This is a genomic window from Paraburkholderia dilworthii (assembly GCF_000472525.1).
In the GTDB taxonomy this organism is placed as follows: Bacteria; Pseudomonadota; Gammaproteobacteria; order Burkholderiales; family Burkholderiaceae; genus Paraburkholderia; species Paraburkholderia dilworthii.
The window spans coordinates 1-57,671 of the sequence record NZ_AWZT01000036.1 but is presented as its reverse complement, the minus strand read 5'-3'; the positions used below and the strand labels follow the sequence as shown (position 1 = coordinate 57,671).

The 57,671-nt window shown below is 61.1% G+C and carries 42 protein-coding genes and 8 pseudogenes (1 of these 50 running past the window's edge); 21 read left to right on the top strand and 29 right to left on the bottom strand.

Annotated elements, in window-relative coordinates:
• The 3 genes in view from F759_RS0125605 to F759_RS38540 are tightly spaced (at most 51 nt apart) and all read left to right on the top strand, a layout consistent with a single transcriptional unit that may run on beyond the window.
• Positions 1–602 carry the 3' portion of a fumarylacetoacetate hydrolase family protein gene (locus tag F759_RS0125605; protein WP_027802376.1) on the top strand. It extends 394 nt beyond the left edge of the window, so 602 of the gene's 996 nt are visible here — the last part of the coding sequence; its start codon lies beyond the left edge, outside the window; its stop codon occupies positions 600–602.
• Between the two features lie 3 nt (positions 603–605).
• Positions 606–1,082, top strand: a complete 477-nt coding sequence (locus F759_RS0125600; protein WP_027802375.1) for a PaaI family thioesterase — start codon at positions 606–608, stop codon at positions 1,080–1,082.
• A gap of 51 nt (positions 1,083–1,133) precedes the next feature.
• Positions 1,134–2,381 carry an MFS transporter gene (locus F759_RS38540; RefSeq protein WP_063829666.1) on the top strand — a complete coding sequence of 416 codons (1,248 nt, stop codon included), beginning with the start codon at positions 1,134–1,136 and terminating at the stop codon, positions 2,379–2,381.
• Here F759_RS38540 and F759_RS40185 read toward each other — a convergent pair.
• The 3 genes from F759_RS40185 to F759_RS0125580 all read right to left on the bottom strand — a co-directional run bounded on the left by F759_RS40185 (position 2,378) and on the right by F759_RS0125580 (position 4,734).
• Positions 2,378–3,277, bottom strand: coding sequence for a SphA family protein (locus tag F759_RS40185; RefSeq protein WP_051377447.1), 900 nt, complete (start codon positions 3,275–3,277; stop codon positions 2,378–2,380). The genes F759_RS38540 and F759_RS40185 overlap by 4 nt on opposite strands.
• Before the next feature lie 128 nt (positions 3,278–3,405).
• Positions 3,406–3,783, bottom strand: a complete 378-nt coding sequence (locus tag F759_RS38530; RefSeq protein WP_051377446.1) for a Rieske (2Fe-2S) protein — start codon at positions 3,781–3,783, stop codon at positions 3,406–3,408.
• Between the two features lie 12 nt (positions 3,784–3,795).
• On the bottom strand, positions 3,796–4,734 hold the full coding sequence (locus tag F759_RS0125580; protein ID WP_027802374.1) for a VOC family protein: 939 nt from the start codon (positions 4,732–4,734) through the stop codon (positions 3,796–3,798).
• Between the two features lie 249 nt (positions 4,735–4,983).
• Here F759_RS0125580 and F759_RS0125575 point away from each other — a divergent pair, with 249 nt between their 5' ends.
• The 7 genes from F759_RS0125575 to F759_RS0125545 all read left to right on the top strand — a co-directional run bounded on the left by F759_RS0125575 (position 4,984) and on the right by F759_RS0125545 (position 12,410).
• Entirely contained in the window at positions 4,984–5,982 is a 999-nt protein-coding gene (locus tag F759_RS0125575; protein WP_027802373.1) for a fumarylacetoacetate hydrolase family protein, read from the top strand.
• 37 nt (positions 5,983–6,019) lie between these two features.
• On the top strand, positions 6,020–7,153 hold the full coding sequence (locus F759_RS0125570) for an FAD-dependent monooxygenase (protein WP_027802372.1): 1,134 nt from the start codon (positions 6,020–6,022) through the stop codon (positions 7,151–7,153).
• Between the two features lie 43 nt (positions 7,154–7,196).
• The gene (locus F759_RS0125565) at positions 7,197–8,201 is read left to right on the top strand and encodes an ornithine cyclodeaminase family protein (protein WP_027802371.1); all 1,005 of its coding nucleotides are present in this window, start codon (positions 7,197–7,199) and stop codon (positions 8,199–8,201) included.
• Between the two features lie 54 nt (positions 8,202–8,255).
• The gene (locus tag F759_RS0125560) at positions 8,256–9,266 is read left to right on the top strand and encodes a dihydrodipicolinate synthase family protein (RefSeq protein WP_027802370.1); all 1,011 of its coding nucleotides are present in this window, start codon (positions 8,256–8,258) and stop codon (positions 9,264–9,266) included.
• A 10-nt stretch (positions 9,267–9,276) separates the two neighbouring features.
• Positions 9,277–10,746, top strand: a complete 1,470-nt coding sequence (locus F759_RS0125555) for an NAD-dependent succinate-semialdehyde dehydrogenase (protein ID WP_027802369.1) — start codon at positions 9,277–9,279, stop codon at positions 10,744–10,746.
• 142 nt (positions 10,747–10,888) lie between these two features.
• Positions 10,889–11,581, top strand: a complete 693-nt coding sequence (locus F759_RS0125550; protein WP_027802368.1) for a TetR/AcrR family transcriptional regulator — start codon at positions 10,889–10,891, stop codon at positions 11,579–11,581.
• Positions 11,582–11,684: 103 nt separating this feature from the next.
• Positions 11,685–12,410, top strand: coding sequence for an IS6 family transposase (locus tag F759_RS0125545; RefSeq protein ID WP_027802367.1), 726 nt, complete (start codon positions 11,685–11,687; stop codon positions 12,408–12,410).
• Positions 12,411–12,575: 165 nt separating this feature from the next.
• Here the strand turns inward: F759_RS0125545 and F759_RS0125540 are convergent, their stop codons facing one another.
• The 4 genes and pseudogenes from F759_RS0125540 to F759_RS44335 form a co-directional block, all read right to left on the bottom strand.
• Positions 12,576–13,952, bottom strand: a complete 1,377-nt coding sequence (locus tag F759_RS0125540) for a sensor histidine kinase (RefSeq protein ID WP_027802366.1) — start codon at positions 13,950–13,952, stop codon at positions 12,576–12,578.
• A pseudogene (locus tag F759_RS41265) lies at positions 13,943–14,053 on the bottom strand (helix-turn-helix domain-containing protein); the annotation flags it as partial. The pseudogene F759_RS41265 and the gene F759_RS0125540, both read right to left, overlap by 10 nt.
• A 48-nt stretch (positions 14,054–14,101) precedes the next feature.
• Positions 14,102–14,581: pseudogene (locus F759_RS45435) on the bottom strand (IS6 family transposase); the annotation flags it as partial.
• Positions 14,582–14,683: 102 nt separating this feature from the next.
• A pseudogene (locus F759_RS44335) lies at positions 14,684–14,931 on the bottom strand (hypothetical protein).
• A 306-nt stretch (positions 14,932–15,237) separates the two neighbouring features.
• On the opposite strand from F759_RS44335, the gene F759_RS0125525 reads away from it, so the two are divergent.
• Positions 15,238–15,558: a hypothetical protein gene (locus F759_RS0125525; protein WP_027802365.1), complete on the top strand. Its 321-nt coding sequence runs from the start codon at positions 15,238–15,240 to the stop codon at positions 15,556–15,558.
• A gap of 186 nt (positions 15,559–15,744) precedes the next feature.
• Here F759_RS0125525 and F759_RS38520 read toward each other — a convergent pair.
• Positions 15,745–16,352, bottom strand: a pseudogene (locus F759_RS38520) (IS6 family transposase); the annotation flags it as partial.
• A gap of 193 nt (positions 16,353–16,545) precedes the next feature.
• Positions 16,546–16,800, bottom strand: a complete 255-nt coding sequence (locus tag F759_RS0125515) for a hypothetical protein (RefSeq protein ID WP_027802364.1) — start codon at positions 16,798–16,800, stop codon at positions 16,546–16,548.
• 1,510 nt (positions 16,801–18,310) lie between these two features.
• Between F759_RS0125515 and F759_RS42345 the strand changes: the two are divergent.
• A pseudogene (locus F759_RS42345) lies at positions 18,311–18,586 on the top strand (electron transfer flavoprotein subunit alpha/FixB family protein); the annotation flags it as partial.
• A gap of 66 nt (positions 18,587–18,652) precedes the next feature.
• Here F759_RS42345 and F759_RS41250 read toward each other — a convergent pair.
• The 6 genes and pseudogenes from F759_RS41250 to F759_RS0125480 all read right to left on the bottom strand — a co-directional run.
• A pseudogene (locus F759_RS41250) lies at positions 18,653–19,375 on the bottom strand (IS6 family transposase); the annotation flags it as partial.
• Positions 19,376–19,789: 414 nt separating this feature from the next.
• A complete protein-coding gene (locus F759_RS0125500) occupies positions 19,790–23,167 on the bottom strand; it encodes a molybdopterin-dependent oxidoreductase (protein ID WP_027802361.1) in 3,378 nt (1,125 codons plus the stop codon).
• Between the two features lie 21 nt (positions 23,168–23,188).
• Positions 23,189–24,265, bottom strand: coding sequence for an ABC transporter ATP-binding protein (locus tag F759_RS38515; RefSeq protein WP_051377444.1), 1,077 nt, complete (start codon positions 24,263–24,265; stop codon positions 23,189–23,191).
• A 35-nt stretch (positions 24,266–24,300) separates the two neighbouring features.
• Positions 24,301–25,110 carry an ABC transporter permease gene (locus tag F759_RS0125490; protein ID WP_027802360.1) on the bottom strand — a complete coding sequence of 270 codons (810 nt, stop codon included), beginning with the start codon at positions 25,108–25,110 and terminating at the stop codon, positions 24,301–24,303.
• A 2-nt stretch (positions 25,111–25,112) separates the two neighbouring features.
• The gene (locus F759_RS0125485) at positions 25,113–26,048 is read right to left on the bottom strand and encodes an ABC transporter permease (protein ID WP_244438909.1); all 936 of its coding nucleotides are present in this window, start codon (positions 26,046–26,048) and stop codon (positions 25,113–25,115) included.
• Positions 26,045–27,112: an ABC transporter substrate-binding protein gene (locus tag F759_RS0125480; protein WP_036025209.1), complete on the bottom strand. Its 1,068-nt coding sequence runs from the start codon at positions 27,110–27,112 to the stop codon at positions 26,045–26,047. Before F759_RS0125480 ends, F759_RS0125485 begins: the two co-directional genes overlap by 4 nt.
• Before the next feature lie 113 nt (positions 27,113–27,225).
• Here F759_RS0125480 and F759_RS38510 point away from each other — a divergent pair, with 113 nt between their 5' ends.
• Positions 27,226–27,960, top strand: a complete 735-nt coding sequence (locus tag F759_RS38510) for a response regulator transcription factor (RefSeq protein WP_051377443.1) — start codon at positions 27,226–27,228, stop codon at positions 27,958–27,960.
• 9 nt (positions 27,961–27,969) lie between these two features.
• Here the strand turns inward: F759_RS38510 and F759_RS0125470 are convergent, their stop codons facing one another.
• Entirely contained in the window at positions 27,970–30,171 is a 2,202-nt protein-coding gene (locus F759_RS0125470) for an ATP-binding protein (RefSeq protein ID WP_084534343.1), read from the bottom strand.
• 138 nt (positions 30,172–30,309) lie between these two features.
• Between F759_RS0125470 and F759_RS45200 the strand changes: the two are divergent.
• The 5 genes and pseudogenes from F759_RS45200 to F759_RS0125455 form a co-directional block, all read left to right on the top strand.
• Positions 30,310–30,446: pseudogene (locus tag F759_RS45200) on the top strand (IS3 family transposase); the annotation flags it as partial.
• Between the two features lie 405 nt (positions 30,447–30,851).
• Positions 30,852–31,055 carry a cold-shock protein gene (locus tag F759_RS0125465; protein ID WP_025527573.1) on the top strand — a complete coding sequence of 68 codons (204 nt, stop codon included), beginning with the start codon at positions 30,852–30,854 and terminating at the stop codon, positions 31,053–31,055.
• 199 nt (positions 31,056–31,254) lie between these two features.
• Positions 31,255–31,485, top strand: a complete 231-nt coding sequence (locus tag F759_RS44325) for a hypothetical protein (protein ID WP_084534342.1) — start codon at positions 31,255–31,257, stop codon at positions 31,483–31,485.
• A gap of 329 nt (positions 31,486–31,814) precedes the next feature.
• On the top strand, positions 31,815–32,390 hold the full coding sequence (locus tag F759_RS0125460; protein WP_027802356.1) for a hypothetical protein: 576 nt from the start codon (positions 31,815–31,817) through the stop codon (positions 32,388–32,390).
• A gap of 243 nt (positions 32,391–32,633) precedes the next feature.
• Positions 32,634–32,960 (top strand): H-NS histone family protein, encoded by a 327-nt coding sequence (locus tag F759_RS0125455; protein ID WP_027802355.1) that lies wholly within the window; start codon positions 32,634–32,636, stop codon positions 32,958–32,960.
• A 158-nt stretch (positions 32,961–33,118) separates the two neighbouring features.
• Here F759_RS0125455 and F759_RS43425 read toward each other — a convergent pair whose 3' ends face one another.
• The 3 genes from F759_RS43425 to F759_RS0125440 form a co-directional block, all read right to left on the bottom strand.
• Positions 33,119–33,373 carry a hypothetical protein gene (locus F759_RS43425; protein ID WP_051377442.1) on the bottom strand — a complete coding sequence of 85 codons (255 nt, stop codon included), beginning with the start codon at positions 33,371–33,373 and terminating at the stop codon, positions 33,119–33,121.
• Between the two features lie 703 nt (positions 33,374–34,076).
• Complete coding sequence (locus F759_RS44320; protein ID WP_244438908.1) at positions 34,077–34,538, bottom strand: hypothetical protein; 462 nt, start codon at positions 34,536–34,538, stop codon at positions 34,077–34,079.
• 413 nt (positions 34,539–34,951) lie between these two features.
• Complete coding sequence (locus tag F759_RS0125440) at positions 34,952–35,860, bottom strand: LysR family transcriptional regulator (RefSeq protein WP_027802353.1); 909 nt, start codon at positions 35,858–35,860, stop codon at positions 34,952–34,954.
• A 145-nt stretch (positions 35,861–36,005) separates the two neighbouring features.
• On the opposite strand from F759_RS0125440, the gene gltP reads away from it, so the two are divergent.
• Positions 36,006–37,331, top strand: coding sequence for a glutamate/aspartate:proton symporter GltP (gltP, locus tag F759_RS0125435; protein ID WP_027802352.1), 1,326 nt, complete (start codon positions 36,006–36,008; stop codon positions 37,329–37,331).
• A gap of 48 nt (positions 37,332–37,379) precedes the next feature.
• The gene (locus F759_RS0125430; protein WP_027802351.1) at positions 37,380–38,669 is read left to right on the top strand and encodes an aminotransferase class V-fold PLP-dependent enzyme; all 1,290 of its coding nucleotides are present in this window, start codon (positions 37,380–37,382) and stop codon (positions 38,667–38,669) included.
• Positions 38,670–39,532: 863 nt separating this feature from the next.
• Here F759_RS0125430 and F759_RS0125425 read toward each other — a convergent pair.
• The 10 genes and pseudogenes from F759_RS0125425 to F759_RS0125370 all read right to left on the bottom strand — a co-directional run bounded on the left by F759_RS0125425 (position 39,533) and on the right by F759_RS0125370 (position 57,187).
• Positions 39,533–40,555 (bottom strand): NAD(P)H-dependent flavin oxidoreductase, encoded by a 1,023-nt coding sequence (locus F759_RS0125425; RefSeq protein ID WP_027802350.1) that lies wholly within the window; start codon positions 40,553–40,555, stop codon positions 39,533–39,535.
• Positions 40,556–40,731: 176 nt separating this feature from the next.
• Positions 40,732–41,027, bottom strand: a pseudogene (locus F759_RS38500) (isochorismatase family protein); the annotation flags it as partial.
• 768 nt (positions 41,028–41,795) lie between these two features.
• On the bottom strand, positions 41,796–43,238 hold the full coding sequence (locus F759_RS0125410; RefSeq protein WP_027802347.1) for an MFS transporter: 1,443 nt from the start codon (positions 43,236–43,238) through the stop codon (positions 41,796–41,798).
• Positions 43,239–43,293: 55 nt separating this feature from the next.
• On the bottom strand, positions 43,294–45,270 hold the full coding sequence (locus F759_RS0125405) for an aconitase family protein (protein ID WP_027802346.1): 1,977 nt from the start codon (positions 45,268–45,270) through the stop codon (positions 43,294–43,296).
• Between the two features lie 92 nt (positions 45,271–45,362).
• A complete protein-coding gene (locus tag F759_RS0125400; protein WP_027802345.1) occupies positions 45,363–46,268 on the bottom strand; it encodes a LysR family transcriptional regulator in 906 nt (301 codons plus the stop codon).
• 2,025 nt (positions 46,269–48,293) lie between these two features.
• Positions 48,294–48,560: a response regulator gene (locus tag F759_RS44315; RefSeq protein ID WP_244438906.1), complete on the bottom strand. Its 267-nt coding sequence runs from the start codon at positions 48,558–48,560 to the stop codon at positions 48,294–48,296.
• A gap of 161 nt (positions 48,561–48,721) precedes the next feature.
• Positions 48,722–50,617 carry a sensor domain-containing diguanylate cyclase gene (locus F759_RS38495; RefSeq protein WP_051377441.1) on the bottom strand — a complete coding sequence of 632 codons (1,896 nt, stop codon included), beginning with the start codon at positions 50,615–50,617 and terminating at the stop codon, positions 48,722–48,724.
• A gap of 381 nt (positions 50,618–50,998) precedes the next feature.
• Positions 50,999–53,944, bottom strand: a complete 2,946-nt coding sequence (locus tag F759_RS0125390; protein ID WP_027802344.1) for a putative bifunctional diguanylate cyclase/phosphodiesterase — start codon at positions 53,942–53,944, stop codon at positions 50,999–51,001.
• Between the two features lie 138 nt (positions 53,945–54,082).
• Positions 54,083–54,865, bottom strand: coding sequence for an N-acyl amino acid synthase FeeM domain-containing protein (locus F759_RS0125385; protein WP_027802343.1), 783 nt, complete (start codon positions 54,863–54,865; stop codon positions 54,083–54,085).
• Between the two features lie 1,272 nt (positions 54,866–56,137).
• The gene (locus F759_RS0125370; RefSeq protein ID WP_027802341.1) at positions 56,138–57,187 is read right to left on the bottom strand and encodes a PDDEXK nuclease domain-containing protein; all 1,050 of its coding nucleotides are present in this window, start codon (positions 57,185–57,187) and stop codon (positions 56,138–56,140) included.
• Positions 57,188–57,452: 265 nt separating this feature from the next.
• Between F759_RS0125370 and F759_RS0125365 the strand changes: the two genes are divergently transcribed.
• A partial coding sequence (locus F759_RS0125365) for a type II toxin-antitoxin system CcdA family antitoxin (RefSeq protein ID WP_027802340.1) occupies positions 57,453–57,671 on the top strand: 219 nt, incomplete at its 3' end.

The following is a 57,671-nucleotide window of genomic DNA, read 5'->3' as shown; positions in this document are numbered from 1 at the left end:
ACGAGCGGCTTGTGAGCGGCGAGCCCTATGCATTTACCAAACCGGTTTCCGCTGTCTCCGGCGCCTTCGATCCGCTAGTGCTGCCGGGCACCACAAACAAGCCGGATTGGGAACTGGAGCTGGCCGTTGTAATCGGTCGCGGCGGCTACCAGATTCCACGCGAACGGGCGCTCGACCATGTAGCGGGTTATGCGATTGTCAACGACATCTCGGCGCGCGATCTGATTCCTCGCACCGACTACAAGATGCTTGGCACCGACTGGTTGCGCTCAAAGGGGCAGCCTGGTTTTCTGCCGCTTGGGCCATACCTGGTGCCGAAGGCGTTTGTGCCGGATCCCCATCGCCTGAAGATGCGGCTGACGGTCTCCGGGCAGATCATGCAGGACGAAACGACCGCCGACATGCTGTTCGGCATCGAACGGCAAATCGAATACATCTCGCGCTATTCGCGCCTGTTGCCCGGCGACGTGATCTGTACCGGCTCGCCGGCCGGCAACGGCACGCACTACAACCGCTTTCTGTGCGACGGCGACGTAATGGAAGCCGAAATCGAAGGACTGGGCCGTCAGCGGCAAATCTGCATCGCACAACAACGTGGCTGAGCTATGGCTGAAATAAGCGCAACGACGGTAGCTCGCGACAATCCCGACCGTGCGTTGCTGCACGACCTTCTGTCGACGCAAGCGCGCAATGTCGCGCTTCACATGAATCCTGCGTTGATCTCGCTTGGCGCGACCTTATTGATAGGCAACGCGGATTCGCTGTCGATCGGCTTCACCGCGCCCGAGCATTCGGTGCAGGGCAACGGCGTGGTATCGGGCGGCACGCTGGCTTCGATGCTCGACTTCGCGATGGCTCTCGCACTGCTTTCGAAACTCCCGCAGGGGCGCACATGCGCGACCATCAGCCTCAACGTCGACATGATCGAGCCGGGGTATGTCGGCCAGTTTATCGCCGATGCGCGGGTCAAGCGTCTCGGCGGCCGCGTGTCGTTTGTCGAGGCCGATCTTTACGACGCGACCTGCGCCCGGCGTGTTGCCAGCGCCACTGCGCCGTTCGCGGTGTTCGACGTGCGCGGCTGAGTGCGAGCAGCGGCATTTGCCAGGCAGCCACCTTACCGTTCGAGAAGCCGGATGCCGTCGGATACGAATCGGGCAATGATCCGCCGCGCGCAATGGCCGCTCTTTCTGTGCTGCTGTCTGTGCTGCTTCGCGAGCATGGCGTCGATGCGTCTATGCGATTCGATGCTGGCCATTCTCGCGGCGCAGTTCGCGATGCCTATCGAACGCGCGCCGCAAACCATCTCGCTGTTCGCGCTTGCCTATGGTGTATTTCAGCTTTGTTCCGGACCACTCGGCGATTGGCTCGGCAAGACGCGCATGGTCGCGCTCGCGGCTCTTGCTTGCGCGCTCGGCAACGTCGCTGCTGCCTTGGCGAACAACCTCGATCAACTGCTTGCAGCGAGGTTCTTTTCCGGCGCTGCAGCGGCCGGCATCGTGCCGCTCACGATGGCATGGATCGGCGATAACACGGCCAATGAGCAGCGTCAGGAGGCGCTTGCGCGCCTGCTCGGCGCAACCGTGCTCGGCATGATCGCAGGGCAATGGGGTGGCGCGGCGCTCGCCGCGTCCCTGGGATGGCGAGCTCCGTTCCTGTCGATTGCCGCTGCGTTTGCGCTCGGCGCGCTGATGACGGCAAGCGCCTCGCCGTGCACTGCACGAAAGGTGGCGCTGCGGCAACTCACATTCGTCCGTCAAACAAGCGATATTCTGCGCGCAAGGTGGGTTCGGCTCGTGTTGCTTGCGACGTTCGTCGAAGGAAGTTTCGCCTACTGTGCATTGGCGTTCATGCCGACGTATCTGAATTCGGCGTTCGGTTTGCCCTTATCGCGGGCCGGCCTGATTGCGTCCAGCTACGGTGTGGGAGGGCTGCTTTTCAGTTTGAGTGCAAAGCGGGTAACACGGCGTTTCAAGGATGCACACCTAGCGCGCGCGGGCGGGCTGCTGTTCGCCGTATCGCTACTCGCGCTCACGGCCTCGCCGCGCTGGTGGTGCTGCGCGCCGGCCTGTGCGCTCGCCGGCTTCGGCTTTTACGCTCTTCACAACGTCTTGCAGAACCACGCCGCACAGATGGCCCCGCAGGCGAGCGGCACGGCCGTTTCACTGTTTTCGTGCGTGCTGTTTCTGGGGCAATCATTCGGGATTTCGATTGGCGCCTGGAGGGACGGTCACGCTTCAATGCGCTATGTATTCGTCGGCTGTGGGATCGGGGTGCTCGCACTTGCCGTTGCTTTTGCGCGCGTTCTGAAGCGAAGAGCGGCGCCGGGCGATTCAATTGCAACGCCCGACAAGCCAGCCATTTCCCGCCGCCCTCGATGCTAGAACTTGAAGTACGCGTTTAGCCATAGCGCATTGCCGTAAGCCGCATTGCGCGCATAGATATGACGTTGCCAGTGCAGCATCGCCCCCCACTTTTGCGTTCCATAGCCTACCTGCGGCCCGAAGGTCAGTTCGTTGGTGCGATGTCCGTCGCCGAATGCGGATTGCCCGTTGATCTTGTCGTCGTTGAGCTGCGTATTCAGGTATCCGCCGAGGCCGACAAGCCAGGTCTGGTTGATGTGATAGTTGACGCCGTAGTCAGCAGTGAGCTGAACGCCCGATTGATAGTGCGTCGCCGAATTTACGCTGCTGTAGTTCAGGTTGATCTTGGAACTCAGTTCTAGCTGCCGCACCGGCATCCAGGTGAACGCGTATGCAAGATACAGGCTCGTGACGTTGGTGCCGGGATTGAACAGCCGGGTCTTGTCGTAGGAGCCAGTCGGCGCGACCACGTCGACCTCGAACGTCTGGAAATACTGCGGCGACTGCCAGCCAAGTAGTACGCCAAAGAGCGGATCGCCGAAGCCGCGACCGCCGCCGGAAATGCCAAACGACGGGAAATGCAGCGTACCGTCGACGTAGGGAAGGGCAGCCTGCACGGCAATGTTGGCACCGAAAATCGGCGGCGTATCAAATACGTGCACCGCTCGCAGCGCATGGGCCTGTACGCCGCCGTTGGCGCCCGGCGGGCTGGTATTGCCGCCGCCGTCGCGCAGCGACGTGATGTCCTCGAAGCGGTTGTAGCTGTAGAGATAGTTTCCGGGGCCGCCAAGCACGCCGCTCATGACGGTCATGATTCCGGACGGATAGCTGCTGCTACCGTTTTCGAGCGCGAAAGCAGAATTCTGTGCAAGACCCGCCGCGGCGCAGATGGCGCCGTAAATCGTGTATCGTTTCATTGCAATGTCTCCTGTAGTTATACGACTTGTAGTTGGTTGTACGAAGTTTTAAGTCGAAGCCGATCGCTTCCTATTGCGCAATCAGCTATGTTCCGTCAGAAGGCCGCGGCGCATGGCCGCTATTTTCGTCAAAGCGGCATGGGACATAGCGCGCCGAGATGCCTGTCTGCTTCGAGTCTCAAGGGCACCGCTTGCAGGTGTTGACCCGTGCACGGTCCGGCGACGCACAGGCCGTCATCAAGTGTGAATATCGCTCCGTGGCCGTGACAAACAATGTGGTTCGCGCCCTGGTCGAGATAGCCGTGCTTTCGCCACGGCAGCGAAGCGCCGGGCCAATGCGGGCACGAATTCAAATATGCCCGCAGCAGCCCGTCGCGGCGCACGACAAAGAGATCGTCAACGCCGCGTCGGTTTAAATCGAATCCTTGTGCGCCCGTCGAAGGAAGCGCGTCCAGTTCGCACAGGCGCACCCAACGCAGCCGGAACAGCGAACCCAATTCCGACATGGCGGACGGCGCTCAGGATTGCGCCGTGGGAGGACCTCCCGGTGCCCACGTCTCGCGCCACTGGAACAGGAACTCCTGCGAGTTCTCGGGGATGGCCGGCGCGACGCGCGGCACCCACGAATCGTCGAGTTGATCCATGTCCGCGTCGTATTCGATGTGGCAACCCAGGGGACTGTTGAAATACCAGAACCAGTTCGAACCGAACCGGTGACGTCCCGGCCCCCAGAACGATTCGTAACCCTTCGCGGCGAATGCGTAGCCGGCGCGCAGCACTTCTGACGGACCGCCCATGTGGAAGGTGAAGTGATCGCACCCCTGCATCACCGGCGGAGTTCGGATCAGGAACAGTGTGTGGTGATCGAGCGTGCCTTGTGGAGTGAGGAATGGACCCATTCCGTCGAACCGGTCATTGACGCGAAACCCGAGCCGGTTCACATAGAACGCCTCGGCCTTGTCGGTGTCGGGCACGAAATAGACGACGTGCGAAAGCGTCCTGGGAAGCGGCGGCGGTTCGTCGAAGCTGGCCGATGCGCCGAGCACGTTGACGCCGCGCCGCGCGTCGCCGGGCGCATTGATCTGCTCGGCCGGAAGCGCCGGCGCACGACGCACGGATATCTGAAACCCAAGCACGAAGCCGCTATCGTCGGTCGCTTCAATTGAACCGTCCGGCAGGAATTTGACCTCGCGATCCTGGCCCAGCTCGTGCACGATTTCGTCGAGTGCGGCTCGATCTTCCACGCCGTAAATTGTCTTGCGCAGTTGATTGGCCGTCGGTAGCGGCCACTTGGGAAGCGCCGGGTCGTCCCTGTGGCGAATCACGACGCCGGTGCCGTCGAGCGCCTCGAATGCGCCGTCGCCCTTCGGCGCGAGTCCGTAGTCGGTGAGAAAGATTGCGCAGCGCTCGACGTCGTCGACGCCGAAAACCAGTGTGTCAGGTCCAAGGATTCTCACTGTAATCGTCCTGTTGATGAGAGAAGATCGCCATTGATTAATACGATACGGTCCGGATCATAATATTCCCGTTGTTCTCTGTCGCGCAAGACCAGTTGGGGTTTGTCCCGTGCATTTCTGGATGAGGAAAAACCCTCGCTTACGATACGGGGCGTATCGTATATATTGTGGATCGATTGCTAACGCGATGCCGTGGTCGTACCGGTGATGCCGGCGCGACGTGTGCAACTCACAAACTGGAGCCGAAGAATGAAGCTGGGTCGAATCGCTGTGAATGGACCGGACGGAGAGGTTGCGCGTCTCGTACTCGTATTGCCTGAAGAGGGGCGCGTCATCGATCTGAAACGCGCGTCGATCCTCGCATTGGAGAAGCAGGGCGCGACCGCGGAGTCGGCGCGCCGGTTATCGGACGCGCTGTTTCCCGGCAGCATGTCAGCCGCGATAGGCCTCGGCGAACGGTTTCTCGATGCGGCCCGCCGCGCGGACAAGGAGCGTCCCGAAGCAGCGTCGTTGCCGATCGGCGACGTGAAATGGCTGCCGGCGAGCGATCCGTCCGTTGTCCGCGACGGCTTGACGTTCATCGGCCATATCAAGGGTTTCCACGAAAAGATCGGCCATCAGCCGCATGAGAGCCTGTTGAAGGTGCCGGGTTATTTCAAGGGCACGCCGCATACGGTTATCGGCCATGAAGCTGAAGTGCCGTGGCCGGGCTACATCGAGCGTATGGATTACGAGTTGGAACTCGGCTACGTGATCGGCCGGCGTGGCGGCAATCTGAGCCCGGAGCAGGCGCGTCCGTTTCTGTTCGGCATTACGGTGTTCAACGACTTCAGCGCGCGCGATCGCCAGTCGATTGAGATGCCGATCCAGATGGGCCCGACCAAGTGCAAGGATTTCGCTTATGGCGTCGGTCCGTGGATCACGACGATCGACGAATTTGCCGACCTCGACGCCATCGCAATGGAAGTGCGAGTCAACGGCGAGACGTGGGGCAAGGGCACCAGCGCGAACAAGTTGTGGAGCGTCGACGAACTGATCGCGTGGGTCAGCCTCGGCGAAGTGCTGGAACCGGGCGACGTAATCGGCTCGGGGACGATGGGCGGCGGCTCCGCGCTCGAACTGGACCGCAAGCTGCAGCCTGGCGACGTGGTAGAACTCGAAGTGGGCGGCATCGGTATTCTGCGCAACCGCATGGGACAGCCGCAGAAGGGATTGTGGTGGCCGAAGGAGCGCGCGCCCTTCATGTGAGCTCGCCCGACGACAACAATTTCAAGGAGACACAGTCATGGCTTCACAGCATAAGGTGCTTATCGTTGGCGGCGGGATCAGCGGAATGACACTCGCTCACGGACTCGCGCGCGACGGCGCGGACGTGAGGGTGGTCGAATGCAGCCATCGAACGGATCAGCAGGGAACCGGCATTTCGCTGCTCGGTAACGCGCTGCGCGCACTGGATCGCGTCGGCCTCGCCGATAGCTGTATGGCGGCCGGTTCGGGCTGGGACACGGTAAGCGTGCGCAACGGTGCCGGCGAGGTCGTCAACGAGCGGCGTCCGCCGCGCACGTTTCGCGCCGATGCCGCGGGCGCCATCGGCATCATGCGGCCGAAGCTGGCCGAGGTACTCGAAGGGCACGCGCTCGCGAGCGGTGCGCGCATCGACTATGGCACGAGCGTGGACGATCTCGAGCAGGATGGCAATGGCGTTTCATATCGGCTCTCGACGGGAGAAGCGGGGCGCTGCGATCTGCTGGTGATCGCCGACGGCACATACTCGAAAACGCGTTCGAAGGTATTCGGCGCGCACTATCGCCCGGAATATGCGGGACAAGGTGCGTGGCGCTTTACCGTCGAACGTCCGCCGGGTTTCGACGGGCTGGTGCTGTACAAGCATGACGACGGCCGTATGGTCGGCGGGCTGCCGTTGTCGGACAAGCTTTGCTACTACTTCTTCCTCGAGAACGCGAAGCTTCACGCCCACATGCCGCAGGAAAAGCTTGTCGACATGTTCAGGCAACGTCTGGACGGATTCTCGGCTCCCGATCTTTGCGCGGCGCTCGAGAGTTGCGACGGCACACGTTACATCAGCTATCGCCCCTTCGACATTTTGTTGATGCCGCAGCCGTGGCATCGCGGACGGGTCGTCCTGGCCGGCGATGCCGCACATTCGGTCACGCCGCAGTTGACCTCCGGCGGCGGCATGGCGATCGAGGATGCCGTCGTGCTCACGGAAGAGCTGACCCGCTGCGCGAAGATCGACGATGCGCTGCTCGCGTACGGACAGCGGCGCAGCGAGCGGGTGAAGCGCGTTTTCGATATCTCGCTCGCCATCTGCGCGGCCGAGCAGGACCCGCACGGCGACGGAGCGCGTGCCGTCGAATTGCTGTTCGAAGGCTATGGCGTGCTGGCGCAGCCATTCTGAACGTCAGTCCCCGCATCGTTCCAGTCACTCTTTACTTTTGCTCATGACCACTACTTCATTTGCTCCTGTATTCGTTTCCGGCGACGCAGCACGCGCGGTGTTCGCCTGGACCGATGCGATACGCGCATTGCAGTCCGCCTATGCGCGTCCGATTCCGCCGCGCTCGAGCCCGCCACGCACCGTGGCCGTCGCCGGGAAAACGTGGCTGCGCACGCTGCCCGCGGTGCCGGTCGGCGGCCGCTACTACGGTGCGAAGATCATGGGGATGGCGATGGGCGCCGCGACGCCCGGCGTCGAATACGTGATCGTGCTGTTCGATCAGCAAACCAGCCGCATCGCCGGGTTTGTCGACGGCAATCTGCTGACCGGATTTCGCACGGCGGCGACTTCCGCAGCCGCGCTGGACCGGCTCGCGCCTCGCGGCAGCGCGCGCCTTGCTGTGCTGGGCAGCGGTCTCGAAGCGACCATGCATACGCGCGCCATCGCGAGCGTGCGCGATCTGAACGAGGTCGTCGTGTTCAGCCCTACGCCTGAGCGGCGTGCCGCTTTCGCCGCAGCAGTGACGCACGATCTGGGCGTGCCGGCGCGCGGCGCGGCCTCGGCGCAGGAAGCAGTGGAGGGCGCCGATCTGGTGCTCGCCGCGGCCCGCTCGCACGGCGAACAACCGATCCTTTTCGGCGACTGGCTCAAGCCCGGCGCGACCGTCGTATCAATCGGCTCGACGATTCCCGAGCAGCGCGAGATCGACGTCTCGGTGGTCGAGCGCAGCGACATCATCGTGTGCGACACGCTCGACGAAGTGCTCGAAGAAACCGGCGACATGCTCGCGGCCCACGCAGCGGGCATCGCGTTCCGCGACAAATCGTTTGGCCTCGACCAGTTGATGAGCGGAGCCATCGACGAACCGCTGCAGGGTGCGAGAACGCGCATGTACAAATCAGTGGGCAGCGGTCTGCAGGATGTAGTCGTGGCCGAACTGATTCTCGAGAAGGCGATCGAGGCGGGCCTCGCGACCCGCTTGCCGATCGAATTCGAAACCAAGCGCTGATACACGCAGCGTTCTTCGGCACAAGACCGACGAACGAAACAATGGGAGCACAGCATGTCCCGCTATACCAGAAGCGAAGCCCGCGAATGGGCACGTGAGCACCTCGTTGGCGTCGCCAATGTGACCATTCCGACGATGACTCAGGACTTCAGACGCATCAACGAAAAAGCCATTCGCCACGATGTCGAACTGGCGATCGAACACGGCTTCGTCGGCTCGCTTTCCTGCTCGGAAGTCGCCATTACGCAGGCGCAATACGGCGAGTTCTGCGGCATCATGGCCGACCAGGCGGCGGGCCGTCTGATCGTCGTACACCACGCGGTGTTCAACACGCTCGAGGACAACATCGAGGCCGTCAAACTGGCGGAAGCGGCCGGCGCCGATCTCGTGCTGCTCGGCTATCCGCCGTACTTCTATCCAAAGTCCTACGACGAAGTTTTCGAGTACACCAGGGAGATCTGCGCGGCAACGAATCTCGGCGTGATTGTCTTCCCGCTGCCGGCCTGGGGTTTTTCGCGGCTGCACCCCGCCGACATTCCGCTGGCGGTGCTGCGGCGGATGGTCGACGAGATTCCCAACGTCGTCGCGATCAAGGCCGAAGGCGGCATGCCGTACATCATGTCGGCGATCGAAGTTCATCGGGAATTCCACGAGGAAGTCGTGATTTCGTCGCCGTTGGAATACGAATACGTGCCGCTCGCGCAGGTGATGGACATTCCGTTTTGCGGCACCAATTATTCCGCTTACTACGGACCGCTGCTGCCGCGCATCCATAAGCTGATCCGCGCCGGCGAATACGATCAGGCGACCCAGCTCTGGTACGCAATGGACCCGGCGCGCAAGGCCTTTGCGAGCTTGCCGATCGCGGCCAACGGGCTGCTGAACCGAATGCTGTGGAAGTATCAGGCATGGTTGCAGGGCTACAACGGCGGGCCGATGCCGCATCCGACGCAGCGCGTGTTCCAGCGCGACATGAACGTCCTGCGCAAGGGGCTCGAACTAGCCGGCCTCAATCCGACCGCTGACCCAGACGAGGCCTTCTTCGTCGGGCGCAATCCATCGTGAGGACGACGTCATGAATCAGCCTGTCAAGCTTCCGTTGAAGGATTCTGGCCTGTTGCGCGAGGCCATGCTGATCGATGGCGAATGGGTGCGCGCCGACAGCGGCGAAACGATCGAGGTGCGCAATCCGGCCACCGGCGAACTGATCGCGCGCGTGCCGAATGGCGGTGCCGACGAGACGCGCCGCGCGATTGAAGCGGCAGCGCGTGCAACGCGAAGCTGGCGCAAGGCGTTGCCGAAGGAGCGCGCCAAAGTGCTGCGCGCGCTCTACGACCTGATGCTCGCGCATATCGACGACCTTGCGGTCATCATGACCGCGGAGCAGGGTAAGCCGCTGGTCGAATCCAGCGGAGAAATTCTGTACGCGGCGGGCTTTATCGAGTGGTTTTCCGAGGAAGCAAAACGGGTCTATGGCGACATCATTCCGCGCAACGTCGAAGGCCGCCGCATCCTCGTGCAGAAGGAACCAATCGGTGTTTTCGCCGCGATTACGCCGTGGAATTTCCCATCCGCAATGATCACGCGCAAGGCCGGCCCCGGATGGGCCGTGGGTTGCGCCGGCGTCATTAAGCCGGCGAGCCAGACGCCGCTCTCCGCGTTGGCATTGGCGGTGCTTGCCGAGCGAGCCGGCTTGCCGCCGGGCGTGTGCAACGTCGTCACCGGCTCGGCACGCGCGATCGGCGGTGAACTGACATCGAGTGCGCTGGTGCGCAAGCTTTCGTTCACCGGCTCGACCGAGGTTGGCGCGCAGTTACTAGCGCAGTGCGCGCCAACCATCAAGAAGACCAGCATGGAACTGGGTGGCAACGCGCCGCTCATCGTGTTTGACGATGCCGACGTGGACGCCGCCGTCAAGGGCGCGCTTGCGGCCAAGTATCGCAACGCCGGGCAGGCTTGCGTCGCGGCCAATCGCATGCTGGTGCAGTCGGGCATCTACGATGCGTTCGCCAGCAAGCTGGCCCAAGCGACGGCTGCGCTAAAGGTCGGCAATGGCATGCATGAAGGCGTGGCGCAAGGACCGCTGATTAACGGGGACGCCGTTCTGAAGGTCGAAGAACATATTGCCGACGCGCGCTCGAAGGGGGCTCGCGTGTTGACCGGCGGCAAACGTCACACGCTCGGCGGCTTTTTCTTCGAACCAACCGTGCTGGCCGATGTCTCTCGCGACGCGCTGATCTTTAACGACGAAACCTTCGGACCTGTCGCGCCGCTGTTCCGCTTCGACACGGAAGAGGAGGCCATCGCGCTGGCCAACGACACGCCGTTCGGGCTCGCCTCCTATGTATTCGCGCGCGACGTCGGGCGGATTTTCCGGGTCGTCGATGAACTGGAGTTCGGCATGGTTGGCGTGAACGAAGGACTGATCTCGACCGAGGTTGCGCCGTTCGGCGGTGTCAAGGCGTCGGGGCTGGGTCGTGAGGGCTCGAAGTACGGCGTCGACGATTACCTTGAGATCAAATACGTCGCGCTCGGCGGCCTTTGAAGTGTCCGGTCACGGATCAATTAAGATACGATGTGTCTTATAACTCATTGCCGCGAGCTTTGCGCTCGCGGCAGGCCGCTCGTCCGCGTATTGCCGGGCAGGCCACTGAAGCGCAGTTGCGCGCCGACTTCCGGTTACGCCAATGAAAATCAACGCACAGCTTTCCGTTCACGCTCCTTCCGCCGCACGAGGCGTCGGCCGGCCGCGCAGCGAGGAAACGCGCACACAGATTCTGGCGGCGACGGTTCGCCTGCTCGAAAGCCGCACGGTGCAGTCGATCTCAATCGAGGCGATTGCGAAGGAGGCGGGCGTTGGCAAGGCGACGATCTACCGCTGGTGGAATTCGAAGGCGCTGGTCGTGATCGATGCGTTCATCGAACATCATGTCGTGAAGACGCCGATGCCGCACAACCTGCCGCCCGGCGACGCAATTGCCGTACATCTTATTTCGCTGATCCACGAATACGCGGGGTGGTCGGGATCGATCGTGGCGCAGATCATCGCGGAGGGTCAGGCCGATCCCGCGGTGCTGCGCGAGTTCCGCGAGCGCTTTCACTATGGGCGCCGGGCGCTTATCCGCGAGATGCTCGAAGAATGGCGCAGTTCGGCCAGCATCCCAGTGCCGCCGAACATCGAGACGCTGGGCGAACTGCTGTACGCGCCGGTGTATATGCGACTATTGCTCGGCAATGGCCCGCTCGACGACCATTTTGCACATGAGCACATCAGTTACGTATACACGCTGCTGGGCGTCGCGGTGCCGGATGTGGCGAAACTGCGGGAGAAAATGAAGTCGAAACGATCCGCCAGAACCACGGTGGCAAATTCGCGTTGACCTGGAGTCATGGCACTGAACGCGGTACTGTCACGTTGTTGGCAGGTTGACGGAGATCCGGCGACAATCTCTGATATGAAAAAAGGAGCCGCCCTGCAGCACGATGCACCTGCCACCGACATTTTCCTATGCCGGCTACCGATTCCCGCCCGACGTGATCGGCTACGCGGTGTGGTTGTACTACCGTTTCCCACTAAGCCTGCGCGTGGTCGAAGAACTGCTGGCCGCGCGCGGCATTGATCTGACCTACGAGACGGTGCGGCGCTGGTCGGTGAGGTTTGGCCTGGGCATTGCCCGGCGTATTCGCTCTACCGCGTTGGCCCGCGGCGATAAGTGGCACCTCGACGAAGTGGTGGTCACCCTCAACCGCAAGAAGCACTGGTTGTGGCGTGCGGTGGACCAGCACGGCACGGTGCTCGATGTGCTGGTGCAAAGCCGGCGCGACAGGTGTGCGGCCAAGCGGCTCATGCGCAAGTTGCCCAAGAAACACGGGCGCGCCCCGCGTGTACTGATCACCGACAAGCTCAAGAGCTACGCCGCAGCCAACAGCGATCTGGGGCTGAACGTCGAACACCGCCAGCACAAAGGATTGAACAACCGCGCGGACAACTCGCACCAGCCAACGCGGGTACACGAGAAAGTGATGCGCCGCTTCAAGTCAGTGCGTCACCTGCAACGATTCACTCCGGTCCATGATCAGGTGGGCAACCTGTTCATGCACTGCCGATATCACACGAATGCGCAACAGAAGCGAGAGGTACGCACCCAAGCCTTCGAGGCTTGGGAGAGGGTGACGTGCGTCTCGATGCTCGGACGTCTCGCCGCGTGAGTTCATCATCCTCGCGCGCCGCGGTTTCGTTTGGCCGAACATCAACAACGTGACAATACCGTGACAACGCGGGAGCCTATCGAAGGCTCTATCCAGGGCTATATGAAGGCTTGGGCCCAGGAGAGCCTGAAGGAGCGAGGTCGATGACCGGCAGTTACCGATCGATCATCGGCTATCTGCCAGTTGAGCTTGCGCGGGTTTGAACAGACTGATCTCGCAACCGACGTCCGCGTCGTGGAACTCCAGCGTCATGCCGTGCATGCCGGCCACGGCGGCGACAAGGCTGAGCCCCAGGCCGCTGCCGGGCGTACGACGGCTGCCCTCGCCACGATAGAAGCGGCGCAGGACGGCAGCGCGCTCAGCCCGTGCGATGCCTGGTCCATCGTCCTTGACAGTGACGCCGGTGCCTCTTATATCTTGCCACAGCGTGATATGCACCGCTCCGCCATCCGGTGCGAACTTGATGGCGTTTTCGACCAGATTCGCAAGCGCCTCGAACAGCAGGTTCGGATCGCCCCGGATCTCCAACGGCCCGGACACGGCGCGCTCCAGTCTAAATACAATCTGCCTGTGTTCGGCAGTCGGTTCGTAGAATTCGAACACGTCGTCGGCGACGGCGGCCAGATCGACCGCGGTGAAGCCGGCGCGGCGCACGCCGCTTTCTATTTCCGAAATCCGCATCAGCGCATTGAAGGTGCGCAACAGGCCGGCGGTTTCAAGAATGGCTTCGTCGATCGCCGCGCGGTATTCCGCCTCGGTTCTGGCGCGCCGTTGCGCACGTTCCAGTCCGGCGAGTACCCGCGTGAGCGGCGTGCGTAGATCGTGCGCAATCGCATCACACACGCCTTTGACCTCGTTCATCAGGCGTTCGATTTCGTCGAGCATGCCGTTCACGACGACCACCAGCCGGTCTATGTCGTCGCGTTTCGCATGCACCGGCAAGCGCCTGCTGAGATTGCCGGCGACGATCTCCTCGATCGAAGCGGTCACCGCATCGAACCGCCGCATCGCGGAGATGCCAATCAGAGTCGCCCCGATCAGGCCGATCACGAGCGCGATCATGGCGGTCGAGAGCAGTGCGTGCACCAGTTCGTCGTCGAAGTGGTCGAGCTCGAGGGTGTTCCGGCATTGCAAAGCGATGCGGTTATCGGGCACGTGCGCAGCGATGCATCGGCCAGGCGGTTGGCCTGGCAGGTTTGCGAGTCGTATTGAAAACGGCTGGTCAAAGACGGGGATCGCCGGCTGACCGCCCGGATAGCCACCGGCAAGGTGTTTGCCGCTGGCTTCGAAAAGGCCGAAGGGGCGCTGACGGCGCGGATCGAACTGGTTTTGATGTTCGAATCGCGCGACCAGTTCATTCGGCGCTTCGCGTTTCAACTGCGCGTGCTCGCGAAGCAGCCAGTCGTCGATGCGTTCCTGTTCGAAGCCGGTGATCTCCCGATACAGGTGACCGAACAGCAGTAGCGCGATCACGCCGAACAACACCAGAAACAGCATGGCGAGGCGATAGCCGGTGGTGCGGTGCAGTTCAGTCAGGCGCATAGCATATACCCCGAACAGCGCACGGTATCGATCATCGGAGCCGTGCCGTCCGGGTCGATCTTCTTTCTCAGACGGCTGATGTGCACGTCGATCACGTTGGTCGCTATTGTCAGCTTGTTGAAGGGCGCGCAGGAGATGGTCGACGTTCACGCCCAGTTCGTTGTTCGCCGCCGCGTAGCTGCGCAGCTTGTCCGTGACGATCACGCGTGGGCAGCCGTGGCGCCTGAGCAGCTTGCGCATCAGCCGTTTGGCCGCCGCCTTGTCGCGGCGGCTCTGCACCAGCACATCGAGTACTGCGCCGTGCTGATCGACAGCCTGCCACAGCCAATGCTTCCTGCCGTGGATCGTCACGACCACCTCATCCAGGTGCCACTTGTCGCCGCGACCTGGGGCTGTCGAACGGATACTCTTCGCGACCGCCAGACCGAACTTCGTCGCGCAGCACCGCACCGTTTCGTACGTAAGCTCGATTCCCCATGCCGCCTGCATCTCCTCAACCATGCGCAGGCTGAGCGGGAACCGGTAGTACAGTCACACCGCGTAGCTGATGATGTCCGGCGGAAATCGATAGCCCTTGAACGAATCGGCGCCTCCGCCGACAGCAAAACGGAAACGGAAGCTTTCTTCATGCCCCATTATATTCGTCGACCCCGGCGCCAACTTGATAATACCTGCGGCACTGTGTTTGAAGCGTCATCGAGCATGGGCGCCTCCCTAGGCTTGCTGAACGGTCAGGCCGCTTTGCGGCTTGTCCCCATCGCCGGACGTCGCTGGCCCGGCGGAAACACGTGCCACGTGCCGTCGGCATGGCGAAAAAAGAAAAGTGAAAACGTCCCGGTCGGCCGGTCGATCTGAATGCACACGCGGCAGGTGCCGCCCGAGCGGGCGCTCTCCAGCAGGCGCACGCGCGCCGGTTGGCCACGCGTCGAGCCAATCAGTTTTTCTCGACCTGAGAACGCAGCGATCTGTCGCCCGCCATGACTTCCCCCGCGATGCACGATGAATCGATGCTATGGCGATCGGTGTGCGCGACCAATCGGCTTTGGCGGAATGTCATATCAGGAAGCGCTGATTTCGGCCGTCAGGATTTCCTGAACCGCGGGCAGCATGAAGAATGGCATACAAGGGTGTTCACCCAACGGGCCTTCTTTGCGTGAAAGGCGTTAAGGATTTCCTGACGCGCGAATCAGAATGTCACACCCTGGTTTTCCATCTTGCGCTGAATGCGACAGACATTCTGCTGGCAGATGATGTGTGGTCGAAACGCCATTCGTACCGATGCAACATGATCGCCTATCTGTCGGAGCGGGAGAACATCGTCGAGCAAGTCAACGCAATCTGTCTACGGCTGTTCGATACCTGGTGCGAGACGCGCAGCGTGACACCGCTTGCGTATCTGATGCACTGCTGGCCGTTGGTCGACAGCACCCCCGACGCGCTCAGGCGCCTACGCGAAGCGATGCACGATCTGCGGCGCTATCACGCGGATCAAATGGACGATCGGTGCTTCCAGACGCTCTGCGAAATGGCGGATCTGCTCGACGAACTGATCGGGCATCCGGCGCGCGCGGTCCGGCTGGTGACGGTGGGCGAGGCGCCGGAATAGCGAAGGGGCAACGCAGGCAAAACCGCAGAAAGGCATGCAGGCAGCGCGCAACGGCTGTGAGGCCGCGGTAGACCGGGCTTTGGCATTGAGTGCAGAATAGGGGTCATCCACAACGGCGGCACTCGCGGGGGAGATATGGCTCTCGACGGCCTTGTCACGTTGACGATCACTGGACGAATCGTGCGCAGGCGAAACGCACGACAGGAACGCCTGCGTGCGCCCGGGCAGGCGGAAACCACGGATACGTCGCTCGCGCTCGCGTGTGGGCTGATGGCTGTTCTCTGCCCGGTTGTTGACGCGGGCTGCCGCCTTGACGAACACATGCTTCACGTTCGCCGGCTCCGGGATTTCGGCCTTTGCTGCGGGGTAACTGCGCAACTAGTCAGTGACGATCTTCTTCGGCACCTCGGGACAGGCCGACACTACACGTTTGAAGAATCGTTTCGGGCGGCCTTGTCGCGCCGCTTTTGTAGCAGGATGTCGAGTTCGACGCCGTGCTGGTCGACGGCACGCCACAGCACATAAGGTTCACCGCGCAATGACACGAACACCTCGTCAAGATGCCACGTGCTGCCCGGCTGGCAGCGGGCAGCCTTCACGCGATGCGCGAAACCAGCCCCAAACTTGTCTATCCACCGCCGGATCGATTCATGGCTGACGATCACGTCACGCTCGAACAGGAACTCCTCGATATCGCGCAGGCTGAGCTCGAACCTGAAATATCGGCGTACGGCGTGGCTGATGACTGATGCCGCGAACCGGTGACCGTGACATAGCGATTTCGTTTTCTTCATCACTTCATCTTAACTGACCGCAGCGCCAACGTGACAAGCCCGGCTCAGGTATGCGGCCGCCCTTGCGGTCGATTTCGCCACGCCGCGACATCTGCTCCACCGGCAAGGTAACGGTCGACCCGCCGTCGCAGTCCTCGCGCGCGCTGACCGTGATAATGCAGCCTCTGGCCGACTCCAGACAACAATTGAAATGTTATTCAGCGATGCCGGTGAGGTCTTCGATGTCGTTTTCAATACGTCCTCGCGCTTCAACCGCCGCTTCCTCCGTAGTCTTTGCGATCAGTGGGAAAATCAGTCCGTTCCCTTTGAACGCACCGGCGAAATGGACCCATGCCGCGTAAGAACATACGCCGGATTCCAGCCGACAAATATTCAGAACTACATCATAGGTACGCTGCAGTCCCTGTCGACGCGCGTATTGAAATTTGTACACCGCGGTACCGGGCATGACGACCTCTTCCGCACCTTAAGCCTTAAGGGTAGGTGGCTACTAGCGACGAAGATCTGCGCTCGTCGCTCGGCGTAGCGCGGCTTCCTCCGGTCATACGAGGTTACGCCCTTCCGTGTAGGTTGCGAAGGCACGGTCAGTTCGATAGTGTCCTTTCTGGTACATATCGATGTCCGGACACTACGTGCACGGACGCGCGACTCTTCAACGCGCCTCACAGTTACGTTGACCGGCCCGCTCGGCAACGGTGCACTGGCGTCACTTTGATCGCCGACGGGGCGATTGGGTTCGTCCGCACCCGGGCCATCAGAGGACATTCAACTGTGGCCATCGAATGGTCACAGTTTGGCGCAGAGCCGACGTAGAAAGTACGTCTACGTTCGCTAGCCGGCTGGACTATTCCAGACGCGGGCACACAAAACGCGTCGATGGGGCGCGCCTCCGCTCGGATCGCAACGTCCGGCGCAAGACTCACACGCTGGAGTGGGCGCGTCGACTGGCGGGAAACCGCGTACGGCGTGCGTCTGCCTCACGTCCAGTGGCGCCTGAGCGCGCGACGGACATTACTCCTCCTAGGCTGCCATCACCAGCCACATATCGCGCTGATCGTCCCGATCGTAAGGATCCCGGGATCGCACGTCTGCTCCAATACGTCCTGCGCCGCTTCTCCATTGCTGAACGGCCCGGCAGACAGCGGACGGACTTCCTGTTTACCTTCGAACGTCGACCGGTCCGTGCGATAAACAAGCGGCTGGCGCTTCCAGTCGTTGAAACAGCCCCTGACGTGCTGGAAATCACCACTGCAGATATTGACCTGATAGTGGACCCCAGGGCTCCAATTTGAATCTGCTCAGTACAGCCTCATCGGGAGCTGCGATGTTCATGAGGTGCCGCTCCCGCCGGCTTCCTCTACCAATTTGATACCGGCTCACTTGCGGGCACCATGTGGGGCTTTGTGTTTTCCGTTATTTGGCTCCCGATGCTGCCGCCGGGCCGCTTCCGCCCATCGCTCCGGTGCCTGCGGGATTAGCCATCGTTCCGCTGCTGCCTGCCGCTGCGCCGCTTGTTTCGCTACCGTTGTCCGCCCGCTTGCATCCAGATGCACCCATCGTCACAGCACGACCGACCCCGCAATTACAAGATGTCTCGCAGTTAGTTTCATCGCGAATTCCTCCTGACATGGCTGCAACCCTGGCTCTCGGTGCTCAGTGAACGGAATGCACGCGATCTGCTGGCTTGTTGCCCCTCGTGATCATTGCAGATATCGCAAATCGCGTTCCCGTTCACTCGAGCGTCTTCATAAGCGGACCGTAACGGGTCCGCATGCTGCCGATCGCTGGGCGCCTCGCCGTCCGTATGCCGCTTGCATGAGGCAGTGACGGGCCATAAACCGTCCCTCGCACGTTGTCGGCGTCGTCACCGCGTCCCGCTCTGGTGCCGGAGCGGCGCAGCCGATGAAGCGGTTCAGGCACGTCTCATGCCGGTGGCTTTCATGATGACACGTGGGGGCGACACGTTCGGGCGTCCGATCTACGCGGGCAACGCGATCTCCACTGTGCAGTCGACTGACCCGATCAAGGTGATCACGGTGCGCACGACGGGCTTCGACCCTGACGCGGCTGAAGGCGGCGGCGCGACGGTCGAGAAGATCGAAGCCGCTGCAGATCAGGGCATCTCGCAGTTCGTGAGCCGCGCGGTGACGAAGCTGGACCGTCCGGAACTGACCTCGGCATCGATCATCGTGTCAGGCGGCCGGGGGCTGGCCAGCGGCGAGAACTACATGAAGGGGCGCTGTCAAGTTAAAGGCCGACGACAGGATGGCCGATAGGATTCGCCCTTCCTCAAAACGGGGCGGATCTTGGGCGAGTTCAGTATAGCGATGCCATGCCTCAAAGCGCGCGGCGAGCTGCTTTCGATAGAGTGACGCGCGAAGCAGATGTCGTTTGATCGCGAAGTGTTGCCGGATCAGGCCGAAGGTCGACAGGAAAGTTTGAGTGCGATCGGGATCGCGAAAGCCTCGCATGCGCCGCTCGCGTTCACGAGTGGGCTGATAACTATTTTCCCCCCGGTTGTTCACCCGGGCACTGGCCTTGACGAAGACGTGTTTGACGGTGGCGAGCTCGGGTATTTCGGCCTTCGCCGCGGAATAGCTGCGCAACTGGTCGGTCACGATCTTTCGCGGCACTTCGGGACACGAGGCCAGCACGCGCTTGAAAAAACGCTTGGCTGCAGCCTTGTCGCGACGCTTCTGCAGCAGGACATCGAGTTCGGCGCCGTGTTGATCGACTGCCCGCCACAGCAGGTATGGCTCGCCGCGCAGCGTCACGAACACCTCGTCCAGACGCCATGTCCTGCCGGGTTTGCACCGAGCTGCTTTCACACGATGCACAAAACCAGCGCCGAATTTCTCGCACCAGCGTCGAATGGTCTCATAGCTGACGGTCACTCCGCGCTCGAACAGTAACTCCTCGATGTCGCGCAGGCTTAGCTGGAACCTGAAATACCAGCGCACTGCGCAACTGATGACGACACCCGGAAAGCGATGGCGGTAATAGAGCGGCTTCGAGTTCTTCATCGTCCCACTCTACCTGCAAATCCGGTTACCGTGACAATGCCCCTAGGATATATGCCACTCGTGTCGGACGTCCCGCCGGAAATTATTGACCACATCTGTTCCGTGCTCGGGCTACGTCCGCTGCCACTATCGCCGTCGGATAAATAATCCCCATCTGAACGGTTGGAACACCGCATTTAACAAGCGCTTTCGCACGGCATCGGTCGGTTCGCGCCGATTGCTAACCCCGAAGTTAAAATATGTACGTGACACGGGCCAATGAACAGAAGCGCACAGGTGGCAGAACTCGCGTCGCAGGTGCAGCAGATCATGGGCAAACTGCAAAACGAGGCTATGTGCCGCTCGACATCGCGTGAACCTCTGGTTCGCCCGGGAGCAACTTGCGCCGAGAGCGCATTTCACGCATACGATCGCTCAAGGCGCCAGTTCGACCTCGTCGAGCGGCACCGCCTGACACGTCAGACAGCCGTCGGCAGGGCCGTCGTAGGGCTGCAGGTGCAACACCGTGCCCCGGACCACACGCACCAAGCAACTTTCGCACTGACCGACACGGCAACCGCTCAGCATCGGGACTGAGGCAGCATCGGCTGCGTCGAGAATCGTACCGAGGTCCGGGCGCCACGCAAAGGTTCGGCCTGTGCCGCTCACCGTCACCTGCTGCGGCACGAGATTCGTCGGCACCGTTATCTCCGACTTGAACGTCTCGGCGAAGACATCGAATGCCGGGATGCCTTGCCAGACCAACCCCCGCGTCGCCGTCTCGATAAAGCCTTCCGATCCGCACAGATACGCCAACGGTCGACGCGCGAGTGTGTCGTCGTCGATCAGCTCCAAGGTCAGATCGACGGTGCGATCGTAGTCGACACCGGGCGTGTCCGTCGGACGGGGTGCACGATAATACGTCACCACGCGCACACGCGGCAGCTTCGATGCGATTTCACGAATGCGCGCCGCGAAGGCATGACCGCCGCTGTCGCGGCACACATAGTGTAGCGTGGTGTCGGGATACGCATCGCCCCCTTCGGCATCGATGGCTTCCAGATAACTGATGAACGGTGTGATGCCGATGCCGCTGCCCAGCAGGATCAGCGGCCGGTCGCCGCGCGTCGGCATTGCAAACGTGCCACCGGGCGGTCCGAGCTCGACAAGCGCCCCGGGCGCGAGGCCGTGCAGATGGCTCGACATCCGGCCATCGCGTTTCACGGCAATCGACAGCGTACGAGGTGCTTTGCCGCCGCACACGAGCGAATACGCGCGCGTAATGCCAAGCCCTGCGTTGTGGATCGTGAGATGTTGTCCGGGCTGGAAGTCGGGCAGCTCGCCGCCATCCACCGGCGCGAATTCAAAACGCACGATGTTCCTGGCCAGCACCTCACGCGCGACGATGCGGAACGTGCGCAACTCTGTCCATCGGCCACGGTTCATTGTTGCGTGTCGTTGCACGTTGCATAGCGTCGCACGCAGCGGCACCGAACCGCTCACAGGGTCTCGGTCACAATCGCTCAAGACGCCGTTGATGTTCGCCGACCTCGCGCCGACGAGCGGCGTGTCTTCGCGACCGAACGCGGTCGCGCCTTGCCACCAGCCGAAGTCGGCGATTGCCGTGCGGTCGTCGAGTTTGTCGTCGATCTTCGCGCGCATCACTACGTGGCCATACGGCGTCGACAACTGAGTCCAGTCGCCTGCCGCAATGCCTCTCGCTGCGGCAAGGCCAACACCGATCTGCACCGTCGGGTCGATGGCCTTCTTGCGCAGCGACGCGACATGACGATGCGAACTGTGCACATACCAGCCGGTCTTCGCCGTCGTAAGCACCAACGGATAGCGCGCGTCGGCGTCGGAGCGCAACGGGCTTTGTGCCGGTTCGACGAAGGTCGCCAGTGGTGATTGAGCGAAGTCAAGCAGCCGCTCTGAATATAGCTCGACGCGGTTGCTCGGCGTATCGAAGCCTTCGACTTCATCGCTACCGTCTGCTACCGGCGCGGCATATTTTCGATAGCTGAAGGCTTGCGGAAAACGCATGCCCGTCGGTGCCGCACGCAAGGTGTTGACGGTGACGCCGAGCGGCTCGAGCTGATAATTCCAGCCTGCGACGATATCGCCACCGAAGAATCGGTCGCCCATGCCCATGCGAACCGCGAGGTCGAGGGCGATCTCGTAGTCGGTGCGCGCCGATGCGAGCGGCGTGAGCATACGCGGACGCAACTGCACGTGCTCGACGGCCGCCTGCGATATCTCGAAGCCGATCTTCAGTGCTTCGTGCTCCCAAGGTAATGTGGACGGCAACACGATGTCGGCACTCTGCGCCGTCGGGTTCATGAACGGGTCGATGTGCACATGGAAGTCAAGCGCTTGCAACGCCTGCTGGTTGCGCGCGGAATCGGCCTGCGAGACAAGCAGATTGCTGCCGAAGCTCACCAGCGCACGCACGGGATACGGCGTGCGCCGCAGCACGGCACCGGCGAAGTCGCGCGCGGTGATCCATCCCAGCGACGGCGGGCCGAGCGGCAACTCCTCCAGGCCCAGTGCCTTGGCCTGTTGCGCGGGTACCAGCAGGTCGTAGTCGTTGACACTGCGCGTTGACGGCGGCACCGTCCAAAGGTTGCCTCCCTGAGCATCGCACGCACCGGTCAACGCATAGAGCGTGCCGATGGCGCGCTCGGTAGCGCTTGCGTTGGTATGTTGGCCGACGCCAGTCCACGTGTGATAGCTGAGCCTTGGCCCACCTTCGAACAGCGCGTTGAACTGCTCGATCGATGACGCATCGATCCATGTAAGTGCAGCTACGTGCTCTGTCGTATGGACGGCGACAGCGTCAGCAAGCAGCGAGAAGACAGTGGCGAATCGACGTTGTTCTCCTCGACGATCATCCAACGCCGAACGTGCGTGCAGGTCCACCGCTTGCGCATCATCCATCGCGCGACGGGTATCGTAGGGATGCGGTAGCCCGTCACTGTCGATGATGACTAGCGCACCGTCGATAGCCTCCGGCCATAGCTCATTCGCATGCAGCAGACGTCGCGTATCGATATCCACCAGGCACGGCGCATTCGTCCAGCGCCGAACGAAATCGGCATCGTAGCGGTGCGTTTCGATCAGGTGTCGGATCGCACCGATCGCGAGTGCGCCGTCCGCACCGGGACGAATGCGCAGCCAGAGGTCGGCCTGCTGGCCGCTGCCATCTTGCTTCGGGTCGATGACGATCACGCGCGCGCCACGCTGTTTCGCCTGTGCCACACGCGACGCTTGTGCCAGCCACGTGCGGGCGGGATTGTGGCCCCACAGCACAATGACGTCGGTGTGGTCCCAGTCGGGCACGCCGATACCGCGTCCGAACGTCAGCTTTTGCGCGTAGTCCTTGTGCCAGCCACAGACCTCGATCGCGTAGATCATGTTGGGACTGCCGAAACAGCGCACCAGTCGCTCGACCCATTCGAAGCTGTCGACCATCGGGGTGCCACTCGGTGTCGTGACGGCGAAGGCGACCGCCTCGGCACCATCGCTTGCGCGAATCGAGAGCAGTTGCCGCGTGATTTCCTCGAGCGCCTCGTCCCACGAGATTTCGATCCAGCCGGGATCGGCCGCGTCACGCGGCGCCGTGCGACGCATCGGTGTAGTCAGCCGTTTCGGGCTCGCGAGCAGCTCCGGCGCAGCGCGTCCCTTTGCGCACAGGGCGCCACCGGTCGGATGCTGCGCGAGCGGCGTGACCTTGATCAGCTTGCCGTCTTCGACATGGTTCACCGATCCGCATCGCGAGCGACACAACGTGCAATAACCCGGGAACTCAGTCATGGAGGATCAGCATCGCGGCGCTCACGCCAACAGGGTGGAGTCGCGACGCGACCACTGCACGCCGATCCGGCTGCCTTCGTGCATGCCGAGCCTGGCCGGGTCAACGGTGTTCGTCAGCAGTGCCGTCACTGTTGGGCCATCGTCGACCTGCACCTGGCATTCGATGACCGGTCCCAGATACGCGAACGACACGATGGTGCCCGCGAGGGTATTGGTGCCGCCGTCCGTGGCCGATGCGCCGAGCGCATCGGGTGCCACCAGACGCGTGCGCTCCGGGCGGAAGCTCAGCGTGCTCGCATCGTTCGGTATGGCACCGTCGAAATTCAGTGCGACGCCGTGATCGGTCAGGAAGCGGCCGTCGCCATCGAGCTTGCCGCCGAGGAAATTCGAGCGGCCCATGAAGTCGGCGACGAACCGATTGCACGGACGCTCGTACAGATCCGCCGGCGAGCCGATTTGCTCAATGCAGCCCTTGCTCATCACGACAAGGCGATCGGCCATACTGAGCGCTTCGTCCTGATCGTGCGTGACGATCAGCGTGGTGAGACCTGTTGCGCGTTGCAACTGGCGGATCTCGGCCCGCACTTCGTGGCGCAGGCGTGCGTCGAGTGCGGACAGCGGTTCGTCGAGCAGCAGTACGTCGGGGTTGATCGCCATCGCCCGTGCGAGAGCCACGCGTTGCTGTTGGCCGCCGGAGAGTTGACGCGGGAGCCGCTCGGCAAAGTCGTGCAGACGCACGCGATCGAGCGCCTCTATGACGCGCGCGGTGATCTCGCTTGCGGGCACGCCGCGCATCTCGAGACCAAAGGCGATGTTGCGCGCGACGGTCATATGAGGAAACAGCGCGTAGCCCTGGAAGACCATGCCCATATTGCGGCGATACGGTGGCTCGCGCGTAATGTCGCGCCCGTCGACACGCATCGTGCCCGCGCTGGCCGGCACGAAGCCGGCCAGCATGCGCAGCGTGGTCGTCTTGCCGCAGCCGCTGGGCCCAAGCACCGCGATCATCTCGCCCTTCTCGACCGTAAGGTCGAAGCGCGACACCGCCTGGAAATTACCGTAGCGCTTCTCGACGCCGGAAAACTCGATGTATGCCATGTTCGATGGATCCGAATTGCCTGGGGAAATCTGCGTCAGAAGACGTGGCTGAGCTTGACGTATCGATTTGAAACGACGAGCGCGATGCCGATGATCACGATCTGCACCGTGGCGACCGCCGTGATGGTCGGATCGAGGTTCCATTCCAGATAGTTGATGATGGCGATCGGCAGCGTCGTGCGGCCCGGGCCGACGAGAAACAGCGATTTTTCGACATCGGTAAACGACACGATGAAGCTGAATAATCCACCTGCCACCAGCCCGGGGCGGGCGAGCGGCAGCGTCACGCGGCGGAACGTGGTCCACGGCGTGGCGCCGAGATTGAGCGCGGCCTCTTCGACGCCACTGCCCACCGATTGCAGCGACGCCGTGACGAGTCGCACCACCCAGGGCACCGCCAGCAGCGTGTGGGCAGCGATCAGGCCGGGCAGCGTGGCCGCCACTTGCCACTCGGTAAAGATCTCGATCTGGATGTAATAGACATAGACCGCGCAGCCGGCCACGATGCCCGGCACCAGCATCGGCGAAAGCAGCATCGTGTTGATGACGCCCTCGCCCGGGAAGGTGGCACGGGCGAGCGCGAGCGCCGCGGGCACGCCGATCAGGAGTGCGATGACAGTTGCGCACAGCCCCACCTGCACACTGGTCACGAAGCCCTCGCGAAACGGGTCCTGCGCCCACGCGTGGCCATACCAGTGCAGCGTGTAGCCGGTCGCCGGAAAGCCCACGATCTTGTTGGCGAAGAAACTTACCCATACAACGATCACCAGAGGCAGCACCACGAAGCCTAGCGTGCTCCAGAGACAGACGTGATACGCGCACGTACGCAAGGAAACGGCGCGCATGATCAGGCTCCATGCACGGCGGAGCCGCGTCGGGAGAGAAACCACGTCGACACGAGCGTGAGCACCAGCGTCGTTAGCATCAGCACGAAGGCCAGCGCTGCGCCGAAGGGCCAGTTGTTCGCCTGGCTGATCTGAGTGTAGACCTCGGGCGCCATCATGTGGAAAGTCGAGCCGCCGATCAGGATCGGCGTTGCGTACGCGTTCATCGCGAGAATGAAGCACAGCACGCCGCCGACCACGACGCCCGGCATCGACAGCGGCAGCAGCACGCGCAGGAACATGCGCCAATGACCGGCGCCGAGTCCGAGCGCCGCCTCTTCGAGCGCGGGACTGATGCTTTCGATAGTGCTGTGTAGCGTGATGATCATATAGGGCAGCAGCACCGAGATCGTACCGATCAGCACAGCGTTCTCGGTGTAGAGCAGCTCGACGGGCGCCGTCGTCATGCCGACGGCCTGCAAGGCCGAGTTCACAAGCCCCCGGTCGCCGAGCAGCACAAGCCAGCCAGCCACGCGAACGGCGTTGCCCATCAGCAGCGGCAGGATGACGGCGATGATCAGCACGCTCTTTGCCCGGCGCGATTGCGTGCGGGCAATGTGATACGCCGGCAGGAAGCCCAACACCACGGCCGCCAGCGTACTGACGACGCCGACGTACACGGTGCGGCCAAGGATGCCGCGATAGAACGGATCGCCCAGGAACTTGTGGTAATTCTCGAGCGTGACCGCCTGCACCATGAATTCGCCCGGCACGAAGCGGTTCAGGCTGTAGCGCATCAGCAGGAGCAACGGGATGCCGAGCAGTAGCACGATGGTGAGCAGCGCCGGCGCCAGCAGCGCCGCCGTCAGCTTGCTCGTCGGTCGTAACAGTCCGTGATGTGCCAGGACTTCGATCGCGGGCGCCGTCGAAGCCGGGGCCTCGAGCGCGGGCGCGTTCAAACCTTGATCTCCTTGTTCCACCATTCGAGCCATTGCGCCTGGTTCTTCGCCGCGTAGGCATAGTCGACGTAGTGCAATTGCTTGCGTTGCGCGTCGGTGAAGTCGATTTCTCGCAGCAGGTCGGTCGGCAGCGCCGCGTTGTCGACCGATGGCGCGTAGTAGGTCAGCGTCGAGATCGAACGCGCGGCGGCCGGCGCAAGCATTTCGTTCAGGTAGCGGTAGGCCAGCTCCTTGTTGCGCGCCCGCTTCGGGATGACCACGCCGAACTGGATCGCGATGCCGCCCTCGGACGGGTAGGCGCCGCGAATCGGCAGTCTGGCGGCGGTCCACTGTGCCGCACGTGCCTTGTAGTTGGCCGAGATCCACACGTCGCCCGACGACATCGCTGCCGCAATCTGTTCGTGCGACGGGTAGACGCGCGGCTGCACGGCCTTCTTCAATTCGAGCAGTTTCGCGAGCCCCGGCGTCACGTTCTGCATAGAGCCGCCGGCGAGAAGCGCATAAGCGTACAAATAGTTGAAGTAGATCTGGTCGATCAGGCCGACCTTGCCGGCGTAGGCCGGGTTCAACAGATCCGCGAACGAGGTCGGCGGGATCTTCATCTTGTCCGGGTTGTAGATCAGCTCGACGCCGCTGTACATCCACGGCACAAAGTACGGATTGCGCATGCCCGGCAGCAAGTGCGCCGCATTCGGGATCTTTGAGTAGTCGAGCGGTTCGAGCGCGCCCTGGATCTGCAGCTCGTAGGCGTCGGCGTCGGTGAAATGTGCCACGTCGATGGTGCCGCGCGGCAGGGCGCGCTCGGCCAGCAGTTTCGCCTTGCGCACCGGGGCCGATGCAAGATCGCGCCGGATGCGCACGCCGCTCGCTTCGAGCGCCGGTGTTTCCAGCGCCTTCATGCAGTTGTTGCTCCAGTCGCCCCCCCAGTTGCTCACGACCAGCTCGCCTGCATCCTGCGCGCGGGCAATACTGCTGAAGGCCGAACCCCCGAGGACAGTCGTCCCCGCAGCCATCGTTTGCAGGAAATGCCGGCGAGACCAGCTGTTATCCGTCTTCGTTGTCATGTCGATAGCCCGCGATAGGTTAGGTCAGCAGTTCGGATGACTCCAAGTATCTCTATGACATATTTCTATTTTGTTGCTGTATATTTTCCAGGTTGTTTCCAGACGAGACACCGATGCCACCGCCCATTCTGATCGTCGAGGACGACACGACGATCGCCACGATCACTGCGGGTTATCTCAAATCCGAAGGCTTCAAGTCGGAAGTCGTGTCGAACGGGCGCGAGATGATGCGTCGTTTGCGCACACGCGCCTATGCGCTGGTGTTGCTCGACCTGGGCTTGCCGGATGAGGACGGCTTGAGTCTGCTGCGCAAGCTGGGCGGCAGGCTCGATATCCCTGTGATGGTGGTGACCGCGCGCAACAGCATCGACGCCCGTCTCGCGGCGTTCGAGCTGGGCGCGCAGGATGTGCTGACCAAACCGTTCGATCCGCGCGAATTGCGGTATCGCGCGCTCAATGTGATCGCCCGGCACGTGCGCGCGCCGGAGCCACCACGCGAGTATGTCCTGGGGTCATGGCGCATTCATTTGCATGCGCACACGATTCATTCGACGCGCACGGGCAGGTCCGCCGGATTGACGCGAACCGAGTTCGATCTGCTCGCCGTTCTGCTGCGCGGCGGCGGACGGGTGTTCTCGCGGGCGCAGCTGATCGATGCGGTGACCGGTGTGTCGGATCCTGAGTCGGATCGTGCGATCGATATCCTTGTGAGCCGTCTGCGGAAAAAGCTGGCGAGCGACGGACGCGGCAGCGAAGCCCGGTTGGTGACCGTGCGAGGCACGGGGTATCGGCTGCCGGTGGACGACAGTACGGTGGTTGAGATCTCTGCGTCGAATCGTGGGGGCTGAAAGCGCGCGTCAGCGGCTTCTCGGCCTACGGCGAGCGGGGCGGTACATCGCCAGTTGATCGCGCAACACCTGCCGCGCGTCGCGGGCCTGGCGTTCGGTGGCGTCGAGTAGGGATCCGCGTTGGACATCCGTCGATGCCGGCTTTCGCAACTGATTTTCCAACGCGCTCGCATCAGCGCCCAATGACGCAAAACCCAATGCTGCGGCATTGCCGGCGATCCGGTGGACGAGGTCGGGCAGCGTATCCAATGCGTTCGCTTCGATGGCCGCCAGCGTGTCCGACAGCACGCGATCTGCCGCCCGCAAACTCTGTTCGAAACGGCGCTCGCCGATGGTGAGGCGCAAGCGCTCCAGTTGGGATTCAGCCTCGGTGACAGCCGCCGGTGCCGTACGGCCTCGCCGGCCCTGCAAGCGGCGCGAGACGGCCGATTGCAGCGCCGCCCCCAGTACCTCTAGAAGCAACGGTTTGGGCAGCACCGCGTCGATGCCGCTCATGCCGACGTGAACCAGCATGTCCGACAGAACGTTGCCTGTGACCAGCAGAATTGCCAGTTGCTCGTAGGCCGGGCCAATCGCCGCGCGAATCCGGCCGACGATCTGCTGGCCCGTCTCGTTCGGCATCATCAGATCGAGCAGTACGGCGTCGAGCGGATGCGCCGCCATGTGTCGCAGCAGCGCGTCGCCATCGATGAAGACGTGCGGCGTGTGTCCCATCTGACGCAGCAGATCCTCCGCGATCGCGCGATTGAGCAGATCATCGTCGATGACCCCGACCGACAGCCGCCGCGATGGGCCGACCGGTACGACGGCCATCTCACTCGGTGTCGGCGTCCGCACGGCAATCAACGGCAGGTCGAACCAGAACCGGCTGCCAACGCCCAGGCGGCTTTGCACGCCGATCTCGCCACCCATCGCCGCGACCAGCTTCTTCGAGATCGCGAGACCGAGCCCCGTACTCAGCGGATTGTCCGGCGCGGAGCGAGAGAAGAATTCGAACAGGCCCGGCACGTCGTCCGCAGCGATGCCGATGCCTTCGTCGGTCACCTCGTAGTGCAAGTGATTGCCCTCGCACGTCACCGCGACGGCGACCATACCCTGCGTCGAGTACTTGATCGCGTTGCTCACCAAGTTTGCCACGACCTGCTGGATGCGCGTCGGATCGCCGCGCACGACAGCCGGCACATCGGGGGCGATCCGGATCACCAGCGCGGAGCCGCGCTCCAGCGCGCGCGGTGCGAATTGCATGCTGATCGCCTCCATCAGGAAGCGGGGATCGACGTCGCTCAGCGTGACGCTGAAATCGGTCGCTTCGCTCTTCAGGTATTCGAGCAGGTCGGAGAGGACCGTCGAGAGCCGCTGCGTCGATTCGAGCAGCAACTTCGATTTGCCGTGTTCGCCGTCGACACGCGCGTTGAAGGCGAGGATCTGCGCGAGACCAACGATGCCGTTCAAACCGTTACGGACTTCGTGACTAAAAATCGCGAGGAAGCGCGTGATCGAGTTGGAGCGCGATTGCGCGGTTTCCGAAGCAAGGCGCAACTCCTGCTCGCGCTGCTTGAGCACCGTGATGTCCGAGCGTACGCTGGTGATGCCGCCGGACGCGGTGCGCCGTTCGCTGACACTTAGCCAACGGCCGTCGTCGAGATGCTGCTCGAAGAAGCCAACACCTTTGAGATGGAAGTCGAGTCGGCGACGGATCCAGTCGGTCGCGGTCTCGCCGTCGAGCTGCATCTGACCGCGTGCGATCGACGTGTTCACGATTTCGCTGAAGCTTACGCCGGGCCGTACGGTATCTGCGATGGTGGGGTAGAGCGCGGAATACTGCGGATTGGCGATCAGCAAGCGGTCCTGATTGTCGTAGAGCACATAGCCCTCAGGCAACGCGTTGATACCTTCCTCCATCAGACGCGCGTATTGTTGTGCTCTGGCCAGACGGCGAAGCATCGGAGACAGATCAACGATATAGCCGTCGTTGGGTCCAGTCCCGACGACGTTAAATGTGCGTTTGCCGAGTGTAACTTCGACCGACTGTGTGGTGTTCTCCGTTGGATACGTACCCGGCGATGCAAAGCACGTCATCACCTGCTGTGGGCTGTCGGCAAGCGACACCGTTATACGCCGTTGAGCATGCGACGGGCGCGACAGTGGGCCCTCCAGGCTTACGCTGAATTCGTCTGGCAGGAATCGCCAGCGGTAGGTAGGTGCAGTCATTCAGGACAGGTCGTGGATGAGTCCGGCTCGCTGCCGTCAAGGCGCGGGGGTGCCTCAAGCGGATCAATTCCATTCTAATTCGGCATAGAAGGCTAACATTTGAATGACCGATCACTGGGATATATACCGCTCGCATGAGGCCTAGGCTCTTCGCCGCCTCGTCATAACTCCGCGTCGAGAAATGCGCCGACCGAAAGTCTGTGGGGTCGCTGAAGGTCGCGCGACTGCACGGTCGGCACTTCGCGACGCGGCGTGCCGCGATGGATGAAATCATTGGTCGTCTCTCTCGCGAGGTTTGTGGGGGTCCTCTTACCCTTGGCCGACATGCGTGAGCCGTTTGTAGGCTGATCTAAGAGGTCGATTTTCGCGCAGGAGCACTGAAAAACCACGCGGCGACTTTTTCAACAGTATCGGCTAGGAACAGTCCTTCGCACTTTGTCGGCGAACGAGAAGCCTCCATCACGTTGCGTCGAAGGACCGTCTGATGAGAGAGGACCCCATTGCGAAAAGCATTGACAGACCCACTCCGGCACTATATCGTGAACCTCGAAATATTCAAGAAGCTCGATTGCTGATCACCATTTTCCGCCTCTTCTGCGCGGTACTCGCTGTCCTCTCTTCTTCCTTGAAGTTTTTGTCGCTCCGCACCGGAGCTATTATTTTTGTTTCAGGGAATTTTCATGGATACCGGTACTGTCAAGTGGTTCAACGATAGCAAAGGCTTTGGCTTCATTACTCCTGACGCTGGCGGCGACGATCTGTTCGCTCACTTCTCGGAAGTTCGGGGCGACGGCTTTAAGACGCTCGCAGAGAACCAGAAGGTCAGCTACGAGACAAAGCGCGGTCCCAAGGGTATGCAGGCCGCGAATATCTCGCCGCAGTAAGTATTTCAAGGGCCGGTCTACCGGCCCTTTGCTTGTTAGCTTGACTAGCATCCTCGCGGGATGCCATGCGCTCCCGATCTGATCGCCGCCTTTCGACGCGCGCATCATTTGTCTTTTCGACCCGACCCGACCCGTCTCGCCCCATTTTTTTAATTTATTTCGCCTGTACGACATGATGTCGTGCGGTCGGTTATCGCTTATGCAAAATAGCAAACCTGTTCACCAGTACCACGGTTATTCAATCTCCCCATCCGCTCACCGGTTACCTGACGGCTGGTTTGCTGCAAATCTGCTGCTCACAAGAAGTGACGCCCGCAGTGCTGCGCCAGTCGCCTATAAGTTTGATGCGCTCGACTATTTCGATAGCGAAACACAGGCTGTGGGGCACGCTACAGCATGGGCACGCGGCTGGGTCGACAGTCGCGGTTAAGCTGGCATGGCGTCCAGCGCACGAGCGGCCATGCGTGGCGCTCCCCGGTTAGACGAAAATCCGTCCCGTCGTGATGCGAGTACCCCTGTCGCCGACCTTCGACCGCCGGATCTCATGGCCCCAAAAAGGCTGCCTGCCGGTCAGGTGTTGGTGTCGCCGGGGCCGTGTGCCCACATCAACCAGGTTGGCGCGAAACGTCGTACTGAAGAAACCGCCAAGATGTCGGGGTCACGCTTGGTCTCCCTGAAATGTCACTCATATCGGTCGCCAGGTCGGATCGCTTGATCCGCGCAGCGGTATTCCCGTCATTCCCATTGCAAGGAGCAGAGATGGCGTTATTGGTTATGCAGGTCGCAATGAGCGGGGAACTGGTGGAGGTGTTCGAGATGCCGGTTGATGATGTCGACGGACACCGGATGCTCGCTTATGCAAATGAGGACGAACGGGCGATTCTTCGCGCCGGTCAGATTCTCGAAGACGGTGAGGTCTGGATCGATCTCATCGACACGGACGGCGAGACGCTGTTCGATCAAGTGGCATGTTTTCACCGGGCAGATGCCGCCGACGCGCTGCAGGTTCATTTCGACATGAATGCCGAGGTCGTTAGGGACTGTCTTTCAAAGTCAAATGTTGCCTCGCTGTATGCGAGGCATCACGTAGCTGCTCAAGCGTACTTCCGCAAGGTTGATCGCCTCGTCGACTGCTCCGGGGTGAGCTCCCGACAAAGCAATCGCCGGCGGGTGGGTGACGCCAGCATCATGGATCTCGTGGTCGAGCTTCGCAGGCGGCTGGACCGTGCCGATACCCTGGTCGCGCTGAGCGAGCTGCCCACGCGCGTACAGGCCGCAGCCGGGCAGCTGAAGGAAGCCGCGAAGTCCTACGCGACTGCTGTTCAGCATCTGTGAAGCGTTACCCAGGGCGCAGCTGGAGATGATATTTCACCGAAATGCGAAGCGGCGAGTCTCAAATAACACGTGCCTTCCCTGTCTTCCGCGCCAACTGGCTTCAGGCAACCCTTGACAGCGTCTTTTCGCACGGTAGGCGCTGATGGTTTCGCGGCGCAGTTTAATGTCGCCCCTTTCACCCCTGCACCTCGCCGGCCTCTGATGGCTGAGAAGCGCCAGCAAAATACTTTACAGGAACGCCTTATGGACGAACGGAAACGCGACAGCATGATTGCGTATCTCCGCCACCGCATGGATGACTTCGGCATCAGCCCCGATGACCTCGCTACCTTCCTGGCGACCGAGCCTGCGGGATCGGACATGGGTCGCTATCGTAGCGCGGGTGGTGATACCTGGAGCGGTGAAGGCGAGGTGCCTCAATGGCTCAGACAGGCTATTAGCGCGGGACAATCAATCGGGCACTTTGAGCTTCCATGCGGAGCGCTCGCCCAGCCGGCAACGCGGACCGGTGCGGACTGGAAAAACGACCCCTTCGCCGGAAGCCCACTCGCGCGGTCGAGCCACCTCTAGGCAATAGTGTGCGCCTTCTGGTTCGGCCCCGATAGTCGCTGATCGCTGATGGAACGCTCGCCGTCTCATCCGCCAGCACCCCTTTGACCGTCGAAACAATATGGCGCCTCGCGACCGGAACTAGCACACCTCTACGGTCACCCGTGGGTGCCATCCCTTCACTCGTTCTGCTCATCAAGATTTTTGCTCGAGGAATTGGACCCTTCCGTATCCGGTTTGGAAGTTTGATCCTTGCCCGACTCGGTTGTTGAAACGTCAAGCTCATCAAGGGTCCTGTCGATTTTTTTGTTGTCGCCTTCATCGAGTGCTCGCTGCGCGGCCTGCTCCGAGGTGAGCTCATCCGCCCGGCCCGCGTCGCCTGATTGCTGTCTATTTTCGGAATCGTCAGGTTCATCCCTGGTTATTTGCGTCATAACACCTCCGTTTATGAATAAGGGGCCAATCCTGTCGGACCGTGGATATGGAGCTCGCATCGAGCGTTCCTGCTACCGAACCGATGTCTGCCAGTTTCGGCCGGAGTTATTCATCCAGCCGAGGCGCCTGTTGACATAAAACCTGAGGGACGCTCGGCGCCAGCTCGGCGGCAGCGGCCGCTAGCGCAATCCGATCCTGCCAATGGCATGTAGCGCCGCTCGTTTTCAGCCAGATACGCGAAGACTCGACCAGGTGATCTGTGCGCAACCAATTACCTGTTCGTGCCATTGCGACAAGTTCGCCGATCACCAGGTAGCAGAGCAGTTCTGCGCGAGCCTCATTACCGAGCTTCTCAGGAAGTGACATGTCGAGGAACGCTCTAAGATCTGTAACCCACCGTCATTGGACCATGGCCGGGCCGTGCAGCGACAACCGGCCGCCGCGTTGATGGGCCCCGCCTGGTGCTGGTTGCCGGATGGTCTGGTCTCGCCGCTCAGTCTGCGCAGCGCTCGTCGAAATTTGATACGCATGAAACTTACTGGACCAGGACAGTGAACCGTCCTTCGCCACCGCGCGTGTGAACACACGCCCCGTCGGGGGCGTCACTCGTGCTGACCGTCGCGCCGCCACGCCCCCGCCAATGCGATCATCCAGAGACCCCTTCGCGTCCAGAGCAAGGCGACAGCGGTGTGGGCCGGAACACTACTGCGCCGCGGTCAGTTTCAGGCCTGGCCTTAATGCCGGCGACGGTTCCTGCAGGCCTTTGCGCTCGTCGGAGACCTGCTCGATAGCTTTACTGGCCACCTCCTCCAGAAAGGTCAGCCGGGCCCGATAGTAATCCACACGTAACTGTGCATCGAGCACATGCTGCTCGGCCTGGAACAGTTCCATACGCAGGTTATTCAGTGCACGTTCCGCCTGTTTCTCGGGGGTGGCGCGTGATGTGAAGCCCAGTTTGCCAGCCATCGCAGCATGGTGAAGCCCTCCTGTCGCCGGGTGCCCGGCCACGACGAAGGCTATTAAAGTCTGGAACGGCTGTCTGTCGAAAACCGTCAGCGCATCGCGTGTTGCATAAACGGCACACGGACGCAGGAGTGCGACGTAGATGTGATAACGCCTGCTGGTGCGAGTACCGCACCCTTCACGACGGAAATGTCCGGCCATCCGCACTGCCTGCACACTGCACGCTTGCCAGTGTTGAACCCTTTACCGCAGGTCATGGCGGAACCCGTCCTACGGGCTGCGGACCGGCCGTGATCCTGCACTGACCGGGGTCAGGAAAGCTTAAAGGGCGTTTTGCCTGCCTTGCGCTTTCCGATCGTAATGCCATCCGCTCGAGGAGGACCGCGTTACTGGGATATCGCGACTGCAGCCACAACCTCACCACGTCATTGCGCATCCAGCGCCGGACGAAACTGGCAGTCAGCGCGAGCAGGAGCAGTTCATCGTAATACCCGCTCGCTCCGCAAGACTGGCGAACGATGGCTTTCAGCTCTAGACCAAGCTCCTTCGAGGGCTGCGCACGCCACGTACTTTCGGTTCTGCGATTCGGCGACTTCTACCGCTTTCGCTCTTGCCTAACTTCCCGGATCAAGCAGATTGGAGCAGAAGTCGCACGATTGGGCTGCAAGTCGCGCCACGGCAGCACTGAGCGAATGCGACTGCTCTGCGCGATGCATGGCGACGTATCTGACAGGGGGCAGCGCGGGCACCGTCGGCACGACGACGAGCGTGCGCCGCTTGAGCATGCGCGCAAGGCATGCTTCGGGCAAGTAACTGACGCCGAGCCCCGACAGCGTGAGCCCGATTTGCGCAATGAGGCTGTTGCTTGCCAGCACTCTCTGCAAGGCCACGCCTTGTTCCTCCAGAAACCGGCTGTACACGTAACCCGTTCCCGATAACCCGCCCTGCAAAATCAGCGGAAACTTCGCGATTTCCGCGAGCGGAATGACACGCTTGCCCGGCGCCAGGCGGGCCGCGCACATCCAGGCATTCTGGACCTGACCGACCAGCGTCGACGTGTACGGCTCGACCTCGTGCGTCTGCGGCACGATGATGACGTCTACAGTCGCCGCTGCCAGCCGTTCGCGCAAGGTCGCGTTGAGATCCACCTCTGCTTGGACCTTGACCTTCGGGTATTCGGCCTGAATCGCCGCGATGAGACGCGGCAGCCACGTCAGCGCCGTGAGTTCCGTCACGCCGATGCGAATCTGTCGCACCAGCGCTTCTTTCGAGCTCATGCGCTCGACGATGTATTCCCTCCGTTCGAGCAGTTCTCTCGCGTACTCGAAGAACTCCGTGCCTTTCTCTGTAAGACGCGCACTACGATTCGCGCGATCGAACACGGCGACGCCGAATGCGCGTTCCAGTTCCTGAACGCGCTTGGATATCGCCGATTGAGTGGTGCTCAGTCGCGTCGCGGCTGCCTCGAACGAACCGAGCTGAACGATCCAGTACAAAGCTTCCATCTGCTTAAACGTCAGCATGGCAGTACTTCATATCTCTAAAAGCGATAGTTTCTCATAGAAAAAAATCGCTTTTTTTGTTCATTTTGGCTGCTTACTTTCCCCTTAATGAGTCCCGGCCGAGGCTTCGCTTATCCATATCAACTAGTACGTGTCTGGAGATCGCATGGAATCCGTCATGGAAACACCTCAACCCGATCGCGTGGAACGTAAGCCTCGCGTCGGGCTCGCGTGGCAAATCGTTATCGGACTAGTCGTCGGCATCGCGGTAGGGCTGGTGCTCAACCGTTTCCCGGAGTTTCGCGAATCAGCGATCAACGGCTTTCTGCAACCGGCCGGCGATATCTTTATCCGCCTGATCAAGATGGTCGTCGTGCCGATCGTCTTCACGAGCATGGTGATGGGTATCGCGGGCGTGGGCGACGGGCGCTCGCTCGGGCGCATCGGATTGAAGACACTCGTGTACTTCGAAGTCGTCACGACGATTGCAATCGTGCTGGGTCTCGTGCTCGGCAACGTGTTGCATCCGGGTTTGGGCACTGATCTGTCCCAGCTCGGCCACACCGATATCTCGCGCTATCAGCAGACGTCACAGCAGACGCAGGGACACCACGGGTTCATGGCGCTGTTGCTGAGCATCATTCCCGACAACATCGTCATGGCGATGGGGCGCGGCGATCTCCTGCCGGTGATCTTCTTCTCTGTGCTGTTCGGACTCGGTCTGCAATCCGTGCCTGCTGAATATCGCAAGCCCGTGCTCGCGACCTTCAAAGGCATCAGCGACGCCATGTTCAAGGTCACCGGCATGGTCATGCGTTACGCGCCGTTCGGCGTGTGTGCGCTGATCGCGGTGACTGTCGCGAGTTTCGGCTTTGGTTCGCTGTTGCCGCTCATCAAACTCGTCGCGGTGACCTACCTCGCCATCATCTTGTTCGCGGTGTTTGTGCTCGGCGTCACGGCGCGGCTCTTCGGTTTCAACATCTTCACGCTGCTCCGCGTCATCAAGGACGAACTGATCATTGCGTTCTCGACGTGCAGTTCGGCGACGGTATTGCCGCAACTGATGAAGAAGATGGAGGACTTCGGCGTGCCTAAGAACATCACGACGTTCGTGGTGCCGACAGGCTACACGTTCAATCTCGATGGCGCGTCGATTTATCTCGGCATCGGGACGTTGTTCGTCGCACAACTTTATGGCGTACATCTGGGCCTGCAAGAGCAGATCGTGCTCGTACTGACGATGGTCGTGACGTCCAAAGGGGCTGCAGGCGTGCCCGGCTTCATGTTCGTCATCTTGCTGACGACGCTCGCGAGCGCGGGGCTGCCGCTCGAAGGGCTCGCGTTCATCGCGGGCGTCGACCGGATCATGGATATGGGACGCACTGCGCTGAACGTGGTGGGCAACGCGCTCGCGCCGCTCGTCATCGCCAAATGGGAGGGCCAGTACGACGTTGAAAAGGGCAAGGCTTATATCGCGTCGCTGGAGGCATGAGAGTCGGTGAAGATAGAAATGGAAATCATGGAACGAGGAGTAAATAAGATGCATAGCAATGGCGGGCAGTTGTTTCCCGAGTCGATCATGGAGGAGATCAAACGCAGATTTCACTACGTCGATCACGATGTCGACGGGCGTGCGCGCCTCTTCTTCGACAACGCCGGCGGATCGTTCAGACTGAAATCGGCACTGGAAGCGTTCGCGCAGGTCGATGCGTTGCCGGATTGTCCCGAGCGCATCCACGAACGCGCGCTGGTTTTGCAGGACATTCAGACGCGCGGCGAAGACGACGTCCGCCGCATTCTCAATGCGCGCGATGGCAGCGTGTACCTCTCGCTGACGGCATCGGCGGCGATGTTCGAGATGGTGCGCGCGGTGATGGAGAACGTTCCGGGCACAAATGCCGTGACGACCATTCTCGAGCATCCGTCGTCCTTCGACGCGATGAAGCTGTACTGCGAGCGCACCGGCAAGGCGCTGCGTGTCGCACCAAGCAATGCCGAAACCGGCGGCGTCGATGTCGATGCCATTGTCTCGCTGATCGACGGCGACACGGCGCTATTGAGCGTGATGTACGCATCAAACATTTCGGGCGCGAAGCTGGACATCGCGGCCATCGTCGAACGTGCGCGTGCTCGCAAGCCGGATATCTTCATCATCGTCGATGCGGTTCAGCATGCGCCGCACGCGGTCATCGACCTGCAGAAGACGCCCGTCGACGGCATCAACTTCGCGCCGTACAAGTTCTTCGGATGCCGCGGCGCAGGCGTGGCGTGGCTGTCGGAACGGCTCGCGGAGCTTCCGCATCATCGGCTCGCGGCCAAAGAGAAGGGCGTCTGGGAGCTTGGCAGTCCCGCGCCAGCGCAGTTTGCCGTGGTGAGCGCGATCGTCGATTATGTCGCGTGGATCGGCGCGCAGTTCAGCGACGCCGAAGACCGGCGCGAGCTCTTCGTGCAGGGCATGCAACGCATCGAAGAACATGAGCGAGCGCTGCTCTCGTTGTTGCTCGACGGCGTTGACGGACAGCGCGGGCTGCGAGCGATCGAAGGCGTACGTGTATTCTGGGATCGTAACGATCTGACGCGCCGCGATTTGATTGCGGGCCTCGGCTTCGATTGCCTGGACCCGACCGCCGCCGTGCGCGCCTATGAAGAGCGGGGCGTGATCGTCTATGAGCGGATTGCGACGAGCCTGTACTCGGGGCGAATGTTGAAATCGTTCAACCTCGACGGTGCGGTGCGCATCTCCCCGTTGCATTGCCATGCGCCGGGCGACGTTGCGAGGTTCCTTGCAGTGACGGAGGACATTGTGATCGCGAGTCGGCTTGCCGGATAGCGCAGGGTGAAGCAGAGACGCATTGAGATCTTGTTCCGGTGTCCGGTGCGTCCCGATAGCCAAGTCCGCGTGACAGCTAGTTTGAATGCTGCCTGCAGTGATCCAGGTCTCGTCGCATGGGTGGTTTGTGCCGACGAGGGAGATTCACATGTATCGATTCCAAACGAATGGCCCATTTCAAGCCAGATCCGGCCTGCCGACACGGCGCGCTGAGCGGCAGTCGAAGGTCGGGTGCTCTCCTCCGGCAGAAGGACAGCTGTCGTTCGGCGCAACAGCTGGTGCAACGACCGCAGAGCGACCAATAGCTGCCCTCCGCCGGCGACCGGCCCAATGACCGCAATGGCCGAGAACCAGCCTTGCTAAAACGCCTGCTCAAATGTCTGTGTCAGGTTTGGGATCTGCCTACCGTTGTCCTGCAAGGTCGTTAGCTGCCGCGCCGCGCGCGTGCGTGCGTGGTACGTCGCGCGCAAGTCGTTGGTGCCCTTGCATGCCGTGGTCCACGTTCCGCGGTGTGATCGTAAATTAGGGCAAATGGCTGCCTGCATAGACCGTTTGGTGCAGCCTGCGAGTTTCAGCGAACCACTTATTGCCGAACCGTCTGTGCCAGAGCTTCATTCGCGGAGGAAACGGCGATCGAGATGGCCTTCGCCGCATCCAAGATCGATGACATCGGTGTGCGATCATGCGCTAACGGTCGGTTGACCGGTAAATCGGCCTGATGTCCGGCACAGCAGATTAAGCGCGGTGTTTCAATAGAAAAAAGTTGCAATGAGTTAGAGCGGCGTGGGAAAGATCTTCCGCGCGGTGCCCCACGGTTAATCCAGCGACTACAACGAAAGCTCTTCGGCCAATCGTCGGTCCGGTCAGCCACTCGCCGGCCTGATGCGCGTCGACGCCTCAATTGCTTCGCTCAGAAGGCGATCGATGACCTCGGCGGCAGACGTGCGTTTGTCTACGAGCGCCGACGACTCGCCGGCAAACAATGCCATCTTCTCGAGATCGCCCGTGGTGGTGCGCAATGGCGAGTTAGTGCTGAACTTATAAATGGGGTAGTCCGGTTCTTGTGCGATCACTTCACGCGACAGGAGATAGGGATTGTTGCCCAACAGGTGATCGCCTGCCTCTCTAGTCACGCTGTTGGCCAGCACTCGCACGGGCGCGCCAGGCGGCCAGTTGATTGCATAGAGGTCGGTGTGAACGGTATCGCCGGCCTGCGCCTCAACAATGCGTTGCTTGTGGTAGTCGTGGGCAAACGATTCATGAGTCGCGAGGAACGCGGTGCCGCAATGAATGCCCGACGCGCCGAGTGCAAGAGCGACAATGAGTCCGCCACCAGTCGCGAATCCGCCGGAGGCGACCACCGGGACATGCAGACACCGTGCGATTTCTGGCAGCAGCGTGAGGATGCCTGTGCGTCCACGCACGTGGCCGCCGGCCTCAATTCCCTGAGCAATGACCACATCCGCACCGGCCTGCTCGGATGCAATCGCGTCCCGGAGGGAGCCGACCTGATACAGCACGATCGCGCCTGCATTCTTCGCACGTGCGATTACTTCGGGGAACACGTCCCAGAAGAAGCACATCGCCGGCACTTGCGCTGATAGGCATACTTCGAGTTCGGCCTCGAGAAGCTTGGACTCGGTCCCGGCTGGGATGAGGTTGACCCCGAAGGGCCGATCGGTCACCGCGCGCACGGCAGCGATTTCACGCTCGATGACGTCGGGCGGCTCCCGAACCATGCCGAGCAACCCGAATCCGCCAGCATTCGAAACGGCCGACACGAGTTCGGCGCGCGCAGGGCCTCCCATGCCAGCCGATATGATTGGATGCCGGCAACCGAGTAAGCGGGTTAACGTGGTCTCAAACGGTGCGAGGTTCCCAGTCATGGCCGCTCCTTTGCCTTTCGGGCTTAATGAAGATGCGGCGAACGGAAGGCAACAATACCCAAGGGTCTGCGGGTTGTCGGGCGTTGCGCGCGCTACGCTTCACCATATAGTAGGCCAATCCGGCTTTCAGCCCGGGGAACTGACAGTCTCGGCACAATGGAGCAGACGTCGAACGTCTAGGTGAGCAGCACCAACGCATCCGCGAATGACTGCACCGTACAGCGCGAGACGGATGCGGCGAAGAACAGATGGTTATGTACCACGTGATCCGGGTCGTAACAGCAATCCTTGACCGTGTACGGACGGGAGTCCGCATCGCTCGCGTACGCTGCAAACGCCAGGACAACACCGGTCGACGCAATGCCGACGATGATCAGCGAATCGCACCTTGTGCGAGAACTCATGCCTGCAGATCGATGCAGAACAACACGCTGGCGCGATGCGTGATGATGACCGGTTCATTAGGGCCGCGCAAACCGGTCAGTTTTCGATGGCGGCGACGCAGGAGCACGTGTCGCAATAGGCGCTCACCCACGCGGTTCTGATACAGAGCGCGGCGGCGTGCACAAGCCGCTTTTTCGTTCACACGATATGCGCTGGACTGTGCGCATCGCAGCGGCCTGTACGTTCTTGGGCAGATTTTGTGCCGGAACTGCTCTCGCCATTTTCGCCGGACGTATCCGCTGATCGGATTCGACGTTCGGCACATTGAGCGGGCCGACGTCGAGCGAGCGGTGATGAACGGCGAGATCGACATCGGCGTCTGCTCTTTCCGAATGTCGAGAAACCCGGCAGCTACGGAAGCCACGCTTTGATGCGCTTGCGGCAGCAGTTCTGCGATGCGCCGTCGAAGGATATTGCAGCTCACCAGTACCTGCTGACACGGTCGACGAGGGCGAACAGTCGACGCTGTGCTATTGGGACAGGGAAGGACTGGAGCCAAACATCGCCTTTCGCGCGAGTTCCATCGTAGCGCTGCGCGGGCTCGTCGCGCATGGCTTTGGTGTGACAGGGCTCTCGGACATGGTGCTTCGTCCGAGGTCGCTCGAAGGCAAACGTAGAGAAGTGCGGCCGATACTCGACACCGCCTCAGATGGATGCGGGCATGCTGTGGCAGAGGGGCGTGCAGCTAAACCGCCCGGGAACGGCATCGCATCTGTTTCGCATCCACGCATGCGGTAAGTGACGAAGCGTGACCGGCGCCGCTCACAAGGCAACCGGCGCAGGGCGGGCCGAAGATTCAGTGCGAAATGCTTTCGAGCGACTTGCCGAGGGTTCGCGGCCCCATCAGGCCGATCGCGAGGATGACGAGCGTCATCGCACCCGCGATGAAAACGAACACGCCGCTCACGCCGAATTCCCTCAACGTGAAGGCAATGACGAACGAGCTGAATACCGCCGACAGGCGGCTCCACGAATAGACGAAGCCCACCGCGCGCGCACGAATCGCCGTTGGATAAAGTTCCTGCTGGTACGTGTGATAAGTGAACGAGATGATATTACCGGCAAGCGTGAGTAGAACGCCGAGCGTCACGATCGCGACCGCCGCCGAAGCCTGGCTGAACAGCAGGCCGCTCACGATATTGACCGCGGCCATGAAGACGATCACGTGCTTACGCTCGAAGCGATCGGCGATCCAGTAGCCAAGCAGCGGACCGAGCGGCGCGGCAAGGCCGATAACCGTGGTGTACAGCAGGCTGTGCGTCACCGTGATGCCTTGCTTGACGAGCAGGGTAGGCACCCAGTTCGCAAAGCCGTAATAGCCGACCGTCTGGAAGATATGGAAGATGATGAGCATCACCGTGCGGTTGCGATAGGGCGGTTTCCACATATCGGCGAAGCCTGCCTTGCGCGGCACCGGGTCGGCCGGTCCAGGTTCAGGTAGCGGTTTGCCGTGTTGTTGCGCGACTTTTTCTTCGAGGCGCGTGAGAACCTGGTCCGCTTCGCGCATGCGGCCTTTGCTGGCAAGCCAGCGCGGACTTTCCGGCAAGTTTCGCCGGAAATACCAGACAAAGAGCGCGCTGATGCCGCCGAGCAGCACTACCCATCGCCAGCCGTCGAGTCCAAACGGCGATTTCGGCACCAGCAGATATGAAAGAAACGCCACGACCGGCACGGCCGAAAACCCGATCGCCTGACAGATGGCGAAGGCCCGGCCGCGCAGATGCTTCGGCGCGAGCTCGGACATGTAGGTGCCGATGGTGATCAGTTCGACGCCGATGCCCATGCCCGAGATGAAGCGCCACAGATTCAGGCCGTGCGCCGTGTCCTGAAAAGCCATCACCGTGTTCGCCGCCACGTACCACAGCAGGGACCACGTGAAGATGGCCCTGCGGCCGAAGCGGTCGGCCAGAAACCCGCAGGCAACGGTTCCGACAAACAGTCCGGCGAAGAGGGCGGCAACGAAGCTCGCCACGCCGGAGGTGCCGAAAAGACCTGAGGTGGTCGGTGAGAGAATCCCGGTCTTCACAAGACCCGGCGCGACATAGCCGGTAAAGAGAAGATCGTACAGTTCGAAGAAGAAGCCGAGGCTCAGCAGCAGGATCAGCTTCCAGACCGCACGCGTTGCGGGAAGCCGGTCGAGGCGCGCCGAAATCGCCCCGGTGCCGGCGACCGCGGCGGCTTCGGCTCGTGCTGCATCGTCACCGACGCGTAGCGGTGACGCGCCCTCGAGAATGGCCATGTCTGTCTCCGGTATCGTCTTTTGAATAAGTTACTACCTGCGCCGCGGCCATGGGTCACGCCTGCTCATACTGTTCCTGCAGCTCGGCGAACGAAGCGATCTTGCCCACGAGCGCGCTTGCCACAACCGTTGGCGGGCTTGCGAGCCAAACCTGGCCCGGTCCGGAGCGGCCGGGGAAGTTGCGGTTGATCGCACTGATCGTGACCTCGCTCGCCTGGGTAGAGGAGCCGGGTCCGCAATTGGCGCATGCGCCGCACGAGGGTTGTAGAAGAATCGCGCCGGCCTGCTCGAATGCCTCGATATAGCCGCGTTCGACGCAGTAATCGCGAACGTCGGATGTGCCGAACTGAAGATACAGCTTCACGTCTGATGGCACCCGCAGGCCGCGCGCCGCAGCCCACGCCAGCACCTCGTGATAGTGGTCGAAGTCTTCGCGCTTGCCGGCGGTACATGAGCCGCCATACGCGATATCCACGTGCGGGCGCTCCGCGAGATCGCGCAGCCCAATCCCGTTGCCGGGATCGCCGGGCGCGGCGAGCATCGGCGAAATGCCCGCACAGTCAATCTCAATGACGTCGGCGTAGGCCGCGCCCGAATCGCTCGCCATCCAGGGTTCGATGATGAAGTCGATGCCCCGGCGTTGCTTCAGGAATCGGACGGTTTCCGCGTCGGGCGCGACGATTCCCGAGAAGCCGCCGAGTTCGGCCGTCATGTTCGTGAGGGTCGTTCGCTCGTCGGTCGTCAACTGGGCGATCGCGGAGCCGGCGAACTCGAACACCTTGCCGACGCCCGCGCCCGAACGAATCCGGGGCTCGGCGAGAAGGTGCAGCACCAGATCTTTCGCCGTGACGCCGGGCGCGATTGAACCGTTAAAATTCACGCGCAGCGATTCGGGGACGGTCATGCGCACCGCGCCGGTGACGAAAGCATTCGCCATGTCGGTCGTGCCGACGCCGAACGCGAGGCAGCCGAGCGCGCCGCTATGCGGCGTATGCGAATCCGTGCCGACGATCAACTGCCCCGGCAGCGCGTAACGCTCGGCCATCATCGCGTGAGAGATGCCTTCAGAGCCTTCGGTGAAGGTGCTGTCGATCTCGCTCAGATAGCCGTGATTCGTGATTGCGTAGTCGTGAGCGAACTGCCGGTGTGCCGCCGACAACTCGCGGACGTCGGGCAGCAGGCCGTTCCTGACATGCAGATCGCTGTTGTGCGAATACGACAGGTGATCCTCGAACGCGAGAATCGATTCGGGCTCGCGAAGCGTCAGCGGCTTGCCGAACGTGGCATGCAGCATATGTGCCGCCATGCCCGTGTAGTACTCGTGGATGAAACGCCAGTCCGCGCGAGCGAACGCGCCCCTGCCGGGCGTCGGCGTCTCGCCGGCGGCTTCCGTGGCAAGTGCATGACATTCCAGTATTTTTTGCGCGAAGGTGCGCGGCTGCTTATCGGTATCCACACCGGCGGCGGGAGTTACGACCCGGATGTCACGCATGTTTTGCGCGCCATAGCGCAGCAGACCGCCGCTTCTGAGGATCGCGGCAGCGAGGCTGTCGCGCGAGGCTGCGAGTTCTTCAATATCGATCGGCTCGCCCTGCTGGATGCGCTCGATGAGCCCAAAGTCCGTCGATGTGAAAAGACCCAGGTTGTCCGCGTTCTGGCGATAGATGCGCTCGAAGCTCTTCGCGATCACGAGCCGGATGCCGGCGCGGTATTCTGCGAGCGGGCTATGTTCGCGCGACGATCCTTTGCCGTACCGGTTACCCGCCACCGTGACGCGAAAGCCGCCGTTGCGGATGGCGCCGATTCCGATGGGATTTTTATCGCCCGCGCGGAAGCCGACATAGGGGACCCGCCCAAGGCGTTCGTCGAAGCGTGTTAGCACGCTCATCGGCGTGATCTCGTCCGTCGACACGTCGTCTCTCAAGGTTCCAGCCGCGGCTGTGCTGAGATTTGTACCGCCGAGTTGTTGCGCGACCCGTTCGGGATCCGTGCAAAGGAACAGTACCCGGCCAGTCAAGTCCAGTTTTGCCATCTGATTCTCCTTGAACCAGAATCTAGACGGCGGCGCGAGCGCTGCGAAGTGCTGGATTGGCAAGAGGGGTATCGCGATTCGCGATGCCCTCGTTAACCCGCAGGCGAATGCGCCGACTGCGTCAGCGCATCGATCAACGCCTGAACCGCCTTCAGACGCGACGACTTGCGCAGCGCGTGAACGCGCAGCGTGCGGCCAGTCGCCCAGGTTTCGTCGAGCGGCCGGCGCACGAACGCGTGTGAGCCGGCAAACGCGGATGCCGCGCTAGTCGGCACGATGCCAATGCCGAGCCCCGCTTCGACCATCCGGCACTGCGCATCGAAACTGTTAACGGTGACGGCGAGTTTGAGCGGCGTGCGAGCCGCATCGGCGCGTTCCTTAATGATCTGGTCCAACGAGCCACCCGCCTGAAGTGCCACGAGCGGAAAGCAGATGACATTGCTGAACGTCGGCGCTTCGATGGCGGCGAGTTCGTGATCGCGCGGCAACACGACCATCAGCGGATCATCAGCAAAGTGCCACGATTCTAGGCCGGTAGGAGTTTTGCTACCCGCCGAGATGCCGACATCGGCGCGGTCGTCCATGCACGCCCGGATGACCTCGTCGGTGATCTGCTCGGTGAGCGCGATCCGCACCAGCGGGTATTGGGCCTGAAAGGCCTTGAGCCTTTCGGGCAAAAAGCCGACGATTGCCGACGCGTTTGCATAGAGCCGCACGAAGCCGGCAACCTGACCGCTGAGCGATTGCACTTCGCGTGCGAGCGATTGCAACTGGTCGTGGACCGACACGGCGCGCGCAAACGCATGACGGCCCGCCTCGGTCAATTCGACTCCCGACGACGAACGAATCAGCAACGCAATGCCCATTGCCGATTCGAGATCCGCGATGCGCCTGCTCAGTGCCGAAGCTGCGATGTGGTTACGGCCGGCTGCCCGGGCAATCGAGCCCTCCTGCACGACGGCAATAAACAACTCCAGGCTGTACGGATCGATTCGCATACCGCCAGGTTCTCTCTTTTGTGGCTGGATTCGGGACTCGTCGAAGGTGCCCGTCAGTGCGCGCCGCATCGTCTAAAGTCGTCGCACAGGAGAGTGCCGCCTTTATGCATCGATCAGACGCTTCAGTAGCCCACGAGCGTAATGTTAGCAGCAGACGAAGCGACATCGCCCACTTCTATTGTGACGAGCAGAGTCATCTGCGATACAACGCTCAATGTCTCAAGACTGAGCGCGATCGGAGCGGGCAGTGCGGTGCGCGTCGGAACTGGAGGATGAAAGAGCTTCACCCGGAAGGCACCGTTAACTTTCCCGGCAATCAACTGAATCCAGGGACGGGGGTACGTGCCCCCATGCGCATCGCAAATTCGAGCCTTAGACTGCGCCTCGGACTATACGCGCGGGTAAAGCTAAACCGGCGATGTGGCGTAACGAGTGCGCCGGCGCTCGCTCGAGTTGCGCCGCGCACGCCGCGCAGTTGCCACCGCGAGTCGTAGCTTTCCCGCCGCGCCAGCAGAAACGCCCTCAATGATTGCGTGGAACGCCGCGGGCGTATGTGGCTTCCTGCCGCGTGATACAGATCGCGAGCGCGAACGTTACTGGCGCGCGCTGCCTTTTCACTTTGGCTCCATCTCGGTGCTCTGCGTACTTCGGAGCTCAGCGGCAACACGATGGGACATTTTGCTGCGAGCGCGACGCCGATTGGGGCGGAACGCTGGTGGCTCGACGTGCTCGGCAAAGGTGAACGCGAACGACTCGTGCCTGCCCCACTGGGATGATGGGTGAGTCAGGACGGTAGCGCCGCGAGCGCTGTCCTGTCGCTGAAGGCAGACCGTGTATTTCGCGCTGTCCGCGACTGCAGTGACCGCTCCGGAGTTGCAAAGTCTATTCATGCATGACGGTGTGTCGGACAAAGATTCGCAACGTATCCCCGAGCCGCGCGCGGAAATCTTGGAACCATTGATATTGCACGTAGATGCCCGCTCGCCATGACTGGCCGCTTTTTCCGGCCCTCAGGGCACAGCGCGCCATTGTCGACAAGTTCCGCTCTTATGCACAAACCCTGCAGGCTGGCCGATCCGGTACGTACGCTAGGAATGGCGATATAGCCACCTATTGAGGCTTGCTGAATCGCTGCTGGCTGCGGGTCGCCGGATTGTTGCCTTGAAATGTATCGTCTCCCTTTTTTGCGTTGCCCGTCAGTCTTGGAATACGGCAGAAGGCGAGTCGGAAAGCGTGAGCCATGTGGCGCTCGCGATTCGTCCATCGGGCCAGTGAGTCGCCCTCATGTCAACGAGATCATGACTAGCGGCGTCATCGCGGCAGAATTTCTAAGCGCAATGAACATTCTGTCGAGCGAATACCGCACGGGTCCGCGTCGACTGATAGAACTTCGAAGACGGCTGGACCTCGCAGGTGCCGCCGGGCTCAACATGGGGGAAGGTCGCCAGCAACGGCCTCGCTTGGATTTGCGACCGCTGTTGCACCGTCACACAATTGGCGAGTGCGCAAAACGGTCGAGGCAATGCGTTCAGGCTGAAACGTGAAGAAAGAAACCGACGAAGTCGCTGCGCGGGCCTTGCCCCCTGCGCTCAGGCGCGTGCGGTTTTTCCCACGACGCGACAGCAATAGCAACAGCGGCGACGCTGGGTTCCAGCGCTCAGCTATGCGGCCCCGCGCCGGCTGGCGGCGCGTCGGCGCAAACCATTGAACGACCGCGCGTCAGAACGGCTTGGCGAGCCGTGCTTTGAATGAGTGCCCATCTTCATACGTCGAAAGCCGAGACGACCATTCCAGGCGCGGACTGTTTGCGCCCGCGATTCCAGTCAGCACGTGTACGTGCGGAGTTCGGCGATGGCTCAGGGCCAACACCGAGAGTCGATGGCGGCCGAGCGCGACCTGGTGTGGTCCTCGCCTGCACGTAAAATCCGCGCGTTCGTCAGGCGTGCTGCTATGAAAGTGTCGACCGTATCGAGCAGAACCTCGAGCGCGGCCGGCTTACGGAGGAAAGCAGTCCAATAGCGGATTTCATCGGTCGGCTCGGACTAGCCGACAGCAGGAGTACCGGTATGCAGAAAATGCGGGGTGACACTTGATGCGGCAACACAGCTCCCAACCGTCCATTTCTGGCATTTGCAAATCCGTGACAACCAAATCGGGAAAGTTTTCCGCTGTCTTTCGCAGTGCGTCACATCCATTCTCCGCGAGCACGACCTGGTGTCCACGACTTTCCAGCGCCAGTTGCAACGCCCATCGGATTTCGAAGTCATCGTCGACAAGCAGCACGGTGGACATGGTACGGCACCCGGAGAAACACAGTCCGATACGCAAGCCGCGTACCTTCGGACGGTGCCCAAGCCCATTCCAATTTGGCGGCTGCGAACACTGCAACTAGTGCCCATCAACCGGGTCAGTCCACTCGGCCCCACACCAGCAACGGCTCGCGTTAGACGTCTTCATGCGTCTTGCATTGCCCCGACACGGTTCCGTCCAAGACGTTTTGCCATATACAACGCAGAATCGGCTTTTTCAAAAAGGTCGATGGTGTCGGCCGGTTGTCCCAAGGGGGACTGTGCCACGCCGATACTTAGCGTAACCACCCCAAGGGGATTGCCTTCGTGCTCGAGCGCCAACGCCTCGACGGCAGCCCGTATCCGTTCCGCGGTATCGACCGACTGCTCGAGCCTGAAATCATCAAGCACGACAACGAATTCCTCCCCGCCATAGCGGGCGAGTATGTCGGCATCTCTTATGGTAGCTTCGATGCACTTACCCACTTTCCTGAGACATTCATCACCCGCTTGGTGGCCATACCGGTCGTTATAGGTTTTAAAGTAATCGATGTCGGCAAAAAGGACGGCTAGATGTCGAACATCGGCGTCTACCGACAGGGATTGCAACAGCTCATTCAGCTTGCTATCAAGATAGCGTCTGTTTCTCAGGCCAGTGAGGCTGTCGACAAACGCGAGATCATTGAGTCGTTGTTCTTCGGCACTGCGCCGCTGTTCCGACAACACATAGGTGTCAATATCTCTCACGGTAAATGCCAGTGTCGTTTGCTCATCAGACACGTCGGCCGGCATCGCAGCGAGGAAGCTTCGAACCCATATAAAGGTGTTGTCGGCGCGACGGAGTCTGTACTGAACTGATTCGTCCGCAGATGACGCGCTCGCCTTTGTAATCGTTGACTTCAGCTGGTGGCGATCGTCTTCGTGTACAAAGTCGAGTATCTGCCTCCGGAGTAGGATCTGCGGTTGGTATCCTAGGACGCTTGTCGCTCTTGGCGAGACGTACTGAAGCAGTCCTTCAGCCGACAGTTGCATAACGATCTCTTCTGAATGTTCGGTCAACTGTCTGAATCGCCGATGTCCGTCCGCCAGCAATGCGAGAAGCGCGTTGCGCTGCGTTTGCAAGACCGTGATCGGCAGGACGGTCGATAGTGCTGCGACCGTAAACAGCTGCAGCGCCAGCACGCGATCTTGCATCGAGGGAAACGAAAAGAGCCAAAGCGGTCCGGTGCCCCGTACTGTCAACGGGACGGAGATCGCAATGAACAGCAGAGTCCCTACAAGAACAGTCGACAGTTCAGCATGAAAGGCGAGAAGAGCGAGAGGTGGAAGTACCCAGTATAACGAAGGGTAGCTCGTTTGCGAAAAGACCAGCACAGTTACCGCGACGACCATTGCGAGAAGCGAAATCGATTTCGCGCGGCTTCCGCAATTTAGCAAGCTTCGCCACTCGCCAGAAAGCATTACCAGCGTGACCGGTGTGAAAATCAAGATACCCAAAGAGTCGGATATCACCCAGTTTGAAAACGAGGAAAACGGATGGCTGGTGAAGATTCCTTCCAATAGGAGCGCCGCGACAACTCCTGAAAGGATGGGAGCGACAATGCATGCGCCTAATACGAAACGCAGCAGCGCTGTGGGCTCAACCAGGTCTCTGGCAGTCTTTACCCCTGGCAGGATCAGTGCGGCACAACACGTTTCAACGATTCCCGCAAGGGTGAACGAAAGCGCAACATAGAGGGTTTCGTTGCCCAGCAGATTGGCAATGAGCATTCCCATTGACGAGCCAGGCAGGAAAATGGGTTTGTGCCGCCGGCGGAGCACCAGCGTGTGGCCAAGAAGGTAACCATCGACAATCCAGATCGCAACGATCTCGCCCGCCATGGTTTTTAGCTGCCCGCTAATAACAAGCAGCAAAAAGCCTGCAACGAACCCGATTACCCCGATATGAATAGTCCGCGCCAACTCGGCGCGGGTGAACAAACGTCGCACTACCCCGCATACAGACAACAGCTTTTCCATGCTGGCCTTTGGACCGAAGGTCTTCGTCTTCGTTACCGTCATCTCGGTTCCTTACGTCGTCTCGACTATGAGTGCTCCGCCGGCGTTACGGTGTATCGGCCCCCGGGCGCTGGAACTTGAGCAAGCCCACCAAAGCGCGATCCCCCTTTGGCAAGTTGGTAGTATGGCCGGCGAATCGCAGCAAAAGTGGCGCTTTTTCCATAGGTCGAAGAGCTACGATGCGCGTTCACAAAGGTCCTGCAGCCTTCGAACGCCCAAAGATGCGATGTGTACATTGAGGATCCCGTGGATCAGGAGCCGAGCCGGGAAACGTCTAGCTCATGCTGCGGGGGAGCGGGAGCGCGCCGGCGACACGGCAACGCCACGGGCCGCGAACCGGTTCATCGCATGGCGGCGCCATCAGCCGGGGCGCGACTAGCCGCCTCAGACGGTACTTTCCCGCTCAACGCGCTGACTAACAGGGTCGACTCGCAGCGTGTGCTCCGCTCTTAGATAACCTGTCACCTCGGCGTCCGTCACAAAGCTCGCGGCGGAGGAGGCCGCAAGGATGTCGCACGCTTCTTGAGGTTTCGCGATTGCAAACCCTTGTACGTAGTCGACTCCCAGCTCCTTGAGCGCCTGCAAAGTTTGCACATCTTCGACCCATTCGGCGATGCTGCGCATGCCGAGATTGCGTGCGAGGGTAATGATCGCTTCCACGATAGCGATGTCGGCGGGATGATCACACATCGTCCGTACAAACTCGCCGTCTATCTTCAGTGCGTCGGCCGACAGCTTCTTCAGATAGCGTAACGATGTCTGACCTGCACCGAAATCGTCGATTGCGATCTTTGCGCCCATGTCGTGTACGCGGGCGATGAAGCGCTCCGTATGCTCTAGATCGTGAAGCGCAACGCTTTCGGTGATCTCGATGCACACGTATTGGACGACGTCCTGGTGAAGCGCGAACAGCGCAAACAACTCGTCGAGAAAGTGTTCGTCGTTGAGCGAACCACCGCTGAGGTTCACGCACACGAACCGGGTGGTGGAAAGCGACGTGAGGTTGTCGGTGAGCCATGCGAGCGTCGTAGAAAGCACCCACCGGTCGATTGCGACAATGGTGCCCGAGTCCTCGGCAGCGGCGATCAGCTTTGCAGCCGTCGTCACGGAGCCGTCCGGTGCACGCAGGCGTAGTAGCACCTCGAAGTCGAGAGATTCCTCCGGTGCTTGCATCGACATGATCGGTTGCATCATAAGGAAGAGACCCTCTGGCAACCGGCTCTGCCCCAGCGCCTCAATAAAGCTGATTTCGGCGGCGCGCTCCTTGAACGCCGACGCGCCCGTGCGTAGAGCGACGAACCGCGTATTGCCGCCGCGCTTCGCCGTGCGGCACGCGCGGTCGGCATGGGCGAGGGCGTCTGCGACTCGTTCACCCTGCGCGCATTCCACTATGCCGATCGATCCCTTCACCTGGAACGCGCGTGTGCCGACTTGAATCGGCGCGGAGTTGAGCGCGACGATGAGTTCACGGCAGCGCGTTACTGCATCGTCTACGTCCATGTCGGCGAGCACACACACGAATTCGTCACCGCCAATGCGCCCTATGGGCACGTGCGAACCCAGTCGTTCGACAAGGCGTGCGGCAACATGCCGTAGAATTTCGTCGCCGGTGCTGTGGCCGAAAAGATCGTTGAAGAGCTTAAACCGATCGAGATCAAGGTACGCGAGTGCCCACGGGACACTTGCGTCGCACTGCCGGTCGATCGCATGCTCGATGCCGCGGCGGTTCAAGAGGCCGGTGAGAGGATCATGCCAGGCTAAAAAGTGCAGTCGCTCCACTGCTTTCGAGCGATCGGTTACGTCCTCAAGTGAACCTTCGATGAAGCCATTGGCAGAAATCGCCCGCAGCGAATAGCGCCGCGCTTCAGTCTTCCTGTTGGCCGTGCCCTGAATCTCGACGGACGCAGAGTCACCGCGTTCCAGAAGCTCGCGAAGGTCGCGCTCAGCGCCGGCAGCGAAATAGTCGGCCCAGCGGTACTTGCCGTGGTGCTCACGAGGCAGGCTCAGCATCGAGTGAAGCGCCGGATTGGCCCGAACAAAGCCACCTTCTTTGTTCAGTGTGAAAAGGCCGATCGGCGTGACGTCATACGTGTTGCGCAGTTCCATCTCCATTTGCCGGCGGCGCTCGCGCTCTTCGCGCATACGTTCAGCAATAGCGAATGCGCAAAGCATGCTTGAGGACAGCGCCGTCAGTACAGGGCTATGCGTGCCTGCGAGTGTTTTCAGACCAACTGCGGCGGCGAGCACTTCCGACAACGTCGCGAACAGCACGATGCCCATGGACGCGACATACCAGAGCACGGTACGCGATCGCGCCTTGATGACCAACTGCACAAGGAAGTAGGTGAGTACCACGATGCAAAAGCTGGCGCTGGCCCACAGCACGGGAATGAAATGCTCGTAATTCAGCATAAATGCCGCGGCCATCAGCAGGCAGCCTCCATACCGCACTGCATGCAGGCTCCAGCGAAGGCCGATTGTTTTCAGCTCGCGGCGAAACAGTTCTACAAACAACGTGGTGGTCAGCAGGTAATAGGCGGAAAATGTGAACTCCCGCACAACCGCGAGATGGTCAGGCGGAATCAGCCGTCCCAGCCATTCGGTATCGAAGCCCATTGCGTTTGCGGTCAACCGGAGGTTGCCGACTAGCCATGCGGCAAAAATCACGTAAGTCCATTCGCGATTGATGATTGCCGTAACAAACACGAAGATCGCGAGCGTGAGGAGGCCACCGGTGATCAGCGATGCGCCGTTGTGGAAATCAAGGGTTGTTGCCTCGAGCTTGTCGCGGCTCAATGCCGAAGCCGTGATATACGCGGGTCCTGAGAAGGTGGCTCTGCAGAGGATCGGCGTGCGACCGAAACCCTCTACGAGCCTGAGCGCAAAGCCTGCCTTATTGGAGCGCATTTCACCGCTCGCGCCGTGGCGGTCGCCCGCGCCGAGTGGCGAAATAGACGGAGCGGTCCGCCAGCAGGATACCGTCTGCGCATGTCGCGACGGCAGGTCGATGAACGTAGCACCGCCGCCGGCCTCGGCAGGCGGGATCACCGTTAACCAGAATGGGGTTTCCGCGAGATGCGTACTAAAACGTGCAGTGGGCGCAATATTTCGCAAGCGAGCGACGGCGTCGGCGGGTGATAGTGTTGCTGACGGATCCGCAATCACAGCGAAGGTGAGCGGAACTGTCCCTGTTGTATCGAACTGGCGCGGCGCCCAAAGCAGAACTGTGATGCTGCCCAGCGCGATCACAAATGGCGCGACGTAGACAGAGAAGCGCTGGAAAGCCCAGCTTGTCAGTCGGTCCCGAAACGCCCATTTACCGGTTGTCATTTGCTGCTTTTCCCCGTGACTTCAGTGTCGGTCTCATTGCAATGCTGCGGCAGTTGGCGGCGAGGGTCCGAATGTGCTCGCCGCCGATGTGCAAGCCGCCCGAATCTCTTCGGGCGGCTATTTTTCTTTACGCTTTGCTCACCTTGTGCAGACTGTTTCCGGTGCCGCTGTCACGCCACCGGGCACCATATGGCCGCCTTCTCCATCCTGCGTCGGTGTGACGTTGACGTCGATGTCGAGGTGATCCGTTTCGAAAAAGAATCCGACGAACGGATGGTTGGCCTTCGTCCAACGCTGACGGACTAATGCCACTGGCTTCGCCATTACGCGATGTGGTAACCCACCAACGTGCGTCATCGGCAAAAACTCATTATGACCGTACACATCGCCGAACAACATCGCTTCGTATTCCCGGTCGAGTGGTGAACGCGCCGTAATTAGCATCCAGTCAATGCGGTTCTGTGCGCAATACAGATAAAACGCCTTGCATAGCGCGACCTTCACCATCCGACCGATCGCACCGCGCGCGACCCCCAGCCGCGTCGCCTCAGCGAGGCGCGCCTGGTTCAGCCAGTCCGGCAGGCGGACGGACTGTTCTACCGCGAGAGCACCGAATGCGTTCGTCTGCACCCGCATGGTACCGAGGGGGCCGCCATCCAGCCGTGATTGCGCGAGCAGTACGACCGTCCCGGGCGCGGCATCCAACGCCTCCACCCCCATCGTCTCGGCGAATTCCGGCAAGTGACGGCCATACGCGGCGCGGCGCATCACGACCGCCTTTTCCAGTTCCGCCTGACTGCTTACCACCTTTATCGTAAACGGCAACCTTTCCTTTTTCTTGACGGTGTCGTGTGTAAAGTCTTCTCCGAGCGACGAGTAACCCGTATTTTGCGTCAAAAGGACTGAATCGATGCGGTCCATATTTACCCCATAGGCGAATGTTAGTTAGGTTTGTCGCGCCGGAAGCGTCCAACTCGCTGCTAGCGCGACGACCTAGATTCTCACGAACCAGAAGGGTGAAACGCAAAAGCCGGGGAATTCGGATAGCGCATTGTTGACGAGCCGGCCGGGTAGCGGCGACAAATCCCAATCGCCTTTCACGCTGCGGGCGGCCACCGCAATCGAGGCTCTGATCCGGGATGTCATGCTTCCGGCTTTTGCAACGGCATTTCTGCTGATGTCTGCTGCGCTCGCAGGACTGCGCGGTCGGCGCGCCTAGCAGCAGGGCGGTGTGCATCCGAATTTGGTCGTTGTGTGGGGCACAGCCGCCGCAGTTCGCGCGCTGGTCGCTAATATCGGCTCCTGCAAAAGCTCACCGTCATCGCGCGAGTGAAAGCGTCGGACGCAACTAACGGTCAACGCCGCCGGCTTCCGGACGGCACAAAGCGTACAGCCTGCATGTGTCCACAAATTCGGAACTTCAGCTTGCAACCGAAGTCGTTTTCAACGATTTGGCGGCCGGCACCAGCCGCCCGGATGTACAGACCGGTTGCCACCGCAGCCTTGGCGCGATCGATAATGCAACAAGCGATTTCCATGAGACAGTTGGCAAAATCATGAGGATGTAGTCGCTCCAACGTAGTGGCTCCTTCAGCCAGTAGCGGGACGCTGAGACGGCAGTCGGCAGGAAAAGGCGGGCACATGACGGACTACAACGAACTTTGCGCTGTCGGCCAGGTAGCAGTCGGCGCCGTTGCGGACGGGCGCAACAGAGCTAGACTGCCAAAACATCGCCGAAGAGATGAAAGCGCTCGCCCCGGCGATGCATCGTGAAATGGACGGATGGCTCACCCGGCTGATTTAGTCACTCATGCGCTTGGCACCGCTCGGAGGCACCGAGCCTGGGTAACAACTGGCACGAAACACTGACCACGGCATGGCGTTGCGCACAGACGGACGTGTGAAGCCACCGGCCTCAGACGCATGCTGATGCCATCGACGCGCCCGTTCACCAGCGAGCAGGCCTTGGTACCGCCTTCTGGCTAGGCAGACGATGAGTTGGCTAGTTGTACTGGATGACTGTGCCATTCCCGCTGTCAACGCGTCGGGAGAATCGCCGTCATCTGCTGCATCGCAATGTCGATCCATAAATCAGACACGCGCCGTGCGTACGCGCGCGGGAGCGGATTTTGGGGGACGTTTGGCCATTGCTTCGAGCACCGGGATCCGGTCATCGACTTCTGTTAACGCACACTATTCCGGGGCGTCCGGAAAATCGGGACGCAGCTCGGCTTCGATCTGGTCGATAGTCGGTAGATCTGCTTCCAGAGGAGGGGGAACCTCGCGCATGAGCTGGTATTCGGCCACCCCCATCGGTTTGGCCACGCCGCGCAGCGCGTATTCAGCGACGAGCCGGTTGTTCTCCTTACACAGTAGCAGGCCGATGGTCGGCTGGTCTTCCGCCGCTTTGACCTGTGCGTCGACCGCCGATAGGTAAAAGTTCAACTGCCCCGCGAATTCTGGCTTGAACGGCGTCGTTTTCAGTTCAACGACGACATAACAACGCAGCTTCAGGTGGTAGAAAAGCAGATCGATGAAAAACTCGTCTCCACCGACCACCAACCGGTACTGGCGCCCAACGAATGCAAAGCCAGCACCGAGTTCAAGTAGAAAGCGCGTAATGTGTTGTGTGAGCGCACGCTCGATGTCACGCTCTTGGGCATTCTCAGTCAGACCGAGAAAGTCGAATATGTAAGGGTCCTTTAGCGCATCGCGAGCGAGGTCTGACTGTGGAGGCGGCAATCGGTCGGCGAAGTTCGTAACGGCATTGCCGGCGCGTGCGTGGGCAGCTGTCTCGATCTGCATGGTGAGTACGTTTCGCGACCAGCCGTGCTCAAGCGACTTCTCCGCATACCAAAGCCGTCGAGGGGCATCATCCAGCTTGTCCAACAGCGTCACGACGTGGGACCAGGGCAATTGTGCAACAGGCTGTTGCACAAATTCAGGCTGCGGAAAAGCTTGCGCGAGTGCGCGCATGTATTTGAGATTGCGCGGGGAGAACCCCCGCATGTCTGGAAACGCTGCCTTCAGATCGCGTGCGAGTCGGTCGACCACACCAGCGCCCCAGCCCTGCGTCTGCTGCCGATCGAGAATGTCGCGGCCGATCTGCCAGTACAGGGTGACCAGTTCACGATTCGCGCTGGCTAGAGCTCGCTGACGCGCGCGCTCTACCCGGTGCTTGAGCTCGGCGAACCAATGGCGATAATCGTCAGCCCAAGTGGGATTGCCCAAATCTCTGGTCATGCGTTTGGTCGTTGCGTATGGGCTGTCGGACCCAAGATGGATTTTACAGCCGGAGTTGCCAGCAGTCAGCCGGCGACTGGCTGACGCATTATAGCAACCGGTCCAAAAATAAATGTTGATAAAAAACATTATGTCAACTAGCTGATTCATCTTAGGTCCGCCTCGCCTGATTGCGCCGTGTGCTGTCCGTTGGGACCAGCTTACCACTTGCGATCCGTAGCGTGTGTGGACCATAATCCGCATGATATGCAACACGGAGTCGCACATGGGGAAAGCACTCGAAGTCCGGCCGCGTAAATCCACCAATGTCACCTTGCCTCCCGACGTGCTGGCGCGGGCCAAACAGCTTGGCATCAATCTTTCGCGCGCGAGTGAGCGCGGTGTGCGCGAAGAAATCCAGGAGGCCGAGGCGCGGCGGTGGGCCGATGATAACGCCGAACTGGTCGCCGCCTACACGGCGATGGTCGATCGCGACGGGCTTCCG

What these genes read in the sequence shown, in the direction of transcription:
- F759_RS0125600 (WP_027802375.1), top strand. Translation starts at nt 606, where the DNA reads ATGGCTGAAATAAGCGCAACGACGGTAGCTCGCGACAATCCCGACCGT.
- F759_RS38540 (WP_063829666.1), top strand. Translation starts at nt 1,134, where the DNA reads ATGCCGTCGGATACGAATCGGGCAATGATCCGCCGCGCGCAATGGCCG.
- F759_RS40185 (WP_051377447.1), bottom strand. Translation starts at nt 3,277, where the DNA reads ATGAAACGATACACGATTTACGGCGCCATCTGCGCCGCGGCGGGTCTT.
- F759_RS38530 (WP_051377446.1), bottom strand. Translation starts at nt 3,783, where the DNA reads ATGTCGGAATTGGGTTCGCTGTTCCGGCTGCGTTGGGTGCGCCTGTGC.
- F759_RS0125575 (WP_027802373.1), top strand. Translation starts at nt 4,984, where the DNA reads ATGAAGCTGGGTCGAATCGCTGTGAATGGACCGGACGGAGAGGTTGCG.
- F759_RS0125570 (WP_027802372.1), top strand. Translation starts at nt 6,020, where the DNA reads ATGGCTTCACAGCATAAGGTGCTTATCGTTGGCGGCGGGATCAGCGGA.
- F759_RS0125565 (WP_027802371.1), top strand. Translation starts at nt 7,197, where the DNA reads ATGACCACTACTTCATTTGCTCCTGTATTCGTTTCCGGCGACGCAGCA.
- F759_RS0125560 (WP_027802370.1), top strand. Translation starts at nt 8,256, where the DNA reads ATGTCCCGCTATACCAGAAGCGAAGCCCGCGAATGGGCACGTGAGCAC.
- F759_RS0125555 (WP_027802369.1), top strand. Translation starts at nt 9,277, where the DNA reads ATGAATCAGCCTGTCAAGCTTCCGTTGAAGGATTCTGGCCTGTTGCGC.
- F759_RS0125550 (WP_027802368.1), top strand. Translation starts at nt 10,889, where the DNA reads ATGAAAATCAACGCACAGCTTTCCGTTCACGCTCCTTCCGCCGCACGA.
- F759_RS0125545 (WP_027802367.1), top strand. Translation starts at nt 11,685, where the DNA reads ATGCACCTGCCACCGACATTTTCCTATGCCGGCTACCGATTCCCGCCC.
- F759_RS0125540 (WP_027802366.1), bottom strand. Translation starts at nt 13,952, where the DNA reads ATGCGCCTGACTGAACTGCACCGCACCACCGGCTATCGCCTCGCCATG.
- F759_RS0125525 (WP_027802365.1), top strand. Translation starts at nt 15,238, where the DNA reads ATGATCGCCTATCTGTCGGAGCGGGAGAACATCGTCGAGCAAGTCAAC.
- F759_RS0125515 (WP_027802364.1), bottom strand. Translation starts at nt 16,800, where the DNA reads ATGCCCGGTACCGCGGTGTACAAATTTCAATACGCGCGTCGACAGGGA.
- F759_RS0125500 (WP_027802361.1), bottom strand. Translation starts at nt 23,167, where the DNA reads ATGACTGAGTTCCCGGGTTATTGCACGTTGTGTCGCTCGCGATGCGGA.
- F759_RS38515 (WP_051377444.1), bottom strand. Translation starts at nt 24,265, where the DNA reads ATGGCATACATCGAGTTTTCCGGCGTCGAGAAGCGCTACGGTAATTTC.
- F759_RS0125490 (WP_027802360.1), bottom strand. Translation starts at nt 25,110, where the DNA reads ATGCGCGCCGTTTCCTTGCGTACGTGCGCGTATCACGTCTGTCTCTGG.
- F759_RS0125480 (WP_036025209.1), bottom strand. Translation starts at nt 27,112, where the DNA reads ATGACAACGAAGACGGATAACAGCTGGTCTCGCCGGCATTTCCTGCAA.
- F759_RS38510 (WP_051377443.1), top strand. Translation starts at nt 27,226, where the DNA reads ATGCCACCGCCCATTCTGATCGTCGAGGACGACACGACGATCGCCACG.
- F759_RS0125470 (WP_084534343.1), bottom strand. Translation starts at nt 30,171, where the DNA reads ATGACTGCACCTACCTACCGCTGGCGATTCCTGCCAGACGAATTCAGC.
- F759_RS0125465 (WP_025527573.1), top strand. Translation starts at nt 30,852, where the DNA reads ATGGATACCGGTACTGTCAAGTGGTTCAACGATAGCAAAGGCTTTGGC.
- F759_RS44325 (WP_084534342.1), top strand. Translation starts at nt 31,255, where the DNA reads ATGCAAAATAGCAAACCTGTTCACCAGTACCACGGTTATTCAATCTCC.
- F759_RS0125460 (WP_027802356.1), top strand. Translation starts at nt 31,815, where the DNA reads ATGGCGTTATTGGTTATGCAGGTCGCAATGAGCGGGGAACTGGTGGAG.
- F759_RS0125455 (WP_027802355.1), top strand. Translation starts at nt 32,634, where the DNA reads ATGGACGAACGGAAACGCGACAGCATGATTGCGTATCTCCGCCACCGC.
- F759_RS43425 (WP_051377442.1), bottom strand. Translation starts at nt 33,373, where the DNA reads ATGACGCAAATAACCAGGGATGAACCTGACGATTCCGAAAATAGACAG.
- F759_RS44320 (WP_244438908.1), bottom strand. Translation starts at nt 34,538, where the DNA reads ATGGCCGGACATTTCCGTCGTGAAGGGTGCGGTACTCGCACCAGCAGG.
- F759_RS0125440 (WP_027802353.1), bottom strand. Translation starts at nt 35,860, where the DNA reads ATGCTGACGTTTAAGCAGATGGAAGCTTTGTACTGGATCGTTCAGCTC.
- gltP (WP_027802352.1), top strand. Translation starts at nt 36,006, where the DNA reads ATGGAATCCGTCATGGAAACACCTCAACCCGATCGCGTGGAACGTAAG.
- F759_RS0125430 (WP_027802351.1), top strand. Translation starts at nt 37,380, where the DNA reads ATGCATAGCAATGGCGGGCAGTTGTTTCCCGAGTCGATCATGGAGGAG.
- F759_RS0125425 (WP_027802350.1), bottom strand. Translation starts at nt 40,555, where the DNA reads ATGACTGGGAACCTCGCACCGTTTGAGACCACGTTAACCCGCTTACTC.
- F759_RS0125410 (WP_027802347.1), bottom strand. Translation starts at nt 43,238, where the DNA reads ATGGCCATTCTCGAGGGCGCGTCACCGCTACGCGTCGGTGACGATGCA.
- F759_RS0125405 (WP_027802346.1), bottom strand. Translation starts at nt 45,270, where the DNA reads ATGGCAAAACTGGACTTGACTGGCCGGGTACTGTTCCTTTGCACGGAT.
- F759_RS0125400 (WP_027802345.1), bottom strand. Translation starts at nt 46,268, where the DNA reads ATGCGAATCGATCCGTACAGCCTGGAGTTGTTTATTGCCGTCGTGCAG.
- F759_RS44315 (WP_244438906.1), bottom strand. Translation starts at nt 48,560, where the DNA reads ATGTCCACCGTGCTGCTTGTCGACGATGACTTCGAAATCCGATGGGCG.
- F759_RS38495 (WP_051377441.1), bottom strand. Translation starts at nt 50,617, where the DNA reads ATGACGGTAACGAAGACGAAGACCTTCGGTCCAAAGGCCAGCATGGAA.
- F759_RS0125390 (WP_027802344.1), bottom strand. Translation starts at nt 53,944, where the DNA reads ATGACAACCGGTAAATGGGCGTTTCGGGACCGACTGACAAGCTGGGCT.
- F759_RS0125385 (WP_027802343.1), bottom strand. Translation starts at nt 54,865, where the DNA reads ATGGACCGCATCGATTCAGTCCTTTTGACGCAAAATACGGGTTACTCG.
- F759_RS0125370 (WP_027802341.1), bottom strand. Translation starts at nt 57,187, where the DNA reads ATGACCAGAGATTTGGGCAATCCCACTTGGGCTGACGATTATCGCCAT.